64 protein-coding genes (1 of these 64 running past the window's edge) are annotated in these 57,006 nt (G+C 43.9%); 55 read left to right on the plus strand and 9 right to left on the minus strand.

The window, feature by feature from the left end:
• The first annotated feature begins 285 nt into the window (after positions 1-285).
• Both VIG27_RS02290 and VIG27_RS02295 read left to right on the plus strand, forming a co-directional pair.
• Complete coding sequence (locus tag VIG27_RS02290; protein ID WP_394524885.1) at positions 286-804, plus strand: peptidylprolyl isomerase; 519 nt, start codon at positions 286-288, stop codon at positions 802-804.
• A gap of 4 nt (positions 805-808) precedes the next feature.
• The gene (locus VIG27_RS02295; RefSeq protein ID WP_394524886.1) at positions 809-1,558 is read left to right on the plus strand and encodes a GNAT family N-acetyltransferase; all 750 of its coding nucleotides are present in this window, start codon (positions 809-811) and stop codon (positions 1,556-1,558) included.
• Here VIG27_RS02295 and VIG27_RS02300 read toward each other — a convergent pair.
• Positions 1,494-2,195 carry a hypothetical protein gene (locus VIG27_RS02300; protein ID WP_394524887.1) on the minus strand — a complete coding sequence of 234 codons (702 nt, stop codon included), beginning with the start codon at positions 2,193-2,195 and terminating at the stop codon, positions 1,494-1,496. The genes VIG27_RS02295 and VIG27_RS02300 overlap by 65 nt on opposite strands.
• Positions 2,196-2,365: 170 nt before the next feature.
• Here VIG27_RS02300 and VIG27_RS02305 point away from each other — a divergent pair, with 170 nt between their 5' ends.
• The 10 genes from VIG27_RS02305 (at position 2,366) to VIG27_RS02350 (ending at position 13,318) form a co-directional block, all read left to right on the plus strand.
• Positions 2,366-3,142 carry a YesL family protein gene (locus VIG27_RS02305; RefSeq protein WP_394524889.1) on the plus strand — a complete coding sequence of 259 codons (777 nt, stop codon included), beginning with the start codon at positions 2,366-2,368 and terminating at the stop codon, positions 3,140-3,142.
• Between the two features lie 171 nt (positions 3,143-3,313).
• Positions 3,314-3,892, plus strand: coding sequence for a GTP pyrophosphokinase (locus VIG27_RS02310; protein ID WP_394524891.1), 579 nt, complete (start codon positions 3,314-3,316; stop codon positions 3,890-3,892).
• Positions 3,893-4,080: 188 nt separating this feature from the next.
• Positions 4,081-4,986, plus strand: a complete 906-nt coding sequence (gene ispE, locus VIG27_RS02315) for a 4-(cytidine 5'-diphospho)-2-C-methyl-D-erythritol kinase (protein WP_394524892.1) — start codon at positions 4,081-4,083, stop codon at positions 4,984-4,986.
• Complete coding sequence (locus VIG27_RS02320) at positions 4,976-5,650, plus strand: GntR family transcriptional regulator (protein ID WP_394524893.1); 675 nt, start codon at positions 4,976-4,978, stop codon at positions 5,648-5,650. Before ispE ends, VIG27_RS02320 begins: the two co-directional genes overlap by 11 nt.
• A gap of 16 nt (positions 5,651-5,666) precedes the next feature.
• Positions 5,667-5,858: a hypothetical protein gene (locus VIG27_RS02325; protein WP_394524894.1), complete on the plus strand. Its 192-nt coding sequence runs from the start codon at positions 5,667-5,669 to the stop codon at positions 5,856-5,858.
• Positions 5,859-5,998: 140 nt separating this feature from the next.
• A complete protein-coding gene (locus VIG27_RS02330; RefSeq protein WP_394524895.1) occupies positions 5,999-6,619 on the plus strand; it encodes a TetR family transcriptional regulator in 621 nt (206 codons plus the stop codon).
• Between the two features lie 24 nt (positions 6,620-6,643).
• Positions 6,644-7,801: an efflux RND transporter periplasmic adaptor subunit gene (locus tag VIG27_RS02335; RefSeq protein WP_394524896.1), complete on the plus strand. Its 1,158-nt coding sequence runs from the start codon at positions 6,644-6,646 to the stop codon at positions 7,799-7,801.
• 16 nt (positions 7,802-7,817) lie between these two features.
• Positions 7,818-10,850, plus strand: a complete 3,033-nt coding sequence (locus tag VIG27_RS02340; protein WP_394524897.1) for an efflux RND transporter permease subunit — start codon at positions 7,818-7,820, stop codon at positions 10,848-10,850.
• Positions 10,851-10,947: 97 nt separating this feature from the next.
• Positions 10,948-12,096: a TolC family protein gene (locus VIG27_RS02345; protein ID WP_394524899.1), complete on the plus strand. Its 1,149-nt coding sequence runs from the start codon at positions 10,948-10,950 to the stop codon at positions 12,094-12,096.
• A 4-nt stretch (positions 12,097-12,100) separates the two neighbouring features.
• The gene (locus VIG27_RS02350) at positions 12,101-13,318 is read left to right on the plus strand and encodes a hypothetical protein (protein WP_394524901.1); all 1,218 of its coding nucleotides are present in this window, start codon (positions 12,101-12,103) and stop codon (positions 13,316-13,318) included.
• Here VIG27_RS02350 and spoIIR read toward each other — a convergent pair.
• Positions 13,296-13,946, minus strand: coding sequence for a stage II sporulation protein R (gene spoIIR, locus VIG27_RS02355; RefSeq protein ID WP_394524903.1), 651 nt, complete (start codon positions 13,944-13,946; stop codon positions 13,296-13,298). The two genes, VIG27_RS02350 and spoIIR, sit on opposite strands and share 23 nt — an antisense overlap.
• A 97-nt stretch (positions 13,947-14,043) precedes the next feature.
• On the opposite strand from spoIIR, the gene VIG27_RS02360 reads away from it, so the two are divergent.
• The 3 genes from VIG27_RS02360 to VIG27_RS02370 are packed head-to-tail and all read left to right on the plus strand — an operon-like array spanning position 14,044 to position 16,397.
• Positions 14,044-15,105, plus strand: a complete 1,062-nt coding sequence (locus VIG27_RS02360; RefSeq protein WP_394524906.1) for a D-alanine--D-alanine ligase family protein — start codon at positions 14,044-14,046, stop codon at positions 15,103-15,105.
• Between the two features lie 15 nt (positions 15,106-15,120).
• Positions 15,121-15,939: a glutamate racemase gene (murI, locus tag VIG27_RS02365; RefSeq protein ID WP_394524908.1), complete on the plus strand. Its 819-nt coding sequence runs from the start codon at positions 15,121-15,123 to the stop codon at positions 15,937-15,939.
• Positions 15,940-15,950: 11 nt separating this feature from the next.
• On the plus strand, positions 15,951-16,397 hold the full coding sequence (locus VIG27_RS02370) for a DUF1934 domain-containing protein (RefSeq protein WP_394524911.1): 447 nt from the start codon (positions 15,951-15,953) through the stop codon (positions 16,395-16,397).
• Positions 16,398-16,549: 152 nt separating this feature from the next.
• On the opposite strand, the gene VIG27_RS02375 is transcribed toward VIG27_RS02370, so the two are convergent.
• Positions 16,550-17,170, minus strand: coding sequence for a superoxide dismutase (locus tag VIG27_RS02375; protein WP_394524913.1), 621 nt, complete (start codon positions 17,168-17,170; stop codon positions 16,550-16,552).
• 632 nt (positions 17,171-17,802) lie between these two features.
• Positions 17,803-18,252 (minus strand): hypothetical protein, encoded by a 450-nt coding sequence (locus VIG27_RS02380; protein WP_394524915.1) that lies wholly within the window; start codon positions 18,250-18,252, stop codon positions 17,803-17,805.
• Between the two features lie 208 nt (positions 18,253-18,460).
• Between VIG27_RS02380 and VIG27_RS02385 the strand changes: the two genes are divergently transcribed.
• From VIG27_RS02385 to tuf, 6 genes are all read left to right on the plus strand, one after another.
• Positions 18,461-22,336 carry a DNA-directed RNA polymerase subunit beta gene (locus VIG27_RS02385; protein ID WP_394524918.1) on the plus strand — a complete coding sequence of 1,292 codons (3,876 nt, stop codon included), beginning with the start codon at positions 18,461-18,463 and terminating at the stop codon, positions 22,334-22,336.
• Between the two features lie 18 nt (positions 22,337-22,354).
• Positions 22,355-26,014 carry a DNA-directed RNA polymerase subunit beta' gene (gene rpoC, locus VIG27_RS02390; protein WP_394524921.1) on the plus strand — a complete coding sequence of 1,220 codons (3,660 nt, stop codon included), beginning with the start codon at positions 22,355-22,357 and terminating at the stop codon, positions 26,012-26,014.
• Positions 26,015-26,205: 191 nt separating this feature from the next.
• Positions 26,206-26,625 (plus strand): 30S ribosomal protein S12, encoded by a 420-nt coding sequence (rpsL, locus tag VIG27_RS02395; RefSeq protein ID WP_024834853.1) that lies wholly within the window; start codon positions 26,206-26,208, stop codon positions 26,623-26,625.
• Between the two features lie 176 nt (positions 26,626-26,801).
• Positions 26,802-27,272, plus strand: coding sequence for a 30S ribosomal protein S7 (rpsG, locus tag VIG27_RS02400; RefSeq protein WP_394524924.1), 471 nt, complete (start codon positions 26,802-26,804; stop codon positions 27,270-27,272).
• A 15-nt stretch (positions 27,273-27,287) separates the two neighbouring features.
• Complete coding sequence (gene fusA / locus VIG27_RS02405; protein WP_394524926.1) at positions 27,288-29,408, plus strand: elongation factor G; 2,121 nt, start codon at positions 27,288-27,290, stop codon at positions 29,406-29,408.
• Between the two features lie 155 nt (positions 29,409-29,563).
• The gene (gene tuf / locus VIG27_RS02410; RefSeq protein ID WP_394524930.1) at positions 29,564-30,757 is read left to right on the plus strand and encodes an elongation factor Tu; all 1,194 of its coding nucleotides are present in this window, start codon (positions 29,564-29,566) and stop codon (positions 30,755-30,757) included.
• Between the two features lie 63 nt (positions 30,758-30,820).
• Here the strand turns inward: tuf and VIG27_RS02415 are convergent, their stop codons facing one another.
• Together VIG27_RS02415 and VIG27_RS02420 are read right to left on the minus strand one after the other, a co-directional pair.
• Positions 30,821-31,597 (minus strand): alpha/beta hydrolase, encoded by a 777-nt coding sequence (locus tag VIG27_RS02415; protein ID WP_394524931.1) that lies wholly within the window; start codon positions 31,595-31,597, stop codon positions 30,821-30,823.
• Entirely contained in the window at positions 31,594-32,424 is an 831-nt protein-coding gene (locus VIG27_RS02420) for a helix-turn-helix transcriptional regulator (RefSeq protein ID WP_394524932.1), read from the minus strand. The genes VIG27_RS02415 and VIG27_RS02420 overlap by 4 nt, the downstream gene beginning before the upstream one ends.
• Before the next feature lie 215 nt (positions 32,425-32,639).
• On the opposite strand from VIG27_RS02420, the gene VIG27_RS02425 reads away from it, so the two are divergent.
• The 4 genes from VIG27_RS02425 (at position 32,640) to VIG27_RS02440 (ending at position 37,459) form a co-directional block, all read left to right on the plus strand.
• A complete protein-coding gene (locus VIG27_RS02425; RefSeq protein ID WP_394524933.1) occupies positions 32,640-33,731 on the plus strand; it encodes a FecCD family ABC transporter permease in 1,092 nt (363 codons plus the stop codon).
• A 13-nt stretch (positions 33,732-33,744) separates the two neighbouring features.
• The gene (locus tag VIG27_RS02430; RefSeq protein WP_394524934.1) at positions 33,745-34,506 is read left to right on the plus strand and encodes an ABC transporter ATP-binding protein; all 762 of its coding nucleotides are present in this window, start codon (positions 33,745-33,747) and stop codon (positions 34,504-34,506) included.
• Between the two features lie 26 nt (positions 34,507-34,532).
• Positions 34,533-35,603, plus strand: a complete 1,071-nt coding sequence (locus tag VIG27_RS02435) for an ABC transporter substrate-binding protein (protein ID WP_394524935.1) — start codon at positions 34,533-34,535, stop codon at positions 35,601-35,603.
• Positions 35,604-35,785: 182 nt separating this feature from the next.
• A complete protein-coding gene (locus VIG27_RS02440; protein WP_394524936.1) occupies positions 35,786-37,459 on the plus strand; it encodes a DUF5722 domain-containing protein in 1,674 nt (557 codons plus the stop codon).
• A gap of 87 nt (positions 37,460-37,546) precedes the next feature.
• Here the strand turns inward: VIG27_RS02440 and VIG27_RS02445 are convergent, their stop codons facing one another.
• Together VIG27_RS02445 and VIG27_RS02450 are read right to left on the minus strand one after the other, a co-directional pair.
• Positions 37,547-38,845, minus strand: a complete 1,299-nt coding sequence (locus tag VIG27_RS02445) for a S8 family peptidase (RefSeq protein ID WP_394524937.1) — start codon at positions 38,843-38,845, stop codon at positions 37,547-37,549.
• A 59-nt stretch (positions 38,846-38,904) separates the two neighbouring features.
• Entirely contained in the window at positions 38,905-39,027 is a 123-nt protein-coding gene (locus tag VIG27_RS02450) for a hypothetical protein (protein ID WP_394524938.1), read from the minus strand.
• Positions 39,028-39,211: 184 nt separating this feature from the next.
• Here VIG27_RS02450 and VIG27_RS02455 point away from each other — a divergent pair, with 184 nt between their 5' ends.
• Positions 39,212-40,066: a MurR/RpiR family transcriptional regulator gene (locus tag VIG27_RS02455; protein WP_394524940.1), complete on the plus strand. Its 855-nt coding sequence runs from the start codon at positions 39,212-39,214 to the stop codon at positions 40,064-40,066.
• Positions 40,067-40,132: 66 nt separating this feature from the next.
• Positions 40,133-41,170, plus strand: coding sequence for an acyltransferase family protein (locus tag VIG27_RS02460; RefSeq protein ID WP_394524941.1), 1,038 nt, complete (start codon positions 40,133-40,135; stop codon positions 41,168-41,170).
• On the opposite strand, the gene VIG27_RS02465 is transcribed toward VIG27_RS02460, so the two are convergent.
• Positions 41,153-42,022 (minus strand): class I SAM-dependent methyltransferase, encoded by an 870-nt coding sequence (locus VIG27_RS02465; RefSeq protein ID WP_394524943.1) that lies wholly within the window; start codon positions 42,020-42,022, stop codon positions 41,153-41,155. The genes VIG27_RS02460 and VIG27_RS02465 overlap by 18 nt on opposite strands.
• A gap of 202 nt (positions 42,023-42,224) precedes the next feature.
• Between VIG27_RS02465 and VIG27_RS02470 the strand changes: the two genes are divergently transcribed.
• From VIG27_RS02470 to infA, 28 genes are all read left to right on the plus strand, one after another.
• Positions 42,225-42,422 (plus strand): hypothetical protein, encoded by a 198-nt coding sequence (locus VIG27_RS02470; RefSeq protein ID WP_394524945.1) that lies wholly within the window; start codon positions 42,225-42,227, stop codon positions 42,420-42,422.
• A 151-nt stretch (positions 42,423-42,573) separates the two neighbouring features.
• Entirely contained in the window at positions 42,574-43,929 is a 1,356-nt protein-coding gene (locus tag VIG27_RS02475) for a cell wall-binding protein (RefSeq protein ID WP_394524946.1), read from the plus strand.
• A gap of 327 nt (positions 43,930-44,256) precedes the next feature.
• The gene (gene rpsJ / locus VIG27_RS02480) at positions 44,257-44,574 is read left to right on the plus strand and encodes a 30S ribosomal protein S10 (RefSeq protein ID WP_158377617.1); all 318 of its coding nucleotides are present in this window, start codon (positions 44,257-44,259) and stop codon (positions 44,572-44,574) included.
• Positions 44,575-44,753: 179 nt separating this feature from the next.
• Positions 44,754-45,389 carry a 50S ribosomal protein L3 gene (gene rplC / locus VIG27_RS02485; protein ID WP_394524947.1) on the plus strand — a complete coding sequence of 212 codons (636 nt, stop codon included), beginning with the start codon at positions 44,754-44,756 and terminating at the stop codon, positions 45,387-45,389.
• A gap of 29 nt (positions 45,390-45,418) precedes the next feature.
• Entirely contained in the window at positions 45,419-46,039 is a 621-nt protein-coding gene (rplD, locus tag VIG27_RS02490) for a 50S ribosomal protein L4 (protein WP_394524948.1), read from the plus strand.
• Positions 46,039-46,338, plus strand: coding sequence for a 50S ribosomal protein L23 (rplW, locus tag VIG27_RS02495; RefSeq protein ID WP_394524949.1), 300 nt, complete (start codon positions 46,039-46,041; stop codon positions 46,336-46,338). The genes rplD and rplW overlap by 1 nt, the downstream gene beginning before the upstream one ends.
• 182 nt (positions 46,339-46,520) lie before the next feature.
• Positions 46,521-47,369 (plus strand): 50S ribosomal protein L2, encoded by an 849-nt coding sequence (rplB, locus tag VIG27_RS02500; RefSeq protein WP_394524950.1) that lies wholly within the window; start codon positions 46,521-46,523, stop codon positions 47,367-47,369.
• A 19-nt stretch (positions 47,370-47,388) separates the two neighbouring features.
• The gene (gene rpsS / locus VIG27_RS02505) at positions 47,389-47,670 is read left to right on the plus strand and encodes a 30S ribosomal protein S19 (protein WP_024834874.1); all 282 of its coding nucleotides are present in this window, start codon (positions 47,389-47,391) and stop codon (positions 47,668-47,670) included.
• Between the two features lie 72 nt (positions 47,671-47,742).
• Entirely contained in the window at positions 47,743-48,129 is a 387-nt protein-coding gene (gene rplV, locus VIG27_RS02510; protein WP_394524951.1) for a 50S ribosomal protein L22, read from the plus strand.
• Between the two features lie 11 nt (positions 48,130-48,140).
• Positions 48,141-48,797, plus strand: a complete 657-nt coding sequence (gene rpsC / locus VIG27_RS02515; protein WP_394524952.1) for a 30S ribosomal protein S3 — start codon at positions 48,141-48,143, stop codon at positions 48,795-48,797.
• Complete coding sequence (gene rplP, locus VIG27_RS02520) at positions 48,797-49,222, plus strand: 50S ribosomal protein L16 (protein WP_394524954.1); 426 nt, start codon at positions 48,797-48,799, stop codon at positions 49,220-49,222. Before rpsC ends, rplP begins: the two co-directional genes overlap by 1 nt.
• A gap of 2 nt (positions 49,223-49,224) precedes the next feature.
• Complete coding sequence (gene rpmC, locus VIG27_RS02525; protein ID WP_394527371.1) at positions 49,225-49,431, plus strand: 50S ribosomal protein L29; 207 nt, start codon at positions 49,225-49,227, stop codon at positions 49,429-49,431.
• Positions 49,432-49,524: 93 nt separating this feature from the next.
• On the plus strand, positions 49,525-49,779 hold the full coding sequence (rpsQ, locus tag VIG27_RS02530; RefSeq protein ID WP_394524955.1) for a 30S ribosomal protein S17: 255 nt from the start codon (positions 49,525-49,527) through the stop codon (positions 49,777-49,779).
• 26 nt (positions 49,780-49,805) lie between these two features.
• Complete coding sequence (gene rplN, locus VIG27_RS02535) at positions 49,806-50,174, plus strand: 50S ribosomal protein L14 (protein WP_394524956.1); 369 nt, start codon at positions 49,806-49,808, stop codon at positions 50,172-50,174.
• A gap of 14 nt (positions 50,175-50,188) precedes the next feature.
• Positions 50,189-50,494, plus strand: coding sequence for a 50S ribosomal protein L24 (gene rplX, locus VIG27_RS02540; RefSeq protein ID WP_394524958.1), 306 nt, complete (start codon positions 50,189-50,191; stop codon positions 50,492-50,494).
• 21 nt (positions 50,495-50,515) lie between these two features.
• The gene (rplE, locus tag VIG27_RS02545) at positions 50,516-51,055 is read left to right on the plus strand and encodes a 50S ribosomal protein L5 (protein WP_394524960.1); all 540 of its coding nucleotides are present in this window, start codon (positions 50,516-50,518) and stop codon (positions 51,053-51,055) included.
• Positions 51,056-51,070: 15 nt separating this feature from the next.
• Positions 51,071-51,256: a type Z 30S ribosomal protein S14 gene (locus VIG27_RS02550; RefSeq protein ID WP_077609795.1), complete on the plus strand. Its 186-nt coding sequence runs from the start codon at positions 51,071-51,073 to the stop codon at positions 51,254-51,256.
• Between the two features lie 24 nt (positions 51,257-51,280).
• Complete coding sequence (gene rpsH, locus VIG27_RS02555) at positions 51,281-51,682, plus strand: 30S ribosomal protein S8 (RefSeq protein WP_394524961.1); 402 nt, start codon at positions 51,281-51,283, stop codon at positions 51,680-51,682.
• Between the two features lie 66 nt (positions 51,683-51,748).
• Entirely contained in the window at positions 51,749-52,291 is a 543-nt protein-coding gene (rplF, locus tag VIG27_RS02560) for a 50S ribosomal protein L6 (protein ID WP_394524962.1), read from the plus strand.
• A 17-nt stretch (positions 52,292-52,308) separates the two neighbouring features.
• Positions 52,309-52,677 carry a 50S ribosomal protein L18 gene (rplR, locus tag VIG27_RS02565; protein WP_394524963.1) on the plus strand — a complete coding sequence of 123 codons (369 nt, stop codon included), beginning with the start codon at positions 52,309-52,311 and terminating at the stop codon, positions 52,675-52,677.
• Between the two features lie 20 nt (positions 52,678-52,697).
• The gene (gene rpsE / locus VIG27_RS02570; RefSeq protein WP_394524964.1) at positions 52,698-53,207 is read left to right on the plus strand and encodes a 30S ribosomal protein S5; all 510 of its coding nucleotides are present in this window, start codon (positions 52,698-52,700) and stop codon (positions 53,205-53,207) included.
• A 13-nt stretch (positions 53,208-53,220) separates the two neighbouring features.
• On the plus strand, positions 53,221-53,403 hold the full coding sequence (rpmD, locus tag VIG27_RS02575; RefSeq protein ID WP_104439444.1) for a 50S ribosomal protein L30: 183 nt from the start codon (positions 53,221-53,223) through the stop codon (positions 53,401-53,403).
• Positions 53,404-53,429: 26 nt separating this feature from the next.
• Positions 53,430-53,870, plus strand: coding sequence for a 50S ribosomal protein L15 (gene rplO / locus VIG27_RS02580; RefSeq protein WP_394524966.1), 441 nt, complete (start codon positions 53,430-53,432; stop codon positions 53,868-53,870).
• Between the two features lies 1 nt (position 53,871).
• Positions 53,872-55,194 (plus strand): preprotein translocase subunit SecY, encoded by a 1,323-nt coding sequence (gene secY / locus VIG27_RS02585; RefSeq protein WP_394524967.1) that lies wholly within the window; start codon positions 53,872-53,874, stop codon positions 55,192-55,194.
• An 84-nt stretch (positions 55,195-55,278) separates the two neighbouring features.
• Entirely contained in the window at positions 55,279-55,923 is a 645-nt protein-coding gene (locus tag VIG27_RS02590) for an adenylate kinase (protein WP_394524968.1), read from the plus strand.
• 3 nt (positions 55,924-55,926) lie between these two features.
• The gene (gene map, locus VIG27_RS02595) at positions 55,927-56,691 is read left to right on the plus strand and encodes a type I methionyl aminopeptidase (RefSeq protein WP_394524969.1); all 765 of its coding nucleotides are present in this window, start codon (positions 55,927-55,929) and stop codon (positions 56,689-56,691) included.
• Between the two features lie 10 nt (positions 56,692-56,701).
• A complete protein-coding gene (locus VIG27_RS02600; protein ID WP_394524970.1) occupies positions 56,702-56,983 on the plus strand; it encodes a KOW domain-containing RNA-binding protein in 282 nt (93 codons plus the stop codon).
• 5 nt (positions 56,984-56,988) lie between these two features.
• A protein-coding gene (infA, locus tag VIG27_RS02605; RefSeq protein WP_013274317.1) for a translation initiation factor IF-1 crosses the window boundary here: on the plus strand, positions 56,989-57,006 show its start. Its footprint extends 201 nt past the window's final position; the window shows 18 of its 219 coding nt (coding positions 1-18); it begins with the start codon at positions 56,989-56,991; its stop codon lies beyond the right edge, outside the window.

Raw genomic sequence — 57,006 nt, forward strand, 5'->3', positions numbered from 1 at the left:
TAAAAAAACATGGCTGGAATCCGGTTCCAGCCATGCAATGCATGCGGCAAAGTATAAAAAAGGGAGGAGGGCCGGTAATTCGTTACCAGCCCGTATTATGAAAAAAATCTTATTAGCAATTTTCTTTACAAATTTATTATATCCATGAAACATGAAGAATCCATGTTGTTTATGTAAAAGATTTTTGAATGAATTTTAAACAAAATATGAATAGCTGGACAAACTTATAAGGATTTGATAAAATACAGTCATATGCGAGCTTAACAGCGAGAAAGGAAGATCAATATGAAGAATCCGGTAATTACAATTACAATGGAAAACGGCGATGTAATCAAGGCAGAGCTGTATCCGGAGATCGCACCAAACACAGTCAATAATTATATCAGCCTGGTAAAAAAAGGTTTTTATGACGGTCTGATTTTTCACAGAGTCATCAAAGGTTTCATGCTTCAGGGAGGATGCCCGGAAGGAACCGGAACCGGAGGTCCAGGTTATTCCATCAAAGGAGAATTCAGCCAGAACGGTGTAGCCAATTCATTCAAGCATTCTGAAGGCGTTCTTTCCATGGCAAGAGCCATGCATCCGGATTCTGCAGGTTCCCAGTTCTTTATCATGCATAAGGCAGCTCCACATCTGGATGGTGCTTATGCCGCATTTGGAAAAGTCACAGAAGGAATGGAGGTTGTCAATCAGATCGCAGAGGTAAAGACTGATTACAACGACCGTCCCATGACTGAGCAGAAGATCCGGTCCATAACCGTAGATACCTTCGGGGAAGAATATCCGGAACCGGAAACCTTATAAAACCATGACTCTGGAACGGGAAATTATAATAGAAGGAACTTCATTTAAGATTACCGTATCTGATGATCAAAAGGCCCTGTGTTCTGCTTATGCGGAAGGCAGGGCTGTTATTGGTCTATGGGACAGGAATCATAACGGGCAGAGCCTTTCTCCGGCTTCCTATGTAGTCGAATCCCTGGAAGCTATTAGTGATGAGTTCTTAGAGCGTGTTGTAAGAAGAAGAATAGGTCTTCCCTGGGGGATTGCCAATACGAAACGCCTGACCATCAGGGAATTTACGGAAGACGACTGCCGTCTGATCGCCGATGAGGATGACGGCGGGGAAAGCGGATCAGTTTTTGTAACCCGGGAATCCTTAAAAGAATATATCCGGTGCCAGTATGGTTTCTATGAATATGGCATATGGGCTGTTTTAGACCGCAGGACCGGTCAGCTTGTGGGAAAGGCCGGATTATTCCCTATGGATTTCACCGGCCCGGAAGAATTTTTAAACGCGGTAAAAGAAAATGATACCCCGGTAGAACTGGGATATCATATCTTTTCTGGTTTCCGGAGGAAGGGATTTGCCAAAGAAGCATGCAAAGCCATATTATCCTATGGAGCGGAGTCCGTTTCCTGCAGGGTCTATGCAAAGATAAGGGAAGACAATCTTCCCTCTGTAAAACTGGCAGAAGCCCTTGGATTCAGGCTTATAGCCCGAACATGTAGCGGATCAGTGCAGCCGCTGTGTCTTTATGAGTGGAATTTGTCATAACGGAAAGAATGGGCTGGTCGATGGAGAGTCCTGTTCTTTTCGTAAAATCCTTTTCGTCAAGGAGAATTCCTCCGGCTACTTTTTCTCCCGTCTCTTCCACCGTTACAAAATAGATGCGGTCTTTGACTTTTTCATACTCCTGGGGAGTCAAAAGCTGGGTCAGATCCGTAAATCCCCCCATCTGGCCGAAGTGATCAATGGAATCCTTCCTGCCGATGATGACGTCAAGCTCCTTGCTGGAAATCATCGCAGAAAGCTTAGCTAACTCCGCATAGGTAAAATCGCTCATGGCAGATTCATCAAAGGTCAAGGTCATGGAATGGTCCACTTCGATTTTTGTATCCTCAGGAAGCTTGATATACTGACGGAATTCCTTGTCAAAGTAATCCTCAGGAACTGTGGTCTGGCTGGTGACCCGGCTGTTTAAAATAACGCAGTTGAGAGCGGTTTCAAACCGGTTGTTATAAACGGCAGAGCCAATGGAGATCACAAGGAATACCGCAACGATAACACTGATGATGGGAAATTTATAATATTCCCAGATATACCACAATTTGTCCTTTAAGTTCATCTGCTTCAGCTTTTTTTTCTCTTCCCGCAAACGGTCTTTTAAGGTTTTGTCTTCGTAAGGGGTCATAATCTGCTCCTCTTTCTTGTTTAATAAAAATTCTTTTACGATTATACCATATATTAGAAAAAAAATTAAAAAAAAATTATAAATTTTTAATGAAATAAACGAGAATGTTTGCTTTTTATTGGTAAATCCGCTATAATATGTTTGACGCTATGAGAGAAGGGGAATGACATATGTTATCTGGTTTTTTTAATTATGATAATCCGGTGTGGCGCTTTATAGGCAAATTCGGAGACTTGATACTTTTAAATATTTTGTGGATCGTGTGCAGTATTCCGATCGTTACCATAGGAGCTTCCACCACTGCTGTTTATTATGTGACGCTGAAGCTTGCCAGAGATGATGACGGATATACCATTAAGTCTTTTTTCAAATCATTTAAAGAGAACTTTAAGCAGGCCACAGCTATCTGGCTGGTGTTGCTGGTGGTAGGGGCCATTCTTGGTGTGGACTTGTATTTCTTTACAAGAATATACAGCGGTTCACAAACCTTAAAAACCGTGATGCTTACCGTATTTGTAGCCATGATCATTGTGTATGCAGCGATGTTCATGTACATATTTCCGCTTCAGTCCAGATTTTACAACACGGTAAGACGTACCTTTTTTAATTCGTTTTTTATGTCTCTCCGTCATTTGTTCCGTACCATCGGAATGATCGTGATTAACGGAGTATTAATTGCCGCCGGGTTTGTTTTCATGATCCCTCCGGTGCTTATGATATTTATGCTGTTTGGATTTCCGCTTCTTGCATTTATAAATTCCTATATTCTTTCCCCGGTTTTTGAGTTGTACATGCCAAAGACCGACCGGCCTGATGATGAGATGAGACCTCTTTTCTCTGATGAAGAGGAACCGGTTAGCAGTATTCTCATGGCAAAAGGTGACGAGAATCAAAAGGAGGAATCTAAAGAAAAGGAATCCGAAGAAGATAAGAACGGACAGGAATAAGTCCACTCATGAAAGAAAGCTGTCCGGTAACTGTGCCAAGGCATGATGCCGACAGCTTTTTTCTATATCATAAGGTGCCTGCCGATTGTAATTCATATTTTGGTCACTATATGGACACAAAAAAAAGGTATACTTAGTTTCCATGATAAGGAATTGCCAGGGAGGTGGATTATGACCGAAGAAGAGTACCTCTGCTTTGTCCAGCCTTATGAAGATGCACTTAAAAACATCCGTGTCAGAGTGGATGTACTGAATCAGGATTACAGACGAAAATATCAGAATTATCCGATTCACCACATTCAGCACAGAATCAAACAAAAGGAAAGCATTGAGAATAAACTTTTAAAAAACGGATATGAAGTCAGCACGGATTCGGCCAGAAACTATCTGACAGACATTGCAGGAATCCGGGTCATCTGTTTTTTTGTAAGGGACATTTACGCCATCGTGGATTTGCTTAAAAAACAGACAGATATCGTAATCATAAAGGAATGTGACTACATTGCAGCGCCAAAGCCCAATGGATACCGAAGCTATCATATCGTTTTCGGCGTTCCTGTCTATCATACGGATGGAATGGAATATTATCCCGTTGAGATCCAGCTTCGCACCATGTCCATGGACTTATGGGCCAGCATGGAACACCGGATCTGTTATAAGGGGAAACAGGATTGCAAAGCAGAGAAAGCATTCAGGGCCTATGCTGTAGCATTAAAAGACATGGAAAAAGCCATGGAAGAATTTTTATAACCAATGAAAATCGAATAAGATAAGCTCCGGTGGACCACCAGCCGGAGCTTTTTTTCGGTTGCAATTCCAGGTGAGAAATCGTTAAAAGAAAAACACTTGTACTTTTTTTCATTTGGGTATATACTTAATACTGTATACAAAAAAATATAAAAAAACAATTTAAAAACCAAAGTGAGGGCAAACTGCCTATGATAAGACATCTGGGATTAAAAGCATATGGAAAAATTAATCTGGGGCTTGATGTTTTGCGAAAACGGGAGGACGGATATCATGATGTGCGTATGATCATGCAGACCGTGGGCCTTTATGATAAGATTGATATTTATTTAAAAGAAACACCAGGCATTGAGATCGTAACGAATTTATTTTATCTTCCTGTCAATGAGAACAATCTGGTTTATAAGGCATCCAGGCTGCTGATGGATGAGTTTCATGTCACCCACGGCATTCGGATTCATCTGAAAAAATTTATTCCTGTGTCTGCCGGAATGGCAGGAGGCAGCAGCGATGCCGCTGCTGTTTTGTTTGGAGTAAACAAGATGTTCCAGCTCGGGTTATCCAGAGAAGATTTAATGGAACGGGGGCTTAAAATCGGGGCTGATGTTCCGTACTGCGTGATGAGAGGAACGGCTCTTTCCGAAGGGATCGGTGAGATTCTGACTCCCCTTCCGGACATGCCACAGTGCAAGGTACTGATTGCAAAGCCTGGGGTCAGCGTGTCCACCAAATTTGTTTACGAGAATTTAAATTTAAACCGGTTAAAGGAAGAAGATCACCCGGATATTGATGGGATTATCAAAGCCATTAAAGACCATAACATCCATCAGATTTCCCAGCGTATGGGAAACGTGCTTGAGACGGTCACCATTCCCGAATATCCGGTTATCGCACAAATCAAGGAAAAGTTAAAAGAACTGGGAGCGGTCAATGCAATGATGAGCGGAAGCGGCCCAACCGTGTTCGGAATCTTTATCAGCCCCAAAGCAGCCGAGAATGCTTATGAAGAGCTGCGCTACGGCGAAAGCAAGGGTCTGGCAAAACAGGTATACTTAACGAATTTTTATAACACCAAGGAGGTCACCAATGGGAAATGATTTAAAAGTCAATATGAATGAATATCTGCCGCTTCGTGATGTGGTTTTCAACACCCTGAGACAGGCAATTTTAAAAGGAGAACTGGCACCAGGGGAGCGTCTGATGGAAATCCAGCTGGCAGAACGGCTCGGCGTCAGCCGTACTCCTATCCGGGAAGCGATCCGAAAGCTTGAACTGGAAGGACTGGTGCTCATGATTCCAAGAAAGGGAGCGGAAGTTGCAAAGATCTCTGAAAAAAGTTTAAGAGACGTATTGGAAGTCCGCAGATCCCTGGAAGAACTTGCCATCGAGCTTGCCTGTGTGCGCATGCTGCCTGACGAAGTGGAAGAACTTGAGAGACGTCAGGAAGACTTTAAGGAAGCCGTGTTAAACGGAACTCCTATGGAGATTGCGGAAACGGATGAAGCATATCATGATGTGATCTACAAAGGTACCTGCAATGACAGGCTGGTGCAGATGATCAATAATTTAAGGGAACAGATGTACCGTTACCGGCTGGAATACATCAAGGACGAAGATAAGCGCCATATACTTTTATTGGAGCATGACAATATATTGGAAGCGGTCAGAAAACGCCAGGTAGAAGATGCCAAAGAAGCCATGAGAGAACATATTGATAATCAGGAGATCACTGTCTCAAGAAATATCAAAGAGCAGGATTAAAAAGGGAGGCTTTTCAATGACATTTAAGGAAATGTATCTGGCCGGTGAGATTGAGTTTGAAGCAATTGATGATTTTATTGATGAATGGAACAAAAGCACCACAACGGAAACCCTTGCCCGCTTTCTTGGACTCAACGGGGAAGAGGAGGATATCTGGATTGAGGACAGCGATGAAGCCTTAAAAGAGTATCTGGACAAGGAAAAATAAACGTAATGGAAAAAATTATTAAATAAATATAACCTTTCTTGACAAGGTGACAACGTGTCATTATAATAAATGGCATGTTGTCACCTTTGTGTTTTCATGTATTACATAGAAGAGGGAGCAAGGAAAAGTGAGGTGAAAAAATGCCAACGGAACGATTTTATAACCTTCCGGCTGGGAAAAAAAACATTATTAAAGAAGCAGCAATGTCGGAATTTGCGAATGTGCCGTTTGAAAAGGCTTCAATCAATAAGATCATAAAGGCAGCTGGGATCTCAAGAGGCAGCTTTTATACTTATTTTGAAGATAAGCATGATATACTTGCTTATATTTTTGAAGATGTTGGGGAACATTTTCAGGATACCTGGGAAGAATGTGCAAAAAAAAGCAATGGTGATCTATGGAAAACAATTGGTCATTTTATGGATGAAAGCGTATTTACCACCAAAGAAAAATTCATTCAATTGATGAAAAATATTGTGGATGGTGTCCAGCTGTTCGGCGTGACGAACCACTTGAGCAAAGAGGCGATCAATGAACAGCTGCCCATCTTAAATATCATGTATGAGTCCATTGATAAGTCCAAATTTAAAGATCAGAGTATCGAAGCCTTTGGAGTATTGATTTCCATGCTTTTTTTTGAAATGTTCAAGGGTCTGGAGTGGTATTTTGTTCACCCGGAGGATAAGGATAAAATTAAGAAAGTGTTTAATAAAAAATTAGAAATTTTTCAGTATGGAATTTGTAAACAAGAACTAATATAAATAAGATAGCAAAAGGAGTGCATCATGACAAAGAAAAATATAATAAAAATTGCAGGTTCCGTTATAGTGATCGCTGCAGTGGCAGGGCTTATCCTTCCCAGAATATTAGGCGGGGGTAAGGAAGAAATCGTAGCAGAGGTTCCCCCTGTGGTAACGGTGGTAAAACCGGAGAACCGTACGATAGAGGTAAGCAGCGAGCTGATCGGGACCGTGGAACCAGACAGCATTGTATATGTGACTCCTCTGGGATCTGGAGAGGTCACAAGCGTAAACGTTCAGACCGGTGATATGGTAACTGCCGGACAGCTTATTTGCGTCATTGATACAAAACAGGTGGAAAGCTCCAGGATAGCAGCAGAAACGGCAAGAATCAGCTACGAAGATGCGAAAAAGAATTTAGACCGTTATACGGTTCTTTATCAGGCGGGAGATGTTGCTGAGGCAGATTACCAGTCCCTCGTTGACAAGGTTCAGCTTGCAAAGCTCCAGTATGATAATGCAAAGATTGCATACAACATCCAGCTGGAAAGCAGCCAGGTAACAGCACCGATTGCAGGACGCGTGGAAAGCCTTAATATAAAGGTCCATGATATGGTTTCTCCCCAGACCAATCTTTGTGTCATTTCCGGCGAAGGCGGTAAGGCAGTTACTTTTTATGTTCCGGAACGGATCGTCAACGGATTAAAGACCGGAGACAGCATCCGGGTTGAGAAAAACGGAACCGAACGAGCAGCAACCATTACAGAAGTAAGCACCATGATTGACCAGACAAGCGGCTTGTTTAAAGTGAAAGCTTCTGTGCCGGATGGAAATACACTCGCTACAGGAACCTCTGTAAAGCTTTATGTCATTTCCCAGAGAGCGGATAATGTAATGTCTGTGCCGGTTGACAGCGTTTACTATGAAGGCGGCAATCCTTTTGTCTATACATATGCAGATGGAAAGTTAAAGAAGAATGCAGTTACCGTAGGTTTGTCAGACGATAACTTTGCAGAAATTAAGGAGGGGATTGGTGCCGGTGACCAGGTGGTTGCCACATGGACCAGCGAACTCTACGATGGGTCTGTAGTAACCCTTGCAGACGAAACTAAAGATGAGAAACAGGCGGCAGACAAAACAGCGTCAGATGCCACAGCTGAAACGGAAGGAACCACTGCGGAAACTTCTGGATCAGTACAGTAAGGGGGCATAGGCAGATATGGGAATAACGAAACTTGCGCTAAAACGCCCCGTTACCACGGTTCTGATAGTACTTTGTTTAATTGTTTTCGGTTTTTCATCCATAATGTCAGCAAAGCTTGAGATGATTCCGGAAATGGATACACCAATTTTGACAATCAGCAGTGTCTATCCGGGTGCCAGCCCTGAAGATGTGAATGATCTGGTCACAAAGCCCATAGAGGATGAAGTGGGTACACTCTCCGGTATAAAAAGTGTACAGTCCACATCAAAGGAAAATGTTTCCATCGTTATTTTGCGTTATGATTATGGAACCAATATGGATAAGGCTTATTCTGATTTAAAGAAGAAGATGGATAACATCAAGCTGCCGGATGACGTAAAGACACCCAGCATCATGGAATTTGATTTGAGTGCAACGGCAACGCTGACGCTTGCGGTGAATGATCCCTCTCAGGAAAACCTTTATAATTATGTTAAAAATGTGATCGTACCGGAGTTTGAAAAGATCTCATCGGTTGCCAGCATTGATATGAGCGGCGGCCGGGAAGGTTATATGAGAGTGCGGTTGGATCCTGAAAAGATGAATCAGTATCATTTGAGCATGAACTCTATTACCCAGGCCATACAGGCGGCGGATATTACATATCCTGCAGGAAATACTGGTGTGGGTAACCGGAATCTGGCACTCAGTACTTCCGTTGAAGTCAATACGCTGGAAAGCTTAAAGAAGGTTCCGGTTGTGGCAGGCAACGGCAAGACGATCCTTCTGGAAGATGTTGCCGATATTGAGAATACGGTAAAAGAGCAGAAAGCCATCGGACGCTATAACGGTAAGGATACAATCACATTAGCCGTTAATAAACAGCAAAAAAGCAGTGCCATTGAAGTATCGGATGAAGTACATAAAACAATCGAAACATTAAAACAGGATCATAAGAATCTGGATGTAGTCGTTATTGATGATACCAGTGATAATATTAAAGAATCCCTGTACAGTGTTATGGAAACTATGATTCTGGCGGTTGTTATATCCATGATCATCATCTTTATGTTCTTTGGCGATATCAAAGCCTCCCTGATTGTCGGAAGTTCGATCCCGGTATCCATATTGGTGGCCTTGATTTTAATGACGGGAATGGGATTTTCCCTGAATACCATCACCATGAGTGCGATCGTTCTCGGCGTCGGAATGATGGTCGACGATTCCATTGTAGTGCTGGAAAGCTGTTTTAGAGCACAAAAAGGCACAGAGTATGAAAGCTCTGCAATTGAGGGAACAAAAACGGTGCTGCAGTCTATCCTTGGCGGTACAATTACAAAGTGTGTTGTTTTCATCCCACTGGTATTCCTTGCAGGTATGACAGGTCAGATCTTTAAGCCTTTGGGTTATACGATAGTATTCTGTATGATGGCCTCCCTTATATCCGCGATGACCATTGTTCCACTGTGCTATTCCAGATTCCGTCCGGTAGAAAAACATAACTCTCCGTTAGGCGGAATTGTAAAGGCAATGCAGGCGGGGTATCGGGTTCTGATTGATAAACTCCTTAATCGAAAAGGAGTGGTCATGATCGTTTCGGTATTGATTTTATTTGGCTCCTTCCTCCTTGCAGGCAAGCTTGGATTTGAACTGCTTCCGGAGACGGATCAGGGGACGATTGCCATTACGGCAAAGGTAAAGCCTGGGCTTAAAATCGAAGAAGTGGATAAGATTTTGCATAAGGTTGAGTCCATTGTAACTGCGGAAAAAGATTTGGATTCCTATACGCTGACCTATGGGGGCGATGGCGAGAGCCTGGAAAGCACGTCAGATGCGACCTTAACTGCGTATCTAAAGGATGACAGAACCTTAAGCACAAAGGAAGTCATTAACAAATGGAAGAAGGAGATGGGCCAGCTCCCTGATTGTAATATCAGCATCGTGTCCTCCTCCAGCATGTCAATGACTGCCAGCAAGAATGACTATGAAGTTATACTTATGGGGCCGCAGCTCAATGAGCTGAAGAAAACGTCTGATGAACTGGTTTCAGACTTAACAAAACGTCCGGAACTGATCAAAGTCCATTCTGATCTGGAGAATGCGGCACCGGTTATCAAGGTTAAGGTTGATTCCCTGAAGGCCGCAGCAGAAGGCATCGCACCCGCTACGGTAGGAGGTATGCTCAATAACATGTTAAGTGGTGTGGAAGCCACTACCTTTGATACGGACGGACAGGAGATATCTGTAAATGTAGAATATCCGGACGATTCCTATGATACACTTGATAAGGTACGGGGGATCATGATTCCGAAAGCGTCCGGTGGCTCAGTAGCCCTTACGGATATTGCTTCTATTGGCTATGAAGACAGCCCGTCGACGATTACCCGAAAGGATAAACAGTTCCAGGTTACGGTAACCGGTTCCTTTACGGATAAGGTAAAAACTAAGGAAGACAAGGCAGAAGCCTTAAAGCAAATTGATAAAGATGTGGTAAGTAAATATTTAAACGGTTCCATCACAAGAGGTACCAACAGCCAGGATGAATCCATGAATGAAGAGTTTGGCAGTTTATTTACGGCGATTGCCACTGCTATATTCCTGGTATTCGTAGTTTTGGCGGCACAGTTTGAGTCTCCGAAATTTTCTCTTATGGTTATGACTACGATTCCGTTCAGCTTCATCGGTGCGTTTCTGCTGATGCTGGTTGCCGATGTCAGTGTCAGTATGACCTCTCTGCTGGGCTTTCTGGTGTTGATCGGTACGGTTCTTAACTCAGGAATTCTGTATGTGGATTGTGCCAATCAGTTTCATGAAACCATGGATGTAAGGGGCGCTGTTGTAGAAGCAGGATTTACCAGACTCCGCCCAATCCTTATGACGTCTGTAATCGCTATTTTATCTCTGATTCCTCTGGCACGGGGAGCAGGAGAGAGTGGGGAACTGATGCAGGGGCTTGCACTGGTTAATATTGGTGGACTTGCTTCATCTACCGTATTATCTCTGTTGGTACTGCCTGTACTTTATACCCTCATGAGCCGTAAGAAAAAAAAGAATATCACGGCTGAATAATACAACAGAAGTTATTGATTGAATTTGGAAGAAAGTGGCTCGTTGGTGACATGTGATTTATGGTATGATAGAAATTACCAGATAAGGAGGATTAAGGATGAGAAAATGGAAACAGATCGCTGCATGTTGTCTGACGGCAGTCCTTGCTGTTTCCGGACCGGCGGCCACTGTGTGGGCCGGCAGTCCGGAATTTGCAAGAACTCCGGAAGAATGGGCAAAGCTTAGAGATAATGTTCTGGAATACGATGAACTGTCAGGCCTGATTCATGAATACAATGTGACGGTTCAGAAAAACCAGCTGGATATCAATGATAAGAAAAAAGATGACAGAGTCACCAGGGATGAGTTTGCCCAGTATTACCGGGATGCAGCCAGTGATGCCCGTAGTGCGATTACCGGCGACAATGCAATTGCCGATGCCAATAATGCAGTTGCAGCGGCACAGGCTGATGAGAATGCCGATAAGAATGTAGAGGATTTGACTGTATACCAGCTGACTTACGATCAGCAGGAAGCCAATCTGGTAGCAACGGCCCAGTCATCAATGATATCTTACTTTCAGCAGTTATTAGAACTGCAGTCTGCAAAGGATAGTCTGGAATTTTTAGAAGCCCAGTATCAGTCCACCCTTGTAAAGCAAAGCGCGGGGATGGCTACCCAGTCAGATGTTCTGGCTGCAAAGCAGAGCATTCAGACAACCCAGGCAGCAATTGAAAAATTAACGGGTTCTGTGGAAGAGACAAGACAAAAGCTTTGTATCATGCTGGGCTGGAAATACAGCGATTCTCCAGAGATCCGCGATATTCCAAAGGTCGATATGGAACGGATTGCAGCCATGAATCCGGAAGCTGACAAAGAAGCTGCTCTTTCCAATAATTACACATTAAAAATCAATAAACGGAAGCTTGAAAATGCAATGGCAGACATTACAAAAAGCACGTTGACCCGTACCATATCAAGCAATGAGCAAAACATTAATTCGGACCTTGTAAAGAACTATCAGGCAGTTTTACAGGCTAAGGCTTCTTATGAGCAGGCCGTTGCAGAGCTTGAGCTGGAAAGCAAAAACATGGATACCGCGGAACGAAAACAAGCCGTTGGATCGTTGAGCAGATTGGATTACATGAGGCAGAAGAACACGTTTAATACAAAGAACATCGCTGTGAAAAAAGCACAGCTTACCCTGTTCCAGGCAATCCAGACCTATGACAACGCAGTAAATGGGCTTGCTTCGGCAGGAGGCTGATAATATGAGAAATAAAAAAGTTTGGCCGGTTTGTCTGGCCGCAGTACTTGCTGTTTCCACCGTTCTTCCTGCTTATGGAGCCGTTGGGCCGGGTCAGGCAGAAAAACCCATTCCAGAAGGAATCACAACAGAACAGTGGAGCAAATTGAATGATCAGAAGATTGAGTTCGATGAACTTTCAAATTTGGTAAGATATTTTAATCCGGACTTGCAAAATACCGTGGATTCCATCTATCAGAATGTGGAGAATGCAGAGTACATCTATGGTGCAATGAGAGGCATTGAGACGAAAAACGACATTGAAGCACTTGAGGAGCAGGCAAAAGCACTTAAAAATACCGGAGTGACAGATGAGAATGGAGTACCGCTCTACATGGTCTATGAAGGTACGGTCAAGAGTTTAAGATCCAATGCTGATGCCATGCAGCGAACTCTCAAAAAGCTCAAACAGCCTAATTCAAAGATCAATTTTTCCATCACACAAGTCACCAGGCAGTACGAGTATTTTGCCGACCAGGTCATGATCGGATACAACAGTGCTGTTGCAAACCGGGCACTGCTGCAGAAGGCAGCCGAAATAAGCAATTTGGCTTATGAGGCGCAGAAATTAGGCCAGCAGATCGGAACGGCAACACAAACCGATGTTTTGGCAGCTCAAAAGGAGGTGCTTTCCGCACAATCCTCTCTTTTAAGCCTGGATCATACCATTGATGATTTAAGACGTTCTCTTGGCCTTATGACCGGCTATTCGGCCGATAAAGTTCCTGAGATCGGAGGTCTTCCCGAACTGGATATGCAGGTGATCGCTTCCCTTGATCTGGAAGCCGATACGGCAAAAGCCATTGGCAACAATTATACTTTGATTAATCTGCGCCGAGCTCCTTCCAACAAGACCACTACCGGAATGAAGAACAAACAGGATAGTGTTTCTGAGGGAGAGCAGGGAGTGGCAGTTACCATGCAGGCTTATTACCAGGCCGTCAAACAGGCGAAAACTGCCTATGAGGCAGCATGTACTGCCTATGACAAGGCCGTTCTGGATCAGGGCAAAGCAGAACGTTCCTTCCAGTTAGGCATATTAAACAAAATCGCTTACCTTCAGTCCCAGATGGCGTTTCTGCAGGCAGAAGGGAACAAAGAGAGTGCTTACTCAGACTTATATCAGGCTTACACCACCTATCAGTGGGCGGTAAAAGGAGTTATTTCGGATTCGCAGCAATAGGTTTCTTATCCTTTTGCAGCAAATCAATTAATTTTAAACGGATATGGATTTTCGGACTTTCTTTATTTAATTTTTTATAATCGGAAGCATCAATGGATTCCCGCAGTATTTCTTTGGACGTATCGGGAACCACAGCATAAGAGGAATCCACAAAGCAGAGCGGAGGATAAAGGACACACCACCAGTTGTGGCCTTTGCCTTCGCCTATTTTTACCCTGACTGCTTCATAATTGCCGCAGGGGAAGACCATATCGCCATAGGTTTTGGTAGGAAAGTAAGTGTTGGTCAGTTCCATATGTGCGGGATAATCATATCCCAGAGTTCTCATGTACATTTCCGCTTTTTCTTCCAGTCTGTCCTTATGGGACCGGACATAAGTTTTTGTTTCCTCTAATGATGCATTCTCTCCCATTTCCTCATATATTGTGTTTAAGAGCATGGTGCGTACTTTTAATTTCAAATTCTGGTCGTCTGTGCTGTCACTGTTTGCCAGGACGTGAAAACGCAGGATTTCCGGTGCGATACGTGCCGCCAGTGCTTCATCAGCGCTTCTTCCTTCTGCCATGGTAAATAAAAGTGCAAGCAATAAGCATGTAATACATAAGAATAAATCACGTTTCTGTTTCATAGGGGGTTCTCCTTTTTTCATGAATCTATTTGTAATTGTAACCATATGTGCTATAATATAAACGCTGTTAATTCAAGAAATTGTTGAGGAGAAAAAAATGGGAAAAAAGAATGCGGTTGTACTATTTGGCGGCCAGTCGTCAGAGCATGTTGTTTCCTGCATGTCGGTCATCAATGTCATTAACCATATCAATAGAGAGAAATATGATTTACTTATCATCGGAATTACAGAGGAAGGACACTGGATCAAAACGGATTCCGTCAAAGAGATTGAGGACGGAAGCTGGAAAAACGGAAAAATATCCGCAGTTTTATCACCGGATGCTACCATGAAAAGTGTGATTTTATTAGATGGACAAAAAGCAGAGTATGTAAAAGCTGATGTGGTATTCCCTGTGCTTCACGGATTATTCGGAGAAGACGGAACCATTCAGGGGCTTTTGGAGCTGGCAGGTATTCCATATGTGGGCTGCGGAGTGCTGGCATCGGCAGTATCCATGGATAAATTATATACAAAGATCATTGTAGATGATTTGGGAGTCAAACAGGCGGATTACATAGCAGTGATGCGTCATGAATTAAATGATCTGGAGCCAATTGTAAAAAAGGTGGAGGAGAAATTTACCTATCCGGTATTTGTAAAGCCCTCCAATGCAGGGTCCTCCAAAGGGGTCAGCCGTGCGGATAACCGGGAAGAATTGAAGGCTGCTCTTGTTTTAGCAGGAGAGCATGACCGCAAGATCCTGGTAGAGGAAATGATCGTAGGCAGGGAGATTGAATGTGCCGTATTGGGCGGAGGAAATACGCTTGCAGAGGCTTCCGGAGTTGGAGAGATCCTTGCAGCGGCAGAATTTTATGATTTTGATGCCAAGTATTATAATTCTGACTCCAAAACGGTGGTAAATCCTAAGCTTCCCCACGGGGCAGCCGAAAAAGTAAGGAATGCTGCAAAACTGGTATTCCAGGCCGTTGACGGCTTTGGGCTGGCGAGAGTGGACTTTTTTGTAAAAGAAGACGGAAGTGTGATATTTAACGAAATCAATACCATGCCCGGCTTTACCGCCATCAGCATGTATCCCATGCTTTGGGAGGCAGCGGGAGTAACAAAGGAAGAGCTGGTTGACCGGTTGATGGAATATGCTATGGTCCGGGGCCAGTGATAAAGGAGTAATGAAATGGCAGACAGAAATTCGCCCATCGGCGTTTTTGATTCCGGCGTAGGCGGTCTTACGGTGGTCCGTGAGATCATGAGACAGATTCCGGATGAAAGAATCATCTATTTTGGAGATACGGCCAGGCTTCCATACGGCTCAAAGTCCAGAGATACCATCCTCCGCTATACCCGGCAGAATATCCGCTTTTTAATGGCTCAGGATGTAAAAGCCATTGTGATTGCCTGTAATACGGCCACTGCGTTTGCATTGGAGACGGTGGAAAAAGAGCTGTCCGTCCCCATTATCGGCGTGATCCATGCAGGTGCCAAAACCGCAGTAGAATCTACCCGGAATAATAAAATAGGAATCATTGGAACAGAAGGAACCATACGCAGCGGTGTTTATACCAAGGTAATGCAGGCAATGAAAAAGGATATCGAAGTAATCGGAAAAGCCTGTCCGCTGTTCGTTCCGCTGGTGGAAGAAGGCTTGCTTCATGATACGGTTACCGATGAAATCGCTTCCAGATATTTAAGTGAATTAAAAGGAAAATTTATAGATACACTGGTACTGGGGTGCACCCATTATCCCCTTTTGCGTTCTACCGTGGGGCGTGTTATGGGACCGGAAGTAAATCTTGTGAACCCTGCATACGAAACAGCATTGGAATTAAAGCAGGTTCTGACAGATAACAGTCTGATGTGTGAAGTAAAAGACCAATCCCAGGACAAATACCGCTTTTATGTCAGCGATCTCGCAGAAAACTTTACAAATTTTGCAGCCTCTATTCTTCCGGGACAGGTAAAAGAGACAAAACAGATAAATATCGAACAGTTCTAAAGGAGTATACTATGACAAGAGATGTTCTGATCAGCATCAGCGGGATGCAGATTGCAGAAGAAGATAATCAAACGGTTGAGATGATCACCACAGGAGATTATTTTTTAAGAAACGGCAACCACTACATTCTATATGATGAGATCCAGGAAGGGTTTGAAGGTGTGATAAAGAATACCGTTAAAATCAGCCCCACCGGCCTTGATATCATAAAACGCGGAAGTTCCAGCGTTCATATGACATTTGAAAAAGAGAAAAAGAATATTGCCTGCTATGCGACTCCCTACGGCGAACTCATGATAGGGATCAGCACCAATGACATAGAGATAATTGAAGAAGAAGACCGCTTAAAAGTCCACGTAGCTTATACCCTGGACATTAATTATCAGCATGTCTCGGAATGTGATATAGATCTTGATATCCATTCCAAGGCAACTGCCGATATCCGTCTGCTAAATTAAGAGAAGGGCCGCTGCTCCATAAGTAAGAGATTACTTATGGAGCAGCGGCCCTTCTCTATGTTAAAAAGCTGAAAAGGAAAGGTGCTGCTTAATAACCATAAATCAGTTATTTTTGCGGCAACCCTTCCTTCTTTGATAACAACGTTTTTTTATTAACCGCCGATCACTTTATCATAATTTTCAGCGACCGCCTTCCAGTCAATTACATCGAAGAATGCTTTGATATAGTCGGCTCTTAAGTTCTTATACTTTAGATAATAAGCATGTTCCCAAACGTCGATTCCAAGGATTGGAACAAAGCCGTTGCCCTCCATGAGAGGGTTGTCCTGGTTTGCACTGGAGGAAAGGATCAGTTTGCCGTCTCGGTTAGCGGATAACCAGCCCCAGCCGGACCCGAACTGTCCTGCAGCCAAATTGCTTAATCCAGCCTGGAATTCTGAGAAGCTGCCGAATGTTTTTTCCAACTCACGTCCAAGTGTTCCCTGGGGCTGTCCGCCTCCGTCAGGGCTCATGGTGGAGAAATACAGGTTGTGGTTATAGAAACCGCCGCCATTGTTGCGAATGGCTTTACGAACCGCTTCATCAGCGATGCTGTCCAGAGAAGAGAGAAGAGAAGTGATTTCCTTTTCTTCAATGCCCGCTTTCTGAACGGCATCATTTAAATTTTTTGTATAAGCTGCATGGTGCTTGGAGTAGTGAGTCTCCATTGTGAGAGCGTCGATATGTGGTTCTAAAGCGTCATAAGCATATGGAAGTTTAATTTGATTGTACATAATAAGTACTCCTTTCAATTTATCTAAAATAAGAAATTGTTTGTATTTTGTAGTGGTTAGTTAAAACTAACTTATCTATAGCATGATTATATCATGTACAATTAAAATGTCAAGTGTATTTTTGATTATTTTTTAAAATATCTGAATTAATAAAAATGCAGATGCTATTTTTAATTTACTTTTAGATAATATGTATATATGCAGGAAACTAAAAAAGAAATTATATACAGATAGAAGTCATCTTGTTGATAGAATGATATGTTTCACATGTATTATGGACATACAGATTGGTTTCATGTTGAACCTTACAGTCCTCCGGGAGTAAAAAGTGATTTTTATCATTATTTAGATTTTTCTTGCAAGCAGTAAATCGACGGCAGCCGCAACAATATTCAGATGTTTTTTTGCAGAATCATCTGGATTGCCGGCGGTTCTTATCGAAAAATATTTGCATTAATATAGAAGAAACAACTCAGTCCCATAGACCCCATCAAATTAAAAACAGAGCAGTCTATCATTGATAAACAGATTCAATAAGGCCTTTTATTCATCATGGTCTGAAATAAAAAAACACCGGAAGCTCCATATCCCATGGCACTCCGGTGTTCTCGAAGGAACATCTCAACAATATTCTATTTTTGATTCTTCTTAAACCTGTCCAAAAACTTCTTCTTTTTCGGTGCTGCCGGGATCGCTTTCCCTCGAAGGCTTTTTATTTCGGTTATGTAAATACCGCTTATCACAACCTTAGCCTCTGTTTTAACCGGAAGCACTTCAAATACCTTGGCATCAGCAATCAGAGTCATAACCTTTGGACCAACCTTGGCCTTTACGATTGGCAGTTTCGTTCTGCGCATGTACTTGGGTGTTTGTTCATACACGATCTTAGGAAGCCCTGCGTCTTTTAGTTTCATCTTCTTCTTATCAATGACCAGCATAGAAACGGTTTGTGCTGCAGCTTCTAATGCCTGCTGCTGTTCCACCTGCCGCTTCTCCAGCTTCTTACCGAGAAAATAAAGGACTGCCAGAGCCACAACTACGATGAAAAGAATCACGATTAATACGTTTAAAAATGTGCTCACCGGGAATACCTCCAATAGTTCATTTTGTAAATTGGGCCTATCTGCAATAGTATATCACATTTTATTGGGAAATACAAGCAAAAAATGCTTGACACCTTGACAACACTATGATATTATGGAATGTGCACTATTGTGGCTATGTGTGCCTTGTAGGGACATTTATGCCCAAAACAGAAACGATTAGAAAGAAAACAGGGGTGAAACGTCAATGGAGAAAAGCAGAATGCGTCCGGTCCCAGCCGGTAAGAGCCTGAGAATGAGTTTCTCAAGACAAAAAGAAGTGCTTGAGATGCCGAACCTGATTGAGATTCAAAAGAACTCCTATCAGTGGTTCCTTGATGAAGGATTGAAGGAAGTCTTTGAAGACATCTCTCCGATTGCAGACTTTGCAGGACACCTGAGTCTTGAGTTTGTTGACTTTACATTATGTAAAGACGATATCAAGTACACAATAGAAGAATGCAAGGAAAGAGATGCAACCTATGCGGCTCCTTTAAAGGTAAAGGTAAGGCTTTGCAATAAAGATAAAGATGAAATTAATGAACATGAGATCTTCATGGGTGATCTTCCGCTTATGACGGATACCGGTTCCTTCGTGATTAACGGTGCCGAACGAGTTATTGTAAGCCAGTTGGTACGTTCCCCAGGTATATATTATGGTATCGAACACGACAAGGTAGGTAAGGAACTTTATGCCTGTACGGTAATTCCGAACCGTGGTGCGTGGCTGGAGTATGAAACAGACTCCAATGACATCTTCTACGTGCGTGTAGACAGAACCAGAAAGGTTCCGGTAACCGTACTGATTCGTGCACTTGGTTATGGTACCAATGCAGAGATCATTGATCTGTTCGGTGAAGAGCCGAAATTATTAGCCAGCTTTGGTAAAGACACTTCAGATAATTACCAGGATGGCTTATTAGAGTTATATAAGAAGATCCGCCCAGGTGAACCTTTATCTGTTGATAGTGCTGAAAGTTTGTTAAATAGTATGTTCTTCGACCCTAGAAGATACGATCTTGCCAAGGTCGGAAGATATAAATTCAATAAAAAGCTTCATTTTAAAAACCGTATTACAGGCCATGTTCTGGCTGAGGATGTTGTGGATACCACAACTGGCGAGATCCTCGCTCAGGCTGGAACTACAGTAGACAAGCAGCTTGCAGAGGACATTCAGAATGCAGCTGTTCCGTTCGTATGGCTGGAAGGTTTGGAGCGCAAACAGAAGGTTCTTTCCAACTTAATGGTCGATTTAGCCGCTCATGTGAATTTTGACCCGAAGGAAGCAGGTGTTACAGAATTAGTATTCTATCCTGCACTCGAAAAAATTCTGGCAGAAGTTGGCAGCGAAGACGAAGAGGCTGTTAAAAAGGCGATCCACAGGAATATCAACGAGCTCATTCCCAAGCACGTGACAAAGGAAGACATTCTTGCTTCCATCAACTATAACATGCATTTGGAACAAGAAGTCGGTACAGCTGACGACATTGACCATTTGGGAAATCGTAGAATCCGTGCCGTAGGAGAACTTTTACAGAATCAGTACCGGATCGGTCTTTCCAGAATGGAGAGAGTGGTTCGGGAACGAATGACAACACAGGATATGGATGGCATTACCCCCCAGTCCTTAATTAATATTAAACCGGTGACCGCAGCGGTGAAGGAATTCTTCGGAAGTTCCCAGCTGTCTCAGTTCATGGATCAGAACAACCCGCTTGCAGAGCTGACTCATAAGAGACGTTTATCTGCCCTGGGTCCTGGCGGTCTTTCCAGAGACCGTGCCGGATTCGAGGTTCGAGATGTTCACTATACCCATTACGGGCGTATGTGTCCGATCGAGACACCGGAAGGTCCGAACATCGGTCTGATCAACTCCCTTGCAACCTATGCAAGAGTAAACCAGTATGGCTTCGTAGAGGCTCCTTACCGCGTGGTGGATAAAACAGATGCCCAGAACCCGGTCGTTACCGATGAAGTTGTTTATCTGACTGCTGACGAAGAAGATAATTTCGTAGTTGCTCAGGCGAATGAGCCTCTCGATGAAGAAGGCCATTTCATCCATAAGAATATTTCCGGACGTTTCCGGGAAGAGACTTCCGAATTCCAGAGAAAGAACATTGATTTAATGGACGTTTCTCCGAAGATGGTATTCTCCGTTGCTACCGCCATGATTCCTTTCCTTGAGAATGATGATGCGAACCGTGCGCTTATGGGTTCCAACATGCAGCGTCAGGCCGTACCGCTTTTGACCACCGATGCTCCTGTTGTAGGAACCGGTATGGAAGCCAAAGCAGCGGTTGACTCCGGTGTCTGCGTTGTTGCAAGAAACTCTGGTGTGGTGGAACGTTCCGCTTCCAATGAGATCATTATTAAAAGAGACTCTGACGGCGGAAAAGATGTGTACCGTCTGACCAAGTTTAAGAGAAGCAACCAGTCCAACTGCTACAACCAGAAGCCTATCGTGTTTAAGAACGACCACGTGAACAAAGGCGAAGTAATTGCTGACGGACCTTCCACACAGAACGGTGAGATCGCTCTCGGTAAGAATCCTCTTATCGGATTCATGACCTGGGAAGGTTATAACTACGAGGATGCGGTTCTTTTAAGCGAAAGACTGGTGCAGGAAGATGTTTATACCTCCGTTCATATTGAAGAATACGAAGCAGAAGCCCGTGATACCAAGCTGGGACCGGAAGAGATTACCCGTGACGTGCCTGGTGTCGGTGAAGATGCGTTAAAGGATCTTGATGAAAGAGGAATTATTCGTATCGGTGCAGAGGTTCGTGCCGGTGATATCCTTGTCGGAAAGGTAACTCCAAAGGGAGAGACTGAGCTGACCGCAGAAGAGAGACTGCTCCGCGCCATTTTCGGTGAAAAGGCAAGAGAGGTCCGTGATACCTCCTTAAAGGTACCTCATGGTGCTTATGGTATCATTGTTGATGCAAAAGTATTTACAAGAGAAAACGGCGATGAACTTTCCCCTGGTGTCAACGAGACCGTCCGCATTTACATTGCTCAGAAAAGAAAGATTTCTGTGGGCGATAAGATGGCTGGACGTCATGGTAACAAGGGTGTTGTTTCCCGTGTGCTTCCGGTGGAAGATATGCCGTTCCTTCCCAATGGCCGCCCGCTTGATATTGTATTGAATCCTCTGGGCGTACCTTCCCGTATGAACATCGGGCAGGTTCTTGAGATTCATTTAAGCCTTGCTGCAAGAGCGTTGGGATTCAATGTATCCACTCCGGTATTTGACGGTGCCAACGAGATTGATATTATGGATACTCTGGATGTGGCCAATGATTATGTAAACATGAGCTGGCCTGATTTCCAGGAAAAATATAAAGATACATTAAAGCCGGAAGTCATTGAGTACCTTGGCGAACACTTAGACCATAAGGAATTATGGAAAGGTGTTCCGATTAACCGTGACGGTAAGGTCCGCCTTCGTGACGGACGTACGGGTGAGTATTTTGACAGTGCGGTTACCATTGGGCACATGCACTATCTGAAACTCCACCATCTGGTTGACGATAAAATCCATGCCCGTTCCACAGGACCATACTCTCTGGTTACCCAGCAGCCTCTGGGCGGTAAAGCCCAGTTCGGCGGACAGCGTTTCGGAGAGATGGAGGTTTGGGCTTTGGAGGCTTATGGTGCTTCCTACACACTGCAGGAGATCATGACTGTGAAATCCGATGATGTGGTAGGCCGTGTGAAGACTTACGAGGCGATTATCAAGGGTGAGAATATCCCTGAGCCGGGAATTCCGGAATCCTTTAAGGTATTGTTAAAGGAACTTCAGTCACTGGCACTGGATGTAAGAGTGCTGCGTGATGATAATACGGAAGTTCAGATTGCGGAGAGCCTGGACTACGAAGAAACAGATTTAAGAGCCATCATTGAGGGCGATAGACGTTACCGGGATGAAGAATCCTTTAGTGATTTCGGCTATCAAAAGCAGGAATTTAAGGATGAGGAACTGGTAACTGTCAGTGAAGATGAGGCTGAAGACAGTGTCGACGATTCTTTTGAGGATTTCGATGAGCCGGATATTGACGATTCAGACGAATTGGACGAAGAATAATAGAAGGGAGAACCGCTCATGCCTGAGAATAATGAAACTTACCACCCAATGACATTTGATGCCATCAAGATCGGTCTGGCATCTCCGGAAAAGATTCTGGAATGGTCCCATGGGGAAGTGAAAAAGCCTGAGACGATCAACTACAGAACTTTAAAGCCGGAAAAAGACGGTCTGTTCTGCGAACGTATTTTTGGACCGAGCAAGGACTGGGAATGTCATTGTGGAAAATATAAAAAGATCCGTTATAAAGGCGTTATCTGTGACCGCTGCGGCGTTGAAGTAACAAAAGCCAGTGTCCGCAGAGAACGTATGGGTCATATCCAGCTTGCTGCTCCTGTATCCCATATCTGGTATTTTAAGGGTATTCCAAGCCGTATGGGTCTGATTCTCGACATTTCTCCCAGAACCTTAGAGAAGGTGCTGTATTTTGCTTCTTATGTTGTACTGGATGCCGGAAATACCGGACTCCAGTATAAGCAGGTTTTATCAGAGAAAGAATTTCGGGAAGAAACAGAAAAATACGGCCACGGCGCGTTCCGTGTAGGGATGGGTGCAGAAGCTGTTCTGGAACTTTTGCGGTCCATTGACCTTGAAAAGGACTCTGAGGAGTTGAAGAAAGGGTTAAAGGAGGCCACCGGACAGAAGCGTGCAAGAATTATCAAAAGACTGGAAGTGGTAGAAGCCTTCCGCAATTCCGGTAACCTGCCGGAGTGGATGATCATGACCGTTGTTCCGGTTATTCCTCCGGATATCCGTCCGATGGTACAGTTGGATGGCGGCCGCTTCGCTACTTCTGACTTAAATGATTTATATAGAAGAATCATCAACCGTAACAACCGTCTTGCCCGTCTGTTAGAGCTTGGAGCTCCGGACATTATCGTGCGCAACGAGAAGCGTATGCTTCAGGAAGCAGTCGATGCTCTGATTGACAACGGAAGACGTGGAAGACCGGTAACCGGACCAGGAAACCGTGCGTTGAAATCCCTTTCTGATATGTTAAAGGGAAAACAGGGCCGTTTCCGTCAGAACCTTTTAGGAAAGCGTGTAGACTATTCCGGACGTTCTGTTATCGTGGTTGGACCGGAACTTAAGATTTATCAGTGCGGTCTTCCCAAAGAGATGGCCATTGAGTTATTCAAACCTTTCGTTATGAAGGAGCTGGTTTCTAACGGAACCGCTCATAATATAAAGAATGCCAAGAAGATGGTAGAGCGTCTTCAGACGGAAGTCTGGGATGTACTGGAAGATGTGATCAAAGAGCATCCGGTTATGCTAAACCGTGCGCCTACCCTTCATAGACTGGGAATCCAGGCTTTTGAGCCCATTCTTGTAGAAGGTAAAGCGATTAAGCTTCATCCTCTGGTATGTACTGCGTTTAATGCCGACTTTGATGGAGACCAGATGGCGGTTCATCTGCCTCTTTCCGTAGAAGCACAGGCAGAATGCCGTTTCCTGCTGTTATCTCCCAACAACCTGCTGAAGCCTTCCGACGGTGGGCCTGTGGCTGTTCCTTCCCAGGATATGGTTCTTGGTATCTACTACCTGACCCAGGAGCGTCCTGGTGCAAAGGGAGAGGGAATGGTATTTAAGAGCGTAAACGAAGCCATTCTTGCTTACGAGAACCAGGCAGTTACCCTTCATTCCAGAATTAAAGCCAGAGTCTCTAAAAAAATGGCGGACGGTACCGTAAAGAGCGGTGTTGTAGAATCTACGGTGGGACGTTTCATCTTCAATGAGATCGTTCCTCAGGATCTTGGTTTTGTAGACCGTTCCAAGGAAGGCAATGAGCTTTTACTGGAAGTGGATTTCCATGTAGGCAAAAAGCAGTTAAAGCAGATTCTTGAAAAAGTTATTAATGTTCATGGTGCAGTTCAGACAGCGGAGACTTTGGATGACATTAAAGCCATTGGTTATAAATATTCCACCAAAGCGGCTATGACCGTATCCATTTCCGATATGACCGTACCGGAGAGCAAACCGAAGCTGATTGCAGACGCACAGGCGACGGTTGACCAGATTGCAAAGAACTTCCGACGTGGTTTGATTACGGAGGAAGAGCGTTATAAAGAAGTTATTGACACATGGAAAGTAACGGATGACCAGCTGACCCATGACCTTTTGACTGGACTGGATAAATACAACAACATCTATATGATGGCGGATTCCGGTGCCCGAGGTTCTGATAAGCAGATCAAACAGCTTGCAGGTATGCGTGGACTTATGGCGGATACAACAGGTCACACCATTGAACTTCCTATTAAGTCTAACTTCCGTGAAGGTCTTGACGTATTGGAGTACTTTATCTCCGCCCACGGTGCCCGTAAAGGACTTTCCGATACTGCGCTCCGTACCGCCGATTCCGGATATCTGACCAGACGTCTGGTAGACGTTTCCCAGGATATGATCATTCGTGAGATCGACTGCTGTGAAGGTAAGGATATTCCGTTTATGGAGATCAAGGCATTTACCGACGGCCAGGAGACCATTGAGGGTCTGGAGGAGCGTATCACAGGAAGATTTATAGCAGAGACCATCACAGACCCGGATACCGGTGAAGTGATTGTGAAAGCAAACCACATGTGTACCCCCAAGCGTGCCGCTATGGTCATGAGAGTGCTTGAGAAGACCGGCCGTGATTCAATCAAGATCCGTAATGTATTGACCTGCAAATCCCATATGGGTGTTTGTGCAAAATGTTATGGTGCCAACATGGCGACCGGCCAGCCGGTGCAGGTAGGCGAAGCAGTTGGTATTATTGCTGCCCAGTCCATCGGTGAGCCTGGAACCCAGCTGACTATGCGTACCTTCCATACGGGCGGTGTTGCTGGCGGCGATATCACACAGGGTCTTCCCCGTGTCGAGGAGCTTTTTGAGGCACGTAAGCCAAAGGGTCTTGCCATCATCGCAGAGTTCGGCGGTGTGGTAACCATTAAAGATACAAAGAAAAAACGTGAAATCATTGTTACTGACAATGAAACCGGCAATTCCAAGACCTATCTGATCCCTTACGGGTCCAGAATCAAGGTTCAGGATGGCCAGGTGCTGGAAGCTGGTGATGAGCTGACAGAAGGTAGTGTAAATCCACACGATATCTTAAAGATCAAAGGCGTTCGTGCTGTTCAGGATTATATGATCCAGGAAGTACAGCGTGTTTACCGCTTACAGGGTGTAGAAATCAATGATAAGCACGTTGAGATGATTGTAAGACAGATGCTTAAGAAAATCAAAATCGAGGAAAGCGGAGACAGCGAAGTTCTTCCCGGAACCTCCATGGACGTACTTGATTACAATGATTTAAATGAGGCTCTTCTTGCAGAAGGCAAAGAACCGGCAGTAGGAAATCAGGTGATGCTTGGTATTACAAAGGCATCTCTGGCTACGGACTCCTTCTTGTCTGCAGCATCCTTCCAGGAGACCACAAAGGTACTGACCGAAGCCGCCATCAACGGTAAGGTGGATCACTTAATCGGCCTCAAGGAAAATGTTATCATCGGTAAGCCGATTCCGGCCGGTACTGGTATGAAGCGCTATCGTACAATTAACTTAAGTACAGATGCTGCTTGTGAAGAAGATGATGAGATCCTGTTATCAGAAGATGATGAGATTTTATTATCCGAGGACCAGTTTGAAGAGGCGGAAGAGATTTTATCCATTGATGAAGATATAATAGAAGAATAAGAATAAAAAAGCTCTGACGGGCCTTCCCTGTCAGAGTTTTTTTAAAAGAGAACCGGCGAAAAAAGAAGTCCTTGACAAAAAAAAACAATATGTATATAATAATTAGGCGTGCATAAACGCGTCATGTTTTTGTGCGTAAATTAAGCTGAAGATGACAGCAACCACAGACAATATCACAGGAGGTGAATGGAATGCCAACATTTAACCAGTTAGTAAGAAAGGGAAGACAGACAAGCGAAAAGAAATCTACAGCACCTGCTCTTCAGAAGGGGTATAACTCCTTACAGAAGAAGGCTACTGATATTTCCGCTCCACAGAAGAGAGGCGTTTGTACAGCAGTTAAGACTGCAACACCTAAGAAGCCTAACTCAGCTCTTAGAAAAATCGCCAGAGTACGTCTTTCTAACGGTATCGAAGTAACAAGCTATATTCCAGGTGAGGGTCATAACTTACAGGAGCATAGTGTCGTTTTGATTCGTGGCGGTAGAGTAAAAGACTTACCAGGTACCAGATACCATATCGTCAGAGGTACTTTGGATACTGCAGGTGTAGCTAACAGAAAACAGGCTCGTTCCAAGTACGGTGCTAAGAGACCAAAAGACAAAAAATAATTAGAACCACACATTTGAATTTCAGTGCCGGACTTTAGATATTGAACCTGTAGGTTGCAGGATTATATATAGAAACCGAGCGCGAACGCAAATGGAATGTTTGTGAGTACCTGGGATCTAATGAATGGCTGGACAATCCGTTCAGGAATGCCAGCGATATTAAGGAGGGAAGTAACGTGCCACGTAAAGGACATACTCAAAAAAGAGACGTATTAGCAGATCCGCTTTACAACAATAAGGTTGTTACAAAATTAATTAACAACATTATGTATGATGGTAAAAAGGGTGTTGCTCAAAAAATCGTATACGGTGCATTTGGCCGTATTGAAGAAAAGACAGGAAAACCAGCTGTTGAAGTATTCGAGGAAGCAATGAATAACATCATGCCTGTACTTGAAGTAAAGGCAAAACGTATCGGTGGAGCTACCTATCAGGTGCCGATCGAGGTTAAACCAGAGAGAAGACAGGCATTAGCCCTGAGATGGATCACTCTGTACTCTCGTAAGAGAGGCGAGAAGACTCAGGAAGAGAGACTTGCGAATGAGCTTTTAGATGCGGCTAATAACACTGGCGCAGCTGTTAAGAAGAAAGAAGATATGCACAAGATGGCTGACGCAAACAAGGCATTTGCTCATTACAGATTCTAATAGGAGGAAAAAGCTTTGGCTGGAAGAGAATATCCGTTGGAAACAACCAGAAATATTGGTATCATGGCCCACATCGATGCAGGTAAAACCACATTGACTGAGCGTATCCTCTATTACACTGGCGTAAATTACAAAATTGGTGACACTCATGAAGGTACTGCTACCATGGACTGGATGGAGCAGGAGCAGGAAAGAGGTATTACAATTACTTCTGCTGCAACTACCTGTCACTGGACATTGCATGAGAACAACAAAGTAAAGCCAGGCGCTCCTGAACATCGTATCAACATCATTGATACTCCAGGACACGTTGACTTTACAGTAGAAGTAGAACGTTCCTTACGTGTACTGGATGGCGCTGTTGGCGTATTCTGTGCAAAGGGCGGTGTAGAACCACAGTCCGAGAACGTATGGCGTCAGGCTGACACCTACAACGTACCTCGTATGGCATTCATCAACAAGATGGATATCATGGGTGCAAACTTCTACGGTGCAGTAGATCAGATCAAGAACCGTCTTGGTAAGAACACAATCTGCATCCAGCTTCCAATCGGCGCAGAAGATGAATTCAAAGGAATCATTGATCTGTTCGAGATGAAAGCATATATCTACAACGATGACAAGGGTGATGACATCGCTATTGTTGATATCCCTGAGGATATGAAAGACGATGCGGAGCTTTACCGTGCAGAGTTAGTAGAAAAAATCTGTGAGTTAGATGATGACTTGATGATGGCATACCTGGAAGGGGAAGAGCCATCCACAGAAGAGTTAAAGAAAACATTGAGAAAAGCAACCTGTAATTGTCAGGCAATTCCTGTATGCTGCGGAAGTGCTTACAGAAACAAGGGCGTACAGAAGCTCCTTGATGCGATTCTTGAATATATGCCGGCTCCTACCGATATCCCATCAATTAAGGGTGTTGATTTAGACGGCAATGAAATCGAAAGACATTCTTCCGATGATGAACCATTTTCAGCTCTTGCATTTAAGATCATGACAGACCCGTTCGTAGGTAAGCTGGCATTCTTCCGTGTTTATTCCGGTATCATGAATTCCGGTTCTTACGTGCTGAATGCAACAAAAGGCAAAAAAGAGCGTGTAGGCCGTATCCTTCAGATGCATGCAAACAAGAGATCTGAGCTGGATAAGGTATATTCCGGTGATATCGCTGCTGCTGTTGGTTTTAAAGTAACTACAACAGGTGATACTATCTGTGATGAGCAGCATCCGGTAATTCTGGAATCCATGGAATTCCCAGAGCCTGTTATTGATATCGCAATTGAGCCAAAGACCAAAGCTGGTCAGAGCAAGATGGGCGAAGCGTTAGCAAAGCTTGCAGAAGAAGATCCTACATTCCGTGCAAAGACCAACCAGGAAACTGGACAGGTTATTATTTCCGGTATGGGTGAGCTTCATCTGGAGATCATCGTAGACCGTCTGCTTCGTGAATTTAATGTAGAAGCAAACGTTGGTGCACCTCAGGTTGCTTACAAGGAAAGCTTTACAAAGACTGTAGAAGTTGACAGCAAGTATGCAAAACAGTCTGGTGGACGTGGACAGTACGGACACTGTAAGGTTCGCTTTGAGCCGATGGATGCCAATGGCGAAGAACTCTTTAAGTTTGAGTCTACCGTTGTCGGCGGTGCCATTCCGAAAGAATACATTCCTGCAGTTGGGGAAGGTATTGAGGAAGCAACAAAATCCGGTGTACTTGGCGGATTCCCGGTAGTTGGTGTTAAAGCTACTGTATACGATGGTTCTTACCATGAAGTCGATTCCAGTGAGATGGCATTCCACATTGCCGGTTCTATGGCATTTAAGGAAGCGATGACTAAGGGCGGTGCCATTCTTCTCGAACCGATCATGAAGGTAGAAGTGACGATGCCGGAAGAATACATGGGTGATGTTATCGGTGATATCAATTCACGCCGTGGCCGTATCGAAGGTATGGAAGACATCGGAGGCGGTAAGATGGTAAAAGCTTATGTACCGCTTTCAGAGATGTTTGGTTACTCCACAGACTTACGTTCCAGAACTCAGGGACGTGGTAATTTCTCTATGTTCTTTGAGAAATACGAGCAGGTTCCGAAGAGCGTACAGGAAAAGGTTCTTGCTGAAAAAAAGGATAAGTAATTCCTAACAGGTTCCACTGGATTTCAGGCAGCACAGCCTGCCTGAAATCCGTCAAATAGGCTTGAAAATAGTGCACAAATAGCATATAATAAAAAACAGCCTAACATATAAAATGAAAGCTCAGGAAGAGCATAAATTAAGGAGGACGTTATAAAATGGCTAAAGCTAAGTTTGAAAGAAACAAAACCCATTGTAACATCGGTACCATCGGACACGTTGACCATGGTAAAACTACTTTAACAGCTGCTATCACAAAGACACTTCACGAAAGATTAGGTACAGGTCAGGAAGTAGCTTTCGAGAACATTGATAAAGCTCCAGAAGAGAGAGAGCGTGGTATCACAATTTCTACATCTCACGTTGAGTATGAGACAGAAAAAAGACACTATGCACACGTTGACTGCCCAGGACATGCTGACTACGTTAAGAACATGATCACTGGTGCTGCTCAGATGGACGGCGCTATCTTAGTTGTAGCTGCTACCGATGGTGTAATGGCTCAGACAAGAGAGCACATCCTTCTTTCCCGTCAGGTAGGCGTTCCTTACATCGTTGTATTCATGAACAAATGTGATATGGTTGACGATGCTGAGTTACTTGAATTAGTAGATATGGAAATCCGCGAGCTCTTAAACGAGTATGAATTCCCAGGCGATGATACACCAATTATCCAGGGTTCTGCTTTAAAGGCTCTTGAAGATCCTTCCAGCTCTTGGGGCGATAAGATCCTTGAATTAATGAATGCAGTTGACGAGTGGGTTCCAGATCCAGTTCGTGAAACAGACAAACCATTCTTAATGCCAATCGAGGACGTTTTCTCTATCACAGGCCGTGGTACCGTTGCTACAGGTAGAGTAGAGCGTGGTACATTACACGTATCTGATGAAGTTGAGATCGTTGGTATCCATGAAGAGACACGTAAAGTTGTTGTAACTGGTATCGAGATGTTCCGTAAGTTACTTGACGAAGCACAGGCTGGTGATAACATCGGTGCATTACTTCGTGGTGTTCAGAGAAACGAAATCGAAAGAGGACAGTGTCTTGTTAAACCAGGTTCTGTAACTTGCCATCGTAAGTTTACAGCTCAGGTTTACGTTTTAACAAAAGATGAAGGTGGACGTCATACTCCTTTCTTCAACAACTACAGACCTCAGTTCTACTTCAGAACAACTGACGTTACTGGTGTTTGCGAATTACCAGCTGGCACAGAGATGTGTATGCCTGGCGATAACGTAGAGATGACTGTTGAACTGATTCACCCAGTAGCTATGGAGCAGGGTCTCCGTTTCGCTATCCGTGAAGGTGGACGTACCGTAGGTTCAGGAAGAGTTGCTACAATCGTTCAGTAATTAATTAAAATAAAAGCCGAGCCCTTAGTTTTTAAGGGTTTCGGCTTTTTTTGTCCTGTGGTACTATGGTTGGTTTGAAATATCTGCTCCAATTTCTTCATTGAGCCATAAAAGTCCATTTCTGTACCGCTGATCTGCATAAGAATGGTGGCCCCCCTGATCCGTGGTGATCGTAACTTTTCCGGAAAATTTTTCTATCAGCAGCTGGCCGGTTTTTGCTGCGTGTTCTGCAGCCTTTTCCATAGGGCCGGTCTTGCCTTTTCCTTCCTCTGTGCCATAGTGCAGATAAATCGAACGCGTCTCTTCGCTGATGGAGTTACGTTCCAAATAGCTGATCCAGTCGTGATACCAAAAGGAACTGCAGATTCCCGCTACATGGCGCCAGCAGTTTTGGATAGTCAAAGCATAGACTCCAATTAGACCGCCCAGGGAGTAGCCGAGCATAGAAACGTTTCTTATATCAGTTTGATAGGTCTTACAAAGCCAGGGAAGAAGGCTTGTTTTAAGGGATTCAAGATACTGGTTACCGTTTCCTTTAAAATCAGGAAAACGGGGGGACATAGCCGGACCAGGCCATGGAGTATACTCAGAAAGCCGGTCCACAGGACATATCATGACCAATATAAATTCCCTTCCGGTTCCTTTTGACCAAAGTGCTTCCAACTCCTTTTTCATAGGGGCCAGCGCTTTGCGTGCCTGGTCCCCATCCTGAACAAGGATGGTGGGGTATGTGCGTTTTTTGTCCTTTTCCCAGGAGGGAGGCAGGTATACATATAATTTATGATTGTCCCATTGTGTTTCTATGAAGGTCAATTCTTCTTCTTTTTTTTCTGCATTCATAACCCATTCCTTTCTTTTAAGCTTCCGCTTTTGATTCTGCTTGGAGCGAACCCCATGTGCTTTTTAAATAACCTGCTGAAATAAAACTCATCCTTATAACCGACAGATACGGCTGCTTGTCTGACACTGTATCCGTTTTCACTTAATAGTCCTGCGGCAGTTTCCAGCCGGTATTCAATCAGATAATCAATAGGACGGATTCCCATCACCTTATGGAACAGATAAGAAAACTGCTCTGGTTTCTTTTGGAAATGACGGGCAATGTCCGAAAGAGTCAAAGGTTCCCTATAATGTTTTCGGATAAACTGTGCGGAGTCATGGATTAAGTTCAATTCCTCGGCTTCCTGTTTGCTGATCTCTGAACAAAACAGTGCGTCAAAGAGCTGCTGTGTCATAAAATTCATGCGAAACCGGGAACGTATATCGGGACAGTGGGAAAGCTTTAAAAGCTCTTCCAGACAGGGAGTCACCGCATCTTTATCCATGATATCAAGCTCGTACACAGAGTGTATAAAGTCTGTTCCTCTGCGAATATGATCATAAGGATCGTAATAGAGATTGATGTGGCAGAAAGGTTCCGTTCCTTCCACATGAAAGGTAAGCTGTTTTCCGGGACATCCATGGATCACTTTGCCCGGTACTGCGGTGAAGTCTTTAAAATCAAAGGAAATACGGGCTTTGCCGCTTATGGGAAATATGAAAGCGGCTCGTGTGGTTTCATACGAGGCGGGTGCTTGTCCGGGCAGCTTTGTAAAAGAAACTGCCTTTAGAATTGTCAATGGAAACCTGGCATATTCTTCTGCCAGCTGGTTACGGAAATTGGACATGGAGGGCCTCCTTTCTTTCATATGTCCGCATTTTAATTATTATAGCGGCAGGATTTTGGGAAGTCAACGCGAGAAAAATATTTGATATTTTTTATCAGTATTGTTTTAATAATTGTCCATGCCTTTAAAGAATTCTCTATTCCTATTCTGTAACAGACTCCTTATAATTATCTACGGTTAGTTTTGGCTAATAAAATAAAAGGAGGATTTTTTCTTTGAATCAACCTATCTCAGAGGCATACTTAGAAAATCAAAAGAGCAGAAAAGCATTTTTACTGATGCTTGCAGGAATGGTATTTGTGCTCCTGTTATCTGTAGTATTGTCCATGTCTTTTGGTTCCATGAAGATCGCACCGTCTCATACCTATGCCATTCTCCTTGAAAAGCTGTTCGGGATACAGACAGGCGGATCTCTGACCGGGCGACTGTCAGAGGTAAATATCATTTGGGAGATTCGTTTCCCAAGAGTGCTGCTTGGAGCGGCAGTAGGAGCAGGGCTGTCTCTCTGCGGCATGGCCATGCAGGCAGCAGTTCAAAATCCGCTGGCAGAGCCGTACATCCTTGGAATCTCTTCCGGTGCCTCTTTGGGGGCCACCTTTTCCATTATGCTTGGCATCGGTTCCTTAAGCTGGCTTTCTGTGAGCGCAAGTTCCTTCTGGGGATTTGCAGGTGCGCTGGGAGCGGCTTTTTGCGTCTTGATGCTTGCTTCCATGGGAAGTAAGATGACAAGCTCTAAGCTGGTGCTGTCCGGTACGGTAATCAATGCCCTGTGCAATGCTCTTAGTAACTTCATTATTTTTATGGCAGGAGATGCTCAGGGAATGCAGAGCGTAAAGTTCTGGACCATGGGATCTCTTGCAGGTGCAAAGTGGCAGAATATTGCCTTCCCGGTGGTATTAACGGCTGTGTGCCTGATCGGTTTTCTCTTTCAGTACAGGACCTTGAATACCCTGCTTCTAGGAGATGAAGCCGCCGTTACTCTTGGAATTCCTGTGGCCCGTTACCGGAGAATCTATATGGTGGCTGCCTCACTTTTGACCGGAGTCTTGGTGGCTTACTGCGGCATTATTGGATTTGTAGGACTGATCATTCCTCATATTACGAGAGCAGTTGTGGGAGCAGACCACCGGAGGCTGACTCCGTTATGCACCATGGGAGGAGCGGTTTTTATGATCTGGGCCGATACATTTGCAAGAATTGCCGTACCGAATTCAGAGCTTCCCATTGGAATCGTAACTGCGCTTATCGGAGCACCGTTCTTTGTGTATATTCTGATCCGCAAAAGCTATTCCTTCCGGGAGGGGTGAGGAGAATCAGACAATGGAACTAAAAATAGAAAATTTAAGAGTCAGCATTGGAACGTCTGAGATCGTAAAGGGCGTAACCATAGAGGTAAAGGAACATAAGTTTGTGGGACTTTTAGGGCCCAACGGAAGCGGGAAATCCACACTTTTAAAAGCGGTCTACCGGGTATTGAAGCCAACCGGAGGAGTGGTCTTAATGAATGGAAAGGATGTATCCCGGATTCCGGAAAAGGATCGGGCCAAAGATATGGCTGTGGTTTCCCAGTTTAATCAGGTGAGTTTTGAATTCACTGTCCAGGACATTGTGATGATGGGGCGGACGCCTCATAAGAAACGGCTGGAACGGGAGACGGCAGAGGACTATAAGATTGTTTCCGAAGCACTCAAACAGGTGGGAATGGAAGATTACTCAAAACGTAAGTTTACCACATTATCCGGCGGAGAAAAACAAAGGATCATTTTGGCAAGGGCACTTGCCCAGGAACCCAAACTTCTGATTCTTGACGAGCCCACCAATCATTTGGATATCAAGTATCAGCTTCAAGTCCTGTCGATTGTTAAGAATTTAAATATTTGTGTGCTGGCAGCCCTTCATGACCTTTCCCTGGCGTCTATGTTCTGCGATGAAATCTATATGCTAAAGGGCGGAAACATTATGGGAAAGGGAAAGCCGGAAGAAGTAATAACATCGGAAATGATACAGGAAATCTATGGGGTTACTGCTTCTGTTGTGACAGATGAGGAAACCGGACAACGTTCTATCCACTACCGCATATAATCCATACACATGGAAAAGGAGATAAGATGAAGAAGATAACAAAGATTTATTATACAATGGCTGCCGTTTGTGCAGCAGCAGTTTTGACCGCCGGCTGTTCTGCACCGCAGCCGAAAACAGAGGCAGCAAAGGAAGACCAGGAAACGGTAACACAGGCGGAAGAATCAGAATCCGTTTCAGAAAGCCGGGCCGCCGGTTTGCCGTTTACCTACTCTGCCTATGATTTAGATGGAACCGAACATGTGCAGACCATTGATCAAGTACCGCAAAAGGTGATCACCAACAATCAGACAAGCACAGAGCTTTTGCTGAAGCTGGGTCTGGGGGACAAGATCATTGCCACCGTAGCAAAAGACAATCCAACCACAGATGATTTGGCGGCAGCTTATGATGCCATTCCTGTACTGGCAGACAAACGGGATATTTCAAAAGAAAAAGTAGTAGGCATGGAACCGGATATTGTGGTGGGAAGAGTGAAATCCTTTACCCCGGAGACACTTGGCTCAGTCAGTGATTTAAATGCTATGGGAATCGCTGCCTATACTCAGGAAGCTACCCGCATGGATCAGGACGTTACCATGGATTCCATTATTGAGGATATCAGAAACATTGGAAGGATCTTTCAAAAGGAGGATCAGGCAGAAAAAATGGCTGAGGAGCTGACGGCCCGTCTTGCGGCAACGGAGGAACGCTTAAAGTCCGTGGAGGGAGAGCCGTTAAAGGTTCTTCTTATGGTAAATTATCAGGACGGTTCTTTTGGCGGCTATGGAAATAACGCATCTCTTCAGAAAGACATGCTCACCCGCCTTCATGCAGTCAACGTGCTTGAAAAGGGCGGCAGTGCTCTTTCGGCGGAAAATTTGATCTCCATGAATCCGGATGTGATCCTTTACGTCAAGGGAACCCATAATGAAGACGCTGACGAGAACGCGGTGGAATCCATGCTTTCCAATGACGTGATCCAAAGTGTAAAGGCCATTCAGAATAAAAAGGTTCTCACCGTTTTATACAACGATTTAATGGGAGGAGGATACCGGACCTTTGACTGTATGGAGGCACTGGCAGATTTCCTGTATCCGGAAACGGCAAACAAATGATAGACGATTGAACGTAACAGGCGGTAACGGAATTTTTATCAATTCCCATACCGCCTGTTTTGTTATGGGATGAAGCCTTAAGGTTTTATTACAAATTAGTAATAAAAACGTTATTGTAAATATCAGGGAAATTGGTTATCATGATATAGGATGTGATTATGACAAAATGGAGGAATGCAAACATGAAGAGAATAAAGATAGGCAGGGTTTTGACCGGACTTCTTTCCGCGGCTTTTTTATGCTGTGCCACTGCCTTTGTTTCACTGGCGGATGTAAATGGGGCAGGAGTGCAGGCTGTGATCCAGTCTTGTTTGATTAATTCTGATAAGAATCATGTAACGGTGAAGATTTCAAACAGTGCCAATATGGAAGGAACGGACGGCGTTCTTTATCTGGTGGAATTACAGCCTTATCAGAACAATCTGGACGGCAGGACAGACTATGCGGCGAAGGCGGCGCCAGGCGATAATGTAACGTTTACATTTCCTTTGAACCGTAACACCCCTGAGGACAGACTTTACAGCAAATTTGTTGTGGCTGTATGGGATGGAACGAAATACATAGAGATCAGCAAACCTCATTATTTAACGAATCCTGAGATGGTGGCAGCCAATACAGCCCCATTTAATGATCCCCTTACAAAAAAAGGGCTGAACATTCAACTGAACATGCTTGGCGATGCCTTTGAATTAGGGGTAAAGCACGTTGCTACAAATATTTCCTTCCATCAGATTCTTGGAGAAGGCATTGATTATCAGTATGATGGGAAGACCTATCATTTTGATAAGAATGTTATAGCAGGATATGATGAGACCATCAGCGCGCTATCCGGAAAGGGTATGACGGTAACGGCCATCATTTTAAACGGCTGGAACGATGCCACACCAAATCTGATTTATCCCGGAACAAAGAAAAACTCCACAGCCTTTTACTATATGTTTAATGCAGCCACACCGGAAGGGGTTGACCAGACAAGAGCCATCGCCTCCTTCCTGGCTGACCGCTACAGCGGCTCCAATCCAAACTACGGAAAGATTTCCAACTGGATTGTGGGAAATGAGATCAATAATCAGCAGTGGAACTATGTAGGACCCAGAGATATCACCAGCTATGTTCAGGCTTACCAGAACGCATTCCGCATTTTTTATACGGCCATTAAAAGCACCAGTGCCAATGACCGGGTATATTATTCCCTGGATTATAACTGGAACAATGAAATCAATCATAAAACAAAGTATGGCGGAAAAGCCATTGTAGATACCTTTAACTCCATCGCCAATGAACAGGGACAGATGGATTGGGGACTGTCCTATCATCCCTACCCATGTCCGATGACAGAGCCGGAATTCTGGGATGACGATAAGACAGGACTAATTACCAATGACTTTAACTCCCCGGTCATAAACTTTAAAAATCTGACCACTCTGACGGATTATATGGCTCAGGAAGCATTGAAATCTCCCACCGGTCATGTGCGCCATATTATTTTGACAGAGCAGGGCTTCACAGCAACCAGCCAGTCCAGAGGGAATGTTCCGTATGTTCAGGCAGCTGCCTATGCTTATTCGTATTATATGGTGGACAGTAACCCCTACATTGATGCTTATATTTTAAGCCGTCAGGTGGATGCACCATCTGAAGTACGAAGCGGATTGTCCTTTGGTCTTTGGGAATGTAATATGAACCGGGGGGATGATATCGTTGCGACCAAGCGCCGGAAGATCTGGCAGGTATTCCGGGATATTGATAAAAAGAAATATACGCTTGAATCGACGGAATTTGCCAAATCCATCATTGGAATTCAGAAATGGTCTGATGTGGTTCCAAACTTCCGTTGGAGATCACTTGAAAACTAACGTTTGTTTACCTATATTTATAATAAAAAGATACGGCAGCAGGGATCATAATTCCTTGCTGCCGTATCTTTTGCTTATGCTACTATGCTACTGCCAGGTCAGAGCGCTGTAGGCGTCTAAAAGACCGCCGCTTAAAATCTTTCCGTTCAGTGTTTCCAGTTTTCTGCTGGAATTTAGTAAAATCTGCTTAACATCGGATAAGGAAATATCTGTGCGGTAAGAGTAAAGCATGGCTGCCACACCTGTTACCATAGGTGCAGCCATGGAAGTGCCGCTCATAAATCCATATCCGTTGCCCGGTATGGTGCTTAAAATGTAGGTACCGGGAGCTGCGATATCCACGCTGGCAGCGCCGAAGTTGGAATCCTTGCTCAAGCTGCCGTCAAATAGAATATTTGCGACAGAGAGCACGTTATCGTAAGGAAGAGAGGCGGGATACACCGGATTAATGTCGGTATCATAGCCAAGTCCGGATATGCCTCCGTTTCCGCAGGAGACCACAAACAGCATGGAAGAGTTCTTTATGGTCTGCGCCAGCTCTTCGCTGTAGGAGGAGGTTCCCATGCTCAGATTGCAAATGGAAGCCCCATTGGCCTCCGCATAGCGGATTGCCTGAATCACAGCATCGGGAGTACCGATTCCTTCTTTTCCTCCAAGTGCCTTTAGGGGCATGATTTTAACAAAATTGTTATCCGTGATTCCTGCGATTCCGTAAGCACCTCTGTCAGCACCGATGGTCCCTGCTGCGTGGGTTCCGTGGCTGTCCTCACTACCGGAAAAAACTCTGTTGTTTCCCGAAAAGAAATTCCAGCCGTGAATATCATCTGTATAGCCGTTTCCATCGTTATCAATGCCGTCACCATTGGTTTCCCCTGGGTTTGTCCAGATGGCATTCTTAAGCTCCTGATGATTGATATCAATTCCCGTATCAATGATGGCAACTATGACAGAACGTTTGTTCTGGGCTTTGTCGTAAAGCTCCCAGGCCGGCTGAACGTCAATGTCAATTCCTGCAACGGCTTTTGTCACCTTAGATTCATAGTCGCCGGGTCCGGGTTTTGGTATTCCGATCCCCATACTGGATCTTAATCCGTTATAAACATCGTCCACGGACTGAAATCTTGATTGTAATTCAACCAGACGGAACTCCCCGTCGTTTTTTAATCCCCACTGATAGGTGGAAAATTCATCAGCCGGGGAAAGATTGATTACCCCGGGGCCAATGGCAAAGGGCTTTAGAACTTGTCCGCTGCCGGTTGAAAAAGAGTGGAGCGCATCTGCCGGCGGCTCCTGTTTGTGCGCCGTTGCCTCAGCCGTAGTATAGAGCGGCAGGCTTGGAAGCAGCAAAGCAAGAGACAGGCATGCGGCTCGGATTATTTTTTTCATGGTTTCTTTCTCCTCACTATGAAGCAATCATTGAAACTAATGCTATTATATCATAAACCCTACGCACCAGGCTTTAATTTTATGTAAAAAAATGGATTTTTTTCTATCAGATTTACAGAGAAAGAAAACCGGTCCGCTGCCCCGGGGTTTCGTGGATGATTGTTCTTCCATATAAAATTCATGTTTAACTCCTCCTTTGTATATGAAATATAAATAGTATAGCATCAATATGTGACTATACCTTGAAATTCATTTGAAAACAATTTTGAATCTGCAAAAGAATCTATCGTTGTCGTAAATGGTATTGAAATGTTTTTTTTAGTTATGTTATGATTGTTCTGAACAAAAGGGAAGGAGCGTGCGGCCATGCAGGGGGATTTTTTGACCAGAATCCGTTTTGAATACAACCAGTTTACAAAGGCTGAAAAAAAAGTGGCAGATTACATTCTGCAAAATTCCAGAGAAGTGCTTTTTATGTCAATCACCGGGCTTGCGGAGGCATGTGAAGTAGGAGATACCAGTGTATTCCGTTTCTGCAAGACCTTAAAATTAAAAGGCTACCAGGAGTTTAAGATGATGCTGTCTTTAAGTCTTCATGATGAAGCCGCAGGACAGGGACGCCTGGAAGGAGATATCAAATTAACGGATTCCTTTGCAGAGGTATCCAGAAAAGTATTGAATACCAATATGAGTGCCCTGGAAGAAACTTATTCCCTCTTAAAAGAGGAACAGTTCGGCCAGGTGATTGATTGCCTTTATGAGGCAAAACGCATCTGTTTTTTTGGTGCAGGTGCCAGTATGATATCTGCTTTGAAGGCAGCGAATCAATTTATGAGAATAGAACCTAAGGTTTTTTGTGTACAGGACCCCCATATGCAGACTATGGCAGCCTCTTTGATGGAAGAAGGGGAAGCTGCGGTACTGTTTTCCTATTCCGGGGCTACAAAGGAGACCATTCATGCGGCAGAGCTGGCCAAAAAGGCAGGAGCAAAGACCATCTGCATTACCAGATTTGTAAAATCCCCTCTTACGGCATTTTCTGATATCACTCTGCTGTGCGGTGCCAAGGAAGGACCCCTTCAGGGAGGTTCGGCCCCCTTGGAAATCAGCCAGCTGTTTTTGATTGATCTGATGTACACGGAATATTACAGAAGGTATTTTGAACGCTGTAACAGGAATAATGAAAAAGTATCTGCCGCAGTGCTTGATAAGATGTATTAGAAAGATGAAGAATTGGTAAAATTAAATTCTCTGTGATCAAATGAGAAATGTGGAAAGGAGTGCCTAATGGAAGAACATAAATTCCGTAACAAAATCGTATGGTTTACATTTTTCTTCAGTATTCTGGTCATATGGGTCCACTCCTATAACGCGGTGCTGTTTTTAGGAAGCACGAAAACCGGTTACCGAACCGACTATCTGGAACGTTTTTTAGGAAGTACCGTGGCACAGATCGCTGTTCCCGGGTTCTTTCTGATTTCCTCCTATCTGTTCTTCCGAACCTTTACCATGGAACGGCTCTGGTTGAAATGGAATTCCAGAATCCGCAGTGTACTGGTTCCTTATATTGTGTGGAACTTCCTTTATTATATGGGATATGTCATCGGAAGCAGGATTCCCGTTCTGTCTGATATCATCGGAAAGGGAAAGGTCCCATTTACCATTTTACAGGCGGCGGAAGCAGTCCTGCATTCTACCTATAATTATGTATTCTGGTACTTAAACCAGTTGATTCTTCTGATTGTGCTGGCTCCCCTCATTTATCTTATCGTAAAACGTAAGATCACCGGTATTTTATTTCTGTCAGCCCTATTTGCAGCCATTTATGTTGGCGGAAGCCTGCCGTTCGTCAATCTGGATGCCATGCTGTATTATACCTTCGGGGCATTTACGGCAGTGCATGGAAAAACGTTGGCAGAAAAGGCCTGGGATAAAAAAGGTTGTTTCATTGGTTTGATTTTGCTTCTTACAGCATACTTTTTATATGGATTTAATTTTCCGGGAGCTGCAAAAGGAGAAGTGGCAGCCTCTTCTGTGATTTTCCGGCTCTTTGTCCCCGTTTCTCTGTGGCTCATGGTTCCGGAACGGTATCTTTTTGAAGCAAAAAAATGGATGAGGCAGAATTTCTTTCTCTATGCCATTCATTTTGCGATGGTCCGTCTGATAAATAAAACAGGAGCATTTCTGCTCCCGTCAGTCCCGGCCGTTCCTCTTGGAATCTTTCTTTTCATGCCGGGGATATGTGTTTTTTTCAGTTATCAGATCAGCCGCTTCTTAAAAAAGTTTCTGCCGGGCATCTGGTGTCTTTTAAACGGAGGCCGATGACCAGCGTCCAGATGCGCCGCAGGGAAGAACAAGACCTGTTTTTGTGACCGGAAGGCCAACCTCCTGTGCCTGTACCTCGCCTCCGAATTTCTGCCTGATTTCCGTGGAAATCATATAAGACAACACGGAAGGTGCCAATCCGGTGGTATAAGAATTAATCAGGAAAAACAGCGGTTTGTCAGAGAGAAGTTCTTTGCAGAGTTTAACCAGCGGATAAATGGAATCTTCGATTTTCCAGATCTCTCCTTTTGGGCCCCTCCCGTAAGAAGGCGGGTCCATGATGATGGCATCATAGCGGCTGCCTCTTCGGATCTCCCGTTCCACAAATTTGACGCAGTCATCCACAATCCAGCGGATGGGAGCGGATTCTAAGTTGGAAGAACGGGCGTTTTCCTTGGCCCAGCCTACCATTCCCTTGGACGCATCCACGTGGGTTACGGCTGCTCCTGCATTTGCCGCCGCTAAGGTAGCTCCTCCGGTGTAAGCAAATAAATTAAGCACTTTTACTGGCCGTCCGGCCTTTTTTATTTTTTCGCTGAACCAGTCCCAGTTTGCCGCCTGTTCCGGAAAGAGTCCGGTATGCTTAAAACTGAAGGGCTTCAGCTGAAATGTCAGTTCCTTATAGCTGATGGTCCATTGTTCAGGAAGATCAAAGAATTCCCATTCCCCGCCGCCCTTTGCGCTGCGGTGGTAATGCCCGTTCATTTTTCTCCATCCTTTTTCAGTCTTGGGAGTGGACCAGATTACCTGGGGGTCAGGACGCACAAGAAGATACTTTCCCCAGCGCTCCAGCTTTTCTCCATCTGAACAATCTATTACTTCATAATCTTTCCAGCCATCTGCAATCCACATAATTGGTGCCGCCCTTTCTTTCTATCGATCCTATGATTCTATGATTATACTGGAAAGAGCCTGGAGCGTCAAGTACAGGCCCCAGCCGTTTGGGACAACAATTAATCACGCCTGGCACCTATGTCCTATATACTATAGTATAATATAGAATGAGAGGTGAAAATGATGGGTTGTTTGCGTATGGGTATTTCTGTAGGTAATTGTGGCTGTAACTGCTGGGGCAATTACAGATTTTGCAATGGATGCGGCAGCTGGGGCAATCTCTGCTTTAACAATTGCTCCAACCGGAGAAATTGCGGATGCAACCGCTGCAGCAGATGCGGCCGCTGCGGGAACTGCAGATGTAGAAATAATTGCTGTAATTAATGGAATGGAACGAACATTCCTTCATACTTTATAAATCTCAGGTGGGTTTCCGGCTTTGCCGGGCCCGCCTTTTTGCTGGAAATAAATTTGTAATATAATTGAAAGATTAAAACAGTTGAATTATCTAACATTAGTTGTTAAAATAAATATTAGTAAAAAAGGAAATCCCTGTAAGGAGTGAAGATATGAAAAGAAAAGGTCTCATTGCGCTGGCCGTAACTGCCGTGCTGACCATGGGTGCTGTATCGTTTGATGCCTGGGCAGCAGAAGGGTGGGAACAATCTGGAAATACCTGGGTGTATTACGATTCAAGCGGAAGTAAGATGACGAATGTCTGGAAGAAAGGTGCCGATAACTTCTGGAGGTATTTAAACAGCAACGGTGAGATGGCAGTGAATTCCTGGGTGGAGAACACTTATTATGTGGATTCCAATGGGATTTTAGTGACGGATAAGTGGATGAAGTTCCAGGATAATGGTTCTTCCAATTATAAGTGGTATTATTTTGGAAGCAGCGGGAAAGCCATTATGGACAACTGGTCCAAGATCAATAACAAGTGGTATTACTTTGATTCCAACGGAGAGATGCAGACCGGCTGGATTCTTGATGACATGTATTATACCGGAACAGACGGTGCTATGCGCACCGGCTGGCAGAAGCTTTTCCCGCCGGACAGTAACTATGACTCCGGAAGAATCAGCCCCGGCGACAGCGATGACGGTAAGAACTGGTATTATTTCAATGATAACGGAAAGAAGTTTGTGCCAAAAGATATTTCAGGAGACTATGCCTCCTATAAGATTGATGGAATCGCTTACTGCTTCGATTCCGAGGGTGCCCTTCAGACCGGCTGGAAGAATGTAGGCGTGGACAATGCAGAGCATGAAATCCAGAATTATAAATATTATGACAGCAACGGAAAGATGAGAGTGGGCTGGTATTCCGTAGAACCTCCCCAGGATATATCCGGATATGAAGAGAATGTGGAGTGGTTTTATTTTTCCACCGCAGGAGTTCCAAAAGCCGGTCCCAAGGAAGGCGAGGCCAGCACCAAGGACATAGTAAAGATCAATGACAAGAATTATTTATTTAATAACCTGGGCAATCCGGTTTACGGGCTCCAGAAAGTTTTTATCGGCGGATCTTCCGATTATACCGCTTTTTATTTCGGAGACAAGCAGACCAGCACCATGCAGAAAGGCCGGATTAAAGTGGTAGAGGGTGACGGAAGTGATGCTACCTATTATTTCAGCAACAGCGGGCGCGGTTATACCGGAGTTAAGGACGGCTACCTATATTATATGGGAAAACTCCAGCGTGCCGAAGACGGAAACAAGTACGAACCGATTGCCATTCCTACCGGAAGTACTAAGACCACTTATGTTGTGAATGCTTCCGGCAGAGTGTCAAAGAACACTACCGTCAAAAGCGCGGATGGAGTAAAATATAAAACCGGCAGCAATGGAAATTTAATAAAGGTTGATGATGAGAATCCTTCCGGGAATGAAGGCAGAACCCCCACAGAACCAGCCTGGAAATAGAAAAAACGGTACAAAAGGCGTGAAATTTGAGAAAAACAGATTTCACGCCTTTTTTTCTAAAAAAATGCTTGCAATGAAAAAAAAAGTATGTTATTATGTTAAGGCTGTGGCATGATAGCTGTGAAGCGTGAGGTTGCTGCTTACATAAGCAGGTTTTCCGTGGAGCGAATGTCAAGTTAGGAAACTGGCGACAAGTCACTGTACAATTTAAAATTCTGCCTTTATAAGCAGATAGTCTGTGTGAGGTCCTGGAGGACACACACGGGAACGTGTACAGTCACCGCTTGTCGTACTTCTACTAAGTGCGAAAAGGAGGCGACTTTTTTTATGGCAAGTCAAGTAATGCGAATCACATTAAAAGCGTATGATCATCAGTTAATCGATCAGTCTGCAGGTAAGATCATCGACACTGTAAAAAAGACAGGATCTAAAGTGAGCGGACCGGTGCCGTTACCAACCAAGAAGGAAGTGGTAACCATCTTAAGAGCGGTTCACAAGTACAAAGATTCCAGAGAGCAGTTCGAGCAGAGAACGCATAAGAGACTCATTGATATCATTACACCAAGCCAGAAAACTGTTGATGCATTATCCAGACTGGAAATGCCTGCAGGTGTGTATATCGATATCAAGATGAAGAACAAATAATCTTCATCAAAAACATTTTAGGTAATGTCCTGAAGGGTTTTAATATAGAAGTAACACTTTTTCCTGTAAGGAATCAACATCTCTGCCAGGCGGAGTCATAGTGTTCCACGTATATTGGGCTGTTCTAGGATGATTGCGAAAGCAATCCGCTGTAGAATTAACAAACAGGAGGTAAAAACATGAAGAAAGCTATTTTAGCTACTAAAGTCGGAATGACACAGATCTTCAATGAAAACGGAGTATTAACTCCAGTAACCGTTCTTCAGGCTGGTCCTTGTTTCGTAACTCAGATCAAGACCGTTGAGAACGATGGTTACAGTGCAGTACAGGTTGGTTTTGTTGATAAGAGAGAAAAACTTGTCAGCAAGCCGGTAAAAGGCCATTTTGATAAGGCTGGTGTATCTTACAAAAGATACGTAAGAGAGTTTAGACTTGAGAATGCTGATCAGTATTCTGTAAAAGATGAAATCAAAGCTGAGATCTTCGCAGCAGGCGATAAAATCGATGCAACCGCAATCTCCAAAGGTAAAGGTTTCCAGGGTGCGATCAAAAGACACGGACAGTCCAGAGGACCTATGGCTCACGGTTCCAAGTTCCATCGCCATGCAGGTTCCAACGGTGCAGCTTCCGACCCAAGCAAGGTATTTAAGGGCAAGAAGATGCCTGGCCACATGGGAAACAAGAGAATTACCATTCAGAATCTTGAAATCGTTCGGGTTGATGCAGAAAACAACCTGATTCTGGTTAAAGGTGCTGTTCCAGGACCGAAGAAGTCTTTAGTAACAATCAAGGAAACAGTAAAAGCAGCTAACTAATGCTTTTATAAGAAAGGAGGATCATACAGATGGCAAACGTATCTGTTTACAATATCGAAGGTAAAGAAGTTGGTTCATTAGAGTTAAACGATGCAGTGTTCGGTGTGGAAGTAAATGAGCATCTTGTACACATGGCAGTCGTAAGCCAGCTTGCAAATAAGCGCCAGGGAACACAGAAAGCAAAAACACGTTCTGAAGTATCTGGCGGCGGAAGAAAACCATGGAAGCAGAAAGGAACCGGTCATGCAAGACAGGGTTCAACAAGAGCTCCTCAGTGGACAGGCGGTGGAGTTGTATTCGCTCCCACACCAAGAGATTATACAATCAAGCTTAACAAGAAAGAAAGAAGACTTGCTCTTAAATCCGCTTTAACAAGCAGAGTAAACGAGAATAAGTTCATCGTTGTTGACGAGTTAAAGTTTGACGAAATCAAGACAAAGAAATTCCAGACTGTATTAAATAACTTAAAGGTATCCAAAGCTCTGGTTGTTGTTGGGGAAGACAGCACAAACGCAGTAATGAGCGCTAGAAACATCGCTGCTGTTAAAACTGCATTTGTCAACACAATCAACGTATACGATATCTTAAAGTACAACACAGTTGTTGCTACCAAGACTGCTGTTGCAGCAATCGAGGAGGTGTACGCATAATGGCAGATATTAAGTATTACGACGTAATTCAGAAGCCTGTAGTAACAGAAAAGAGCATGAACGCTATGGCGTCCAAAAAGTATACATTTATTGTACACACAGATGCGAACAAGGCTATGATTAAAGAAGCTGTTGAGAAGATGTTTCCTGGCACAAAGGTTGCCGGCGTGAACACCATGAACTTAGAAGGAAAGACCAAAAGAAGAGGCACTACTTTCGGCAAGACTTCTAAAACGAAGAAAGCGATCGTTCAGTTAACTGCTGACAGCAAAGATATCGAAATCTTCGAAGGACTGTAAGATCGGAACGCTTCATTCGACGGTGCGCCCGGCTTTGACGGGTAAAGTGGATACTCTGAACCCAGTGACGAGTATCTTCCGGACCATTGGATGGCGGGAAGATAGGAGCAGTTCATCTATGTGATGAACATTATATCACGATAAACAAGATACGCCAGGCGGCGTTGAAAGGAGAAATAATCATGGGAATCAAAAAGTATAACCCATATACCCCTTCCAGAAGACATATGACCGGCTCTGATTTCAGCGAGATCACAAAATCAGTTCCTGAAAAGTCCTTGATCAGCAAGACCATCAAGAAAACGGCTGGCCGTAATAATCAGGGTAAAATCACAGTTAGACATCGCGGAGGCGGCGTTAAACGTAAATATAGAATCATCGACTTCAAGAGAAACAGCAAAGACGGCATTGCAGCTACTGTAATCGGTATCGAATACGATCCAAACAGAACTGCTAACATCGCTTTGATCAGCTATGTAGATGGTACGAAAGCATATATCCTTGCTCCTGCTGGTTTAACAGACGGAATGAAGGTTATGAGCGGCGAGAATGCAGAAGCAAAAGTAGGTAACTGCTTACCATTAAGCAAGATCCCGGTTGGTGCTCAGGTTCATAACATCGAGCTTTATCCAGGAAAAGGCGGACAGTTGGTTCGTTCCGCAGGTAACGGTGCACAGCTGATGGCAAAAGAAGGCAAGTATGCAACCCTTCGTTTACCTTCCGGCGAGATGAGAATGGTTCCGATCAACTGCAGAGCTACCATTGGAGTTGTAGGCAATGGTGATCATAACCTGATCAACATCGGTAAAGCTGGTAGAAAGCGTCACATGGGATTCCGTCCTACCGTTCGTGGTTCTGTTATGAACCCTAATGACCATCCACACGGTGGTGGTGAAGGTAAGACTGGTATCGGACGTCCAGGTCCAAGTACTCCATGGGGTAAACCGGCACTTGGCTTAAAGACCAGAAAGAAAAACAAGCAGTCTAACAAGTTGATCGTTAGAAGAAGAGATGGAAAGACCGTTAAATAATTGAAGGAGGTTAGAATCTATGGCTCGCTCACTTAAAAAAGGACCATTTGCAGATGCTCATTTACTTAAAAAAGTAGATGCGATGAACGCAGCAGGACAGAAGCAGGTAATTAAGACCTGGTCCCGCCGTTCTACTATCTTCCCACAGATGGTTGGACATACAATTGCAGTTCATGATGGCAGAAAACACGTTCCGGTATATGTTACAGAAGATATGGTTGGACATAAACTGGGTGAATTTGTTGCTACAAGAACTTACAGAGGACATGGCAAAGACGAGAAAAAGTCTGGCCGTAAGTAATAAAGAAACGAACTCCCTCCGGGCAATCGCAAGGTTACCCCAAGGGCGTTAGAGTTGAAAGGAGGATTCACCATGGCTAAGGGACATAGAAGCCAGATTAAGAGAGAAAGAAATGCTCAGAAGGACACAAGACCATCAGCAAAGTTATCCTATGCTAGGGTTTCTGTTCAGAAAGCATGCTTCGTATTAGATGCCATCAGAGGCAAAGACGTTCAGACAGCACTTGGTATTGTACTTTACAATCCCAGATATGCTTCTTCTTTAATAGAGAAGTTATTAAAATCAGCAATCGCGAACGCTGAGAATAACAACGGTATGGACCCGGCAAAGCTTTACGTAGAAGAATGTTACGCAAACAAGGGACCGACAATGAAGAGAGTAAAACCAAGAGCACAGGGCCGCGCTTATAGAATCGAAAAGAGAATGAGCCACATCACGATCGTGCTTAATGAAAGATAAGGAGGCAAAGAATGGGACAGAAAGTTAATCCACACGGCTTAAGAGTCGGTGTTATTAAAGACTGGGACTCAAAATGGTATGCTGAAGCTGATTTCGCAGACAACTTAGTAGAAGATTATGCGATCAGAAAATTCCTGAAAAAGAGATTATACAGCGCTGGCATTTCAAATATTGAAATTGAAAGAGCATCAGACCGTGTGAAAGTTATTATTCACACTGCAAAACCTGGTGTTGTAATCGGTAAGGGCGGTTCTGAAATCGAGAAGTTAAAGGTTGAAGTTCAGAAGCTCACAGATAAAAAGTTATTTGTTGATATCAAAGAGATCAAAAGACCAGATAAAGATGCACAGTTAGTAGCTGAATCTATTGCACAGCAGTTAGAGAACCGTGTATCCTTCCGTCGTGCGATGAAGTCTACCATGGGACGTTCCATGAAGGCTGGCATTAAAGGCATCAAGGCTGCAGTTGCAGGCCGTCTTGGCGGAGCTGATATGGCTCGTACAGAGTTCTACAGCGAAGGCACAATCCCGTTACAGACACTGAGAGCAGATATTGACTATGGTTTCGCTGAAGCAGATACAACCTTCGGTAAGATCGGCGTTAAGGTTTGGATCTACAACGGTGAAGTACTTCCAACTAAAGGAAACAAGGAAGGGAGCGATAAATAATGTTAATGCCTAAAAGAGTTAAGCGTCGTAAACAGTTCCGTGGAAACATGGCTGGTAAAGCTTTAAGAGGCAATAAGATCAGCAATGGTGAGTTCGGTTTGGTTTCTATGGAACCATGCTGGATCAGATCCAACCAGATCGAGGCTGCCCGTGTTGCTATGACTCGTTATATCAAGCGTGGCGGTAAAGTCTGGATCAAGATCTTCCCGGATAAACCTGTAACAGCAAAGCCAGCAGAGACCCGAATGGGTTCCGGTAAGGGCAGTCTGGAATACTGGGTAGCAGTAGTAAAGCCAGGCCGTGTATTATTCGAAATCGCTGGAGTACCTGAAGAAACAGCACGTGAAGCTTTACGTCTTGCTATGCATAAGTTACCCTGCAAGTGTAAGATTGCTGCTAAAGCAGATTTAGAAGGCGGTGAATGACAGTGAAAACTAATAAGTATGTTGAAGAATTAAAAGGAAAAACAGTTGCTGAACTCAATACAGAATTAGTAGCTGCAAAGAAAGAACTTTTCAACTTAAGATTCCAGAATGCGACGAATCAGCTTGACAATACAAGCAGAATCAAAGAAGTTCGCAAGAACATTGCCAGAATTCAGACTGTTATAACTGAGAAGGCTAAATTAGCTTAAGTTGTGACTTTATAAAAGCATGACACACACGAGTGCGTGTAAACTTATAGATAGGGCCGGAAAGGCCATAAACTCGAAAGGAGAATACCTAACGTGGAAAGAAATCTTAGAAAAACCCGTACTGGTAAGGTTGTAAGCGACAAGATGGATAAGACTATCGTAGTTGCTATTGAAGACCATGTAGAACATCCTTTATACGGCAAGATCGTAAAAAGAACGTATAAATTAAAAGCTCATGATGAGAACAATGCTTGCAACATGGGCGATACCGTTAAAGTTATGGAAACAAGACCTCTGTCCAAAGACAAGAGATGGAGACTTGTGGAGATTATCGAGAAAGCGAAATAATTTATTTCTAGGAAGGAGTAACAGGCATGATTCAGCAGGAAACCAGATTAAGGGTTGCTGATAATACTGGTGCAAAAGAACTGCTTTGCATCCGTGTTATGGGTGGATCTACAAGAAGATATGCTAGTATTGGTGATGTTATCGTTGCCAGCGTTAAAGATGCAACACCTGGCGGTGTTGTAAAGAAAGGCGACGTTGTTAAGGCCGTTGTTGTACGTACTGTAAAAGGCGCACGCCGTAAAGACGGTTCCTATATCAAGTTCGATGAGAACGCTGCCGTAATAATCAAAGATGACAGGACTCCAAAAGGAACTCGTATCTTTGGACCGGTTGCCAGAGAGTTAAGAGAGAAACAGTTCATGAAAATTGTTTCCTTAGCTCCGGAAGTATTATAAGGAGGTGTCGGACTGTGCATAAAATTAAAAGAGATGACCTTGTAAAGGTTATTGCAGGAAAAGATAAAGATAAGCAGGGCAAGGTTCTTCATGTTGATACGAAGAACAACAGAGTGGTAGTGGAAGGCGTGAACATGATGACTAAGCATGTAAAACCCGGCGCAGGAAACCCACAGGGCGGTATCGTACAGAAAGAAGCTTCACTTGATATCTCCAATGTAATGCTCGTGGTTGACGGAAAAGCTACAAGAGTAGGCTTTGACGTTAAAGACGGTAAAAAAGTTCGTGTTGCAAAAGCAACCGGAAAAGTAATTGACTAATTCGGAGAGGAGGAATAAAAATTGGCTAGATTAAAAGATATTTACCAGACAGAGATCGTAGAAGCTATGATCAAGAAGTTTGGATATAAAAACGTTATGGAAGTACCGAAGTTGGATAAGATTGTCATCAATATGGGTATTGGTGAAGCTAAGGACAATGCCAAGGTTTTAGACTCTGCAGTCAGAGACTTAGAGATCATCTCCGGTCAGAAGGCAGTCTTAACAAAGGCTAAGAAGTCAATTGCTAACTTCAAACTCAGAGAAGGTATGCCAATCGGATGTAAAGTGACATTACGCGGCGAGAGAATGTATGAATTTGCAGATCGTCTGATCAACCTTGCACTCCCTCGTGTACGTGACTTTAGAGGCGTAAATGCCAATGCATTTGATGGCAGAGGTAACTATGCACTTGGTATCAAGGAACAGCTTATTTTCCCTGAAATTGAGTACGATAAAGTTGACAAGGTAAGAGGTATGGACATTATTTTCGTCACTACCGCTAAGACAGACGAAGAAGCCCGTGAACTTTTGACATTATTCAATATGCCATTTGCAAAATAGTAGGAGGAATAATCCATGGCTAAGACTTCAATGAAGATCAAACAGCAGAAACCTGCAAAATTCTCCTCAAGAGAATATAATCGCTGCAGAATCTGCGGTCGTCCACATGCTTATTTAAGAAAATACGGAATCTGCAGAATTTGCTTCCGTGAATTAGCATACAAAGGTCAGATCCCAGGCGTTAAAAAGGCAAGCTGGTAAAATAAGGAAGGAGGCAATTTCAAAATGACAATGAGCGATCCAATCGCAGATATGCTTACGAGAATCCGTAATGCAAATACTGCAAAACATGATACGGTAGATGTACCTTCATCCAAGATGAAATTAGCTATTGCTGATATCCTTGTGAAAGAGGGATACGTTAAAAAATATGATATCGTAGAAGACGGTGCATTCCAGTCAATCAGAATCACCTTAAAATACGGTAAAGATAAAAATGAAAAAATCATCACAGGTATTAAGAGAATCTCCAAACCAGGTTTACGTGTATATGCAAACAAAGAGGAGTTACCGAAAGTACTTGGCGGTTTAGGAACTGCAATCATTTCTACAAACCAGGGCGTGATTACAGACAAAGAAGCACGTAACTTGGGTGTAGGCGGAGAAGTTTTAGCATTCATTTGGTAATTACTGCAGCATCTGAAAACAGAGGGAACGAAACGTTCCTTCCGAGAATTTAAGGAGGTAGACGGCATGTCACGTATCGGAAGAATGCCTATCGCGATTCCAGCAGGCGTAACTGTTGCAATTGCAGAAAATAATAAAGTGACTGTAAAAGGTCCTAAGGGAACTCTTGAGAGAGTATTACCCACAGAGATGACGATCAAAGAAGAAGATGGTCATATCATCGTTACCAGACCAAACGATTTAAAGAAAATGAAATCTTTACACGGTCTGACAAGAACTTTAATCAACAACATGATCATTGGTGTTACAAATGGTTATGAGAAGAAGCTGGAAATCAACGGTGTTGGTTACAGAGCTCAGAAGCAGGGCAACAAACTGATCCTGTCTCTTGGATACTCTCATCCAGTTGAAATGATCGATCCAGAAGGCATTGAAGCTACAATGGAAGGTCAGAACATCATCTTCATTAAAGGTATCGATAAAGAAAAAGTTGGCCAGTACGCTGCTGAAATCAGAGATAAGAGAAGACCTGAACCTTACAAGGGCAAGGGAATCAAGTATGCTGACGAAGTGATCAGACGTAAAGTTGGTAAGACTGGTAAGAAATAATTAAGGAGAGTGTAAAGATGGTTAGCAAACAGTCAAGAAGCGAAATTCGCGTTAAAAAGCACAACAGATTACGTAACCGTTTTGCAGGCACTGCAGAAAGACCGCGTTTAGCTGTGTTTAGAAGCAATAATCATATGTATGCTCAAATTATTGACGATACAGTTGGTAAAACTTTAGTTGCTGCTTCTACAGTAGAAAAAGATGTAAAGGCAGAATTAAAGAAAACTAACGACGTTGATGCTGCAGCATATGTAGGTTCCGTAGTTGCAAAGAGAGCCATTGAAAAAGGTATCAAGGAAGTTGTCTTTGACAGAGGCGGTTTTATATATCAGGGTAAAATTCAGGCATTAGCAGACGCAGCAAGAGAAGCTGGTCTGGAATTCTAAGTAGAGAGGAGAATGACAGCGTGAAACGTACAATAGTTGATGCAAATCAGGTAGAGTTAAACGATAGAGTAGTTGCTATCAAACGTGTATCTAAAACCGTTAAAGGTGGACGTACCATGAGATTCTCTGCTTTAGTAGTCGTAGGCGATGGCAATGGCCGCGTAGGTGCAGGTCTTGGCAAAGCTGGTGAAGTTCCAGAAGCAATCCGTAAAGGGAAAGAGGCTGCTGTTAAAAATATGGTAAATATCCCGATCGATGAGAATAAAAGTATTCCTCATGACCTGACTGGAAAGTTTGGAAGTGCTTCTGTACTTCTTAAGAGAGCTTCCGAAGGTACCGGTGTTATTGCAGGAGGTCCTGCCCGTGCAGTCGTAGAGCTTGCAGGTATCAAGAATATCCGTACAAAGTCCCTTGGCTCAAACAACAAAACCAATGTTGTTTTAGCTACAATCAAAGGTTTAACTGAGTTAAAGACTCCTGAGGAAGTTGCAAGACTCCGCGGTAAATCTGTTGAAGAGATTTTAGGCTAAGGAGGATAAGAAGATGGCAGATAAATTAAAAATCACATTGGTGAAATCCCCGATCGGTGCAATTCCAAAGCACAAAGCAACTGTTTTAGCATTAGGTTTAAAGAAGCTTCACAAAACAGTTGAAATGCCGGATAATGGTGCAGTTAGAGGTATGATCGCCAGCGTGCGTCATTTAGTAAAAGTAGAAGAGATCTAAGAAAATAAAGTAAGGAGGTGCAAGCGATGGATTTATCAAATTTACAGCCTGCGTTAGGTTCCAAACACAGCGATAACTTCAGAAGAGGCCGTGGCCATGGTTCAGGAAACGGTAAGACGGCAGGTAAAGGTCACAAAGGACAGAAAGCCCGTTCTGGTGCTACCAGACCAGGTTTTGAAGGCGGACAGATGCCTTTATACAGACGTATTCCTAAAAGAGGCTTTACAAACAGAAATTCTAAGACAATTGTCGGCATTAATGTAAGCGCTTTGGAAGGTTTTGAAAACGGTACAGTTGTTACAGTTGAAACTTTATTAGAGAGCGGTATCGTTAAGAATCCGCGTGATGGCGTTAAGATCCTTGGAAATGGAGAATTAACCAAAAAGCTTACAGTAAAGGTAGATGCTTTCAGCGAAGGCGCAAAAACCAAAATCGAGGCTTTAGGTGGAACCTGCGAGGTGATCTAATATGTTAAAAACACTCCGTAATGCATTCAAGATCAAGGACGTAAGGAAGAAACTCATCTTTACGTTTTTGATGCTGGTGGTTACCAGAATCGGTTCTCAGTTGCCGATTCCAGGAGTTGAAACAAGCTTTTTTAAAGATTTATTTGCTCAGCAGAACAACGATGCGTTCGGTTTTTTTAACGCAATGACAGGTAGTTCATTTACCAACATGTCTGTGTTCGCTCTGAGCATTACCCCTTACATCACATCTTCCATTATCATGCAGCTTTTGACCATTGCAATCCCTAAACTTGAGGAGATGCAAAGAGATGGTGAGGATGGAAGAAAGAAGATAGCAGAATACACCCGTTACGTAACAGTTGGTCTGGCTCTGATCGAGTCCATTGCAATGGCAATCGGATTCGGCGGTCAGGGACTGTTAAGAGATTTTAATGCTTTAAGTGTTGTCATTGCAGTTGCGACTATGACAGCTGGTAGTGCGCTCCTTATGTGGATCGGTGAACGGATCACAGAGAATGGTGTGGGAAATGGTATTTCCATCGTCCTTTTATTTAACATCATTTCCAGTTTCCCCTCCGATGCGTCAACCCTGTATACCAGATTTATCACTGGAAAATCGGTTGCCGTAGCAGCAATAGCGGCCATTATCATTTTTGCCATAATTGTAGCAATTGTAGTGTTTGTCGTTGTCCTTCAGGGCGGCGAGAGAAGAATTCCAGTGCAGTATTCCAAGAAGATGCAGGGGCGGAAGATGGTTGGCGGACAAGCGACCAACATTCCGTTGAAGGTGAATACAGCCGGTGTTATTCCGGTTATCTTTGCTTCCTCGATCATGTCCTTCCCGGTGGTAATCAGCCAGTTCCTTGGTGACCGGATTGATTACAACAGTGTGGGAGGCCACATCTTAACAGCACTGAATTCCTCCAGCTGGTTTCGAGTAGACCGGCCGGTTTATTCTTTAGGTATGATCGTTTACGTGGCTCTTATCATCGTATTTGCATATTTTTATACTTCCATCACATTCAATCCGCTGGAAGTAGCGAACAACATGAAAAAGTCAGGCGGCTTTATTCCGGGTATCCGCCCAGGAAAGCCTACCAGCGATTATCTTAATTCTATTTTAAACTATATCGTATTTTTAGGTGCATGCGGTTTGACGATTATTTGTATTATCCCGATTATGGTCTCAGGTTTATTTAACGTAAGCCATTTATCCTTCGGGGGTACATCACTTATCATTATTGTCAGTGTTGTACTTGAGACGTTGAAGGCGATCGAATCCCAGATGCTTGTACGTAATTATAAAGGATTTTTGACTGATTAAAGGACAAACCAAGGGAAACATGTCATGCGTGTTTTCCTTGGGATTTGTGCTATTTAACCTTATGTTTCCAAGGAGGGACTGTTGATGAAAATCATCATGTTGGGTGCCCCTGGTGCCGGAAAGGGCACACAGGCGAAAAAGATTTCTGAAAAATATCAGATTCCGCATATCTCTACCGGAGATATTTTCCGTTCCAATATTAAGGAAGGAACAGAATTGGGAAAAAAAGCAAAGGGATATATGGATCAAGGGGCACTTGTTCCGGATGAACTCACTATAGGGATGCTTATAGACCGTATTCAGAAGGAAGATTGCAGCGACGGATATGTGCTGGACGGATTTCCAAGAACCATTCCCCAGGCAGAAAGCCTTACAAAGGCCATCTCTGAGATGGGACAAAAGATTGACTTTGCAATAAATGTTGACGTACCTGACGAAAATATCATTAACAGGATGTCAGGCCGCCGTGCATGCATTTCCTGCGGAGCTACATATCATATCGTCTACAACCCAAGCAAGGTTCCAGGCGTATGTGATGTGTGTGGTGCAGAGCTTGTATTAAGAGATGATGACAAACCGGAGACGGTTAAGAAGCGTCTGTCCGTATATCACGACCAGACACAGCCTCTGATTGAGTATTACGAAAAAGAAGGCGTGCTGGTGAATGTTGACGGAACACAGGAATTAAACAAAGTGTTCTCAGATATCGTTTCTATTTTAGGAGCATAGTTTATGTCAGTGACGATTAAATCTGCAAGAGAGATAGAACTTATGAGAGAGGCAGGAAGAATTCTGAGCATTACCCATGAAGAACTTTCCAAAGCCTTGAAACCCGGAATGACAACCTGGGATATTGACCATCTGGGAGAAGAGATCATAAGGAGCTACGGCTGCATGCCCTCCTTTTTAAATTACAACGGATACCCTGCTTCCATCTGTGTTTCAGTCAATGATGAAGTGGTACACGGGATACCCAGTAAAAAACGTATTTTAATGGAAGGTGATATTGTGAGCCTGGATGCCGGCGTCATTTATAAAGGATATCATTCGGATGCGGCAAGAACTTATGGGATCGGAGAAATCACTCCTTCGGCGGGGCAACTGATAGAAGTGACAAGACAAAGTTTCTTTGAAGGGATTAAATTTGCAAAATCTGGCAATCATCTAGGTGATATATCTGCTGCGATCCAGAAATATGCAGAATCGTTCGGCTACGGAGTTGTCCGTGACCTTGTGGGACATGGAATCGGTTCTCACCTCCATGAGGAACCTGAGGTGCCGAATTTTGCCCAGAAAAGGCGGGGAATCAAGCTGAGGCCGGGCATGACGCTTGCCATCGAACCCATGATCAATGAAGGAACCCCTGATGTGGTGTGGCTCGATGACGACTGGACGGTCGTGACCGAAGACGAAAAGCTGTCTGCCCATTATGAAAATACCATTCTGATCACAGAAGGCGAGCCGGAGATTTTAAGTCTGGTTTCCAGGGATATATAAGGAAGTGCCCATGGGATTAGAAGCTGGATCACTGGCAGAATCAACGGCAGGACATGATAAAGGCAGTTATTTCTTCATATTGCGTGAAGAAGGCGAATATATATATCTGGTGGACGGAAAATACCGGCGTATGGAATGTCCGAAGAAAAAAAAGAAAAAGCATGTAAAACCCCTTGTATGGGAGAAACATTCCCTGGAATTTAAAAGCCGGGAAAACAATAAAGTCACCGATGAAGAGATCAAATATTTCATCCGATGTTTCAAAAGAGAAGAACAGGTTGTTAGGAGGTAAGCTTTATGTCAAAAGCAGATGTT

Origin of the sequence: Lacrimispora sinapis (assembly GCF_043633585.1) — a bacterium.
GTDB lineage: Bacteria > Bacillota > Clostridia > Lachnospirales > Lachnospiraceae > Lacrimispora > Lacrimispora sinapis.

Coding starts and splice junctions, on each gene's coding strand:
- VIG27_RS02325 (WP_394524894.1), top strand. CDS start 5,667: ATGACATTTAAGGAAATGTATCTGGCCGGTGAGATTGAGTTTGAAGCA.
- rpmD (WP_104439444.1), top strand. CDS start 53,221: ATGGCAGATAAATTAAAAATCACATTGGTGAAATCCCCGATCGGTGCA.
- rpsS (WP_024834874.1), top strand. CDS start 47,389: ATGGCTCGCTCACTTAAAAAAGGACCATTTGCAGATGCTCATTTACTT.
- VIG27_RS02600 (WP_394524970.1), top strand. CDS start 56,702: ATGGGATTAGAAGCTGGATCACTGGCAGAATCAACGGCAGGACATGAT.
- rpsL (WP_024834853.1), top strand. CDS start 26,206: ATGCCAACATTTAACCAGTTAGTAAGAAAGGGAAGACAGACAAGCGAA.
- VIG27_RS02475 (WP_394524946.1), top strand. CDS start 42,574: ATGAAAAGAAAAGGTCTCATTGCGCTGGCCGTAACTGCCGTGCTGACC.
- rplO (WP_394524966.1), top strand. CDS start 53,430: ATGGATTTATCAAATTTACAGCCTGCGTTAGGTTCCAAACACAGCGAT.
- VIG27_RS02385 (WP_394524918.1), top strand. CDS start 18,461: ATGGAGAAAAGCAGAATGCGTCCGGTCCCAGCCGGTAAGAGCCTGAGA.
- rpsC (WP_394524952.1), top strand. CDS start 48,141: ATGGGACAGAAAGTTAATCCACACGGCTTAAGAGTCGGTGTTATTAAA.
- rpsJ (WP_158377617.1), top strand. CDS start 44,257: ATGGCAAGTCAAGTAATGCGAATCACATTAAAAGCGTATGATCATCAG.
- VIG27_RS02310 (WP_394524891.1), top strand. CDS start 3,314: ATGACCGAAGAAGAGTACCTCTGCTTTGTCCAGCCTTATGAAGATGCA.
- VIG27_RS02335 (WP_394524896.1), top strand. CDS start 6,644: ATGACAAAGAAAAATATAATAAAAATTGCAGGTTCCGTTATAGTGATC.
- map (WP_394524969.1), top strand. CDS start 55,927: ATGTCAGTGACGATTAAATCTGCAAGAGAGATAGAACTTATGAGAGAG.
- VIG27_RS02360 (WP_394524906.1), top strand. CDS start 14,044: ATGGGAAAAAAGAATGCGGTTGTACTATTTGGCGGCCAGTCGTCAGAG.
- rplC (WP_394524947.1), top strand. CDS start 44,754: ATGAAGAAAGCTATTTTAGCTACTAAAGTCGGAATGACACAGATCTTC.
- VIG27_RS02440 (WP_394524936.1), top strand. CDS start 35,786: ATGAAGAGAATAAAGATAGGCAGGGTTTTGACCGGACTTCTTTCCGCG.
- VIG27_RS02465 (WP_394524943.1), bottom strand. CDS start 42,022: ATGTGGATTGCAGATGGCTGGAAAGATTATGAAGTAATAGATTGTTCA.
- rplV (WP_394524951.1), top strand. CDS start 47,743: ATGGCTAAGGGACATAGAAGCCAGATTAAGAGAGAAAGAAATGCTCAG.
- VIG27_RS02435 (WP_394524935.1), top strand. CDS start 34,533: ATGAAGAAGATAACAAAGATTTATTATACAATGGCTGCCGTTTGTGCA.
- tuf (WP_394524930.1), top strand. CDS start 29,564: ATGGCTAAAGCTAAGTTTGAAAGAAACAAAACCCATTGTAACATCGGT.
- ispE (WP_394524892.1), top strand. CDS start 4,081: ATGATAAGACATCTGGGATTAAAAGCATATGGAAAAATTAATCTGGGG.
- rplB (WP_394524950.1), top strand. CDS start 46,521: ATGGGAATCAAAAAGTATAACCCATATACCCCTTCCAGAAGACATATG.
- rplW (WP_394524949.1), top strand. CDS start 46,039: ATGGCAGATATTAAGTATTACGACGTAATTCAGAAGCCTGTAGTAACA.
- VIG27_RS02370 (WP_394524911.1), top strand. CDS start 15,951: ATGACAAGAGATGTTCTGATCAGCATCAGCGGGATGCAGATTGCAGAA.
- VIG27_RS02415 (WP_394524931.1), bottom strand. CDS start 31,597: ATGAATGCAGAAAAAAAAGAAGAAGAATTGACCTTCATAGAAACACAA.
- VIG27_RS02460 (WP_394524941.1), top strand. CDS start 40,133: ATGGAAGAACATAAATTCCGTAACAAAATCGTATGGTTTACATTTTTC.
- VIG27_RS02295 (WP_394524886.1), top strand. CDS start 809: ATGACTCTGGAACGGGAAATTATAATAGAAGGAACTTCATTTAAGATT.
- VIG27_RS02320 (WP_394524893.1), top strand. CDS start 4,976: ATGGGAAATGATTTAAAAGTCAATATGAATGAATATCTGCCGCTTCGT.
- VIG27_RS02445 (WP_394524937.1), bottom strand. CDS start 38,845: ATGAAAAAAATAATCCGAGCCGCATGCCTGTCTCTTGCTTTGCTGCTT.
- VIG27_RS02550 (WP_077609795.1), top strand. CDS start 51,071: ATGGCTAAGACTTCAATGAAGATCAAACAGCAGAAACCTGCAAAATTC.
- VIG27_RS02300 (WP_394524887.1), bottom strand. CDS start 2,195: ATGACCCCTTACGAAGACAAAACCTTAAAAGACCGTTTGCGGGAAGAG.
- VIG27_RS02430 (WP_394524934.1), top strand. CDS start 33,745: ATGGAACTAAAAATAGAAAATTTAAGAGTCAGCATTGGAACGTCTGAG.
- murI (WP_394524908.1), top strand. CDS start 15,121: ATGGCAGACAGAAATTCGCCCATCGGCGTTTTTGATTCCGGCGTAGGC.
- VIG27_RS02340 (WP_394524897.1), top strand. CDS start 7,818: ATGGGAATAACGAAACTTGCGCTAAAACGCCCCGTTACCACGGTTCTG.
- VIG27_RS02455 (WP_394524940.1), top strand. CDS start 39,212: ATGCAGGGGGATTTTTTGACCAGAATCCGTTTTGAATACAACCAGTTT.
- rpsH (WP_394524961.1), top strand. CDS start 51,281: ATGACAATGAGCGATCCAATCGCAGATATGCTTACGAGAATCCGTAAT.
- VIG27_RS02590 (WP_394524968.1), top strand. CDS start 55,279: ATGAAAATCATCATGTTGGGTGCCCCTGGTGCCGGAAAGGGCACACAG.
- rplN (WP_394524956.1), top strand. CDS start 49,806: ATGATTCAGCAGGAAACCAGATTAAGGGTTGCTGATAATACTGGTGCA.
- rplR (WP_394524963.1), top strand. CDS start 52,309: ATGGTTAGCAAACAGTCAAGAAGCGAAATTCGCGTTAAAAAGCACAAC.
- VIG27_RS02350 (WP_394524901.1), top strand. CDS start 12,101: ATGAGAAATAAAAAAGTTTGGCCGGTTTGTCTGGCCGCAGTACTTGCT.
- rplD (WP_394524948.1), top strand. CDS start 45,419: ATGGCAAACGTATCTGTTTACAATATCGAAGGTAAAGAAGTTGGTTCA.
- VIG27_RS02450 (WP_394524938.1), bottom strand. CDS start 39,027: ATGAATTTTATATGGAAGAACAATCATCCACGAAACCCCGGGGCAGCG.
- rplP (WP_394524954.1), top strand. CDS start 48,797: ATGTTAATGCCTAAAAGAGTTAAGCGTCGTAAACAGTTCCGTGGAAAC.
- rplF (WP_394524962.1), top strand. CDS start 51,749: ATGTCACGTATCGGAAGAATGCCTATCGCGATTCCAGCAGGCGTAACT.
- VIG27_RS02420 (WP_394524932.1), bottom strand. CDS start 32,424: ATGTCCAATTTCCGTAACCAGCTGGCAGAAGAATATGCCAGGTTTCCA.
- rpoC (WP_394524921.1), top strand. CDS start 22,355: ATGCCTGAGAATAATGAAACTTACCACCCAATGACATTTGATGCCATC.
- secY (WP_394524967.1), top strand. CDS start 53,872: ATGTTAAAAACACTCCGTAATGCATTCAAGATCAAGGACGTAAGGAAG.
- VIG27_RS02330 (WP_394524895.1), top strand. CDS start 5,999: ATGCCAACGGAACGATTTTATAACCTTCCGGCTGGGAAAAAAAACATT.
- spoIIR (WP_394524903.1), bottom strand. CDS start 13,946: ATGAAACAGAAACGTGATTTATTCTTATGTATTACATGCTTATTGCTT.
- VIG27_RS02290 (WP_394524885.1), top strand. CDS start 286: ATGAAGAATCCGGTAATTACAATTACAATGGAAAACGGCGATGTAATC.
- VIG27_RS02305 (WP_394524889.1), top strand. CDS start 2,366: ATGTTATCTGGTTTTTTTAATTATGATAATCCGGTGTGGCGCTTTATA.
- VIG27_RS02345 (WP_394524899.1), top strand. CDS start 10,948: ATGAGAAAATGGAAACAGATCGCTGCATGTTGTCTGACGGCAGTCCTT.
- VIG27_RS02375 (WP_394524913.1), bottom strand. CDS start 17,170: ATGTACAATCAAATTAAACTTCCATATGCTTATGACGCTTTAGAACCA.